51 protein-coding genes, 1 riboswitch and 1 other annotated feature (2 of these 53 only partly in view) are annotated in these 54966 nt (G+C 73.8%); of the genes, 27 read left to right on the forward strand and 24 right to left on the reverse strand.

The annotated features are described in order from the left end of the window. The 6 genes from Q8W71_RS05705 to Q8W71_RS05730 form a co-directional block, all read right to left on the reverse strand. Positions 1-669, reverse strand: the 5' portion of a protein-coding gene (locus Q8W71_RS05705) for a zinc-binding dehydrogenase (RefSeq protein ID WP_305524361.1). It extends 354 nt beyond the left edge of the window; the window shows 669 of its 1023 coding nt (coding positions 1-669); it begins with the start codon at positions 667-669; its stop codon lies beyond the left edge, outside the window. 11 nt (positions 670-680) lie between these two features. After that, the gene (locus Q8W71_RS05710; protein ID WP_305524362.1) at positions 681-959 is read right to left on the reverse strand and encodes an SH3 domain-containing protein; all 279 of its coding nucleotides are present in this window, start codon (positions 957-959) and stop codon (positions 681-683) included. A gap of 19 nt (positions 960-978) precedes the next feature. Further along, entirely contained in the window at positions 979-1743 is a 765-nt protein-coding gene (locus Q8W71_RS05715) for an SDR family oxidoreductase (protein ID WP_305524363.1), read from the reverse strand. A 53-nt stretch (positions 1744-1796) separates the two neighbouring features. Beyond that, positions 1797-3080, reverse strand: coding sequence for a beta-ketoacyl-ACP synthase (locus Q8W71_RS05720; protein ID WP_305524364.1), 1284 nt, complete (start codon positions 3078-3080; stop codon positions 1797-1799). A gap of 118 nt (positions 3081-3198) precedes the next feature. After that, positions 3199-4476 (reverse strand): Zn-dependent hydrolase, encoded by a 1278-nt coding sequence (locus Q8W71_RS05725; protein WP_305524365.1) that lies wholly within the window; start codon positions 4474-4476, stop codon positions 3199-3201. A 137-nt stretch (positions 4477-4613) separates the two neighbouring features. After that, positions 4614-5075 carry a tellurite resistance TerB family protein gene (locus tag Q8W71_RS05730; RefSeq protein WP_305524366.1) on the reverse strand — a complete coding sequence of 154 codons (462 nt, stop codon included), beginning with the start codon at positions 5073-5075 and terminating at the stop codon, positions 4614-4616. An 823-nt stretch (positions 5076-5898) separates the two neighbouring features. Here Q8W71_RS05730 and selB point away from each other — a divergent pair. Beyond that, entirely contained in the window at positions 5899-7845 is a 1947-nt protein-coding gene (selB, locus tag Q8W71_RS05735) for a selenocysteine-specific translation elongation factor (protein ID WP_305524367.1), read from the forward strand. On the opposite strand, the gene Q8W71_RS05740 is transcribed toward selB, so the two are convergent. Both Q8W71_RS05740 and Q8W71_RS05745 read right to left on the reverse strand, forming a co-directional pair. Continuing rightward, positions 7839-8147, reverse strand: coding sequence for a hypothetical protein (locus Q8W71_RS05740; RefSeq protein WP_305524368.1), 309 nt, complete (start codon positions 8145-8147; stop codon positions 7839-7841). The genes selB and Q8W71_RS05740 overlap by 7 nt on opposite strands. A 125-nt stretch (positions 8148-8272) precedes the next feature. Further along, positions 8273-9508, reverse strand: a complete 1236-nt coding sequence (locus Q8W71_RS05745; protein ID WP_305524369.1) for an MSMEG_0565 family glycosyltransferase — start codon at positions 9506-9508, stop codon at positions 8273-8275. Between the two features lie 385 nt (positions 9509-9893). On the opposite strand from Q8W71_RS05745, the gene Q8W71_RS05750 reads away from it, so the two are divergent. The 5 genes from Q8W71_RS05750 to Q8W71_RS05770 all read left to right on the forward strand — a co-directional run bounded on the left by Q8W71_RS05750 (position 9894) and on the right by Q8W71_RS05770 (position 15488). Next, on the forward strand, positions 9894-10700 hold the full coding sequence (locus tag Q8W71_RS05750) for an SGNH/GDSL hydrolase family protein (protein WP_370875345.1): 807 nt from the start codon (positions 9894-9896) through the stop codon (positions 10698-10700). A 213-nt stretch (positions 10701-10913) separates the two neighbouring features. Beyond that, positions 10914-11450 (forward strand): ATP-dependent protease subunit HslV, encoded by a 537-nt coding sequence (gene hslV, locus Q8W71_RS05755; protein ID WP_305524437.1) that lies wholly within the window; start codon positions 10914-10916, stop codon positions 11448-11450. Between the two features lie 58 nt (positions 11451-11508). Beyond that, positions 11509-11564: a sequence feature (sul1 is cis-regulatory element that is thought to sense ions involved in sulfur or methionine metabolism; They are found in Alphaproteobacteria), on the forward strand. 58 nt (positions 11565-11622) lie between these two features. Beyond that, on the forward strand, positions 11623-13116 hold the full coding sequence (locus Q8W71_RS05760; RefSeq protein ID WP_305524370.1) for a SulP family inorganic anion transporter: 1494 nt from the start codon (positions 11623-11625) through the stop codon (positions 13114-13116). Positions 13117-13246: 130 nt separating this feature from the next. Beyond that, positions 13247-14557 carry an ATP-dependent protease ATPase subunit HslU gene (gene hslU / locus Q8W71_RS05765; RefSeq protein WP_305524371.1) on the forward strand — a complete coding sequence of 437 codons (1311 nt, stop codon included), beginning with the start codon at positions 13247-13249 and terminating at the stop codon, positions 14555-14557. Between the two features lie 61 nt (positions 14558-14618). Then, positions 14619-15488 (forward strand): EamA family transporter, encoded by an 870-nt coding sequence (locus tag Q8W71_RS05770; RefSeq protein ID WP_305524372.1) that lies wholly within the window; start codon positions 14619-14621, stop codon positions 15486-15488. Between the two features lie 24 nt (positions 15489-15512). Here the strand turns inward: Q8W71_RS05770 and Q8W71_RS05775 are convergent, their stop codons facing one another. The 4 genes from Q8W71_RS05775 to Q8W71_RS05790 form a co-directional block, all read right to left on the reverse strand. Beyond that, positions 15513-15914 carry a PTS sugar transporter subunit IIA gene (locus tag Q8W71_RS05775; protein WP_305524438.1) on the reverse strand — a complete coding sequence of 134 codons (402 nt, stop codon included), beginning with the start codon at positions 15912-15914 and terminating at the stop codon, positions 15513-15515. Positions 15915-16101: 187 nt separating this feature from the next. After that, positions 16102-16542: an HPr kinase/phosphorylase gene (locus Q8W71_RS05780; protein WP_305524373.1), complete on the reverse strand. Its 441-nt coding sequence runs from the start codon at positions 16540-16542 to the stop codon at positions 16102-16104. Then, positions 16542-18281 (reverse strand): sensor histidine kinase, encoded by a 1740-nt coding sequence (locus tag Q8W71_RS05785; RefSeq protein ID WP_305524439.1) that lies wholly within the window; start codon positions 18279-18281, stop codon positions 16542-16544. The genes Q8W71_RS05780 and Q8W71_RS05785 overlap by 1 nt, the downstream gene beginning before the upstream one ends. Positions 18282-18369: 88 nt before the next feature. Continuing rightward, positions 18370-19080 carry a response regulator transcription factor gene (locus Q8W71_RS05790; RefSeq protein WP_305524374.1) on the reverse strand — a complete coding sequence of 237 codons (711 nt, stop codon included), beginning with the start codon at positions 19078-19080 and terminating at the stop codon, positions 18370-18372. A 395-nt stretch (positions 19081-19475) separates the two neighbouring features. Between Q8W71_RS05790 and Q8W71_RS05795 the strand changes: the two genes are divergently transcribed. From Q8W71_RS05795 to lepA, 3 genes are all read left to right on the forward strand, one after another. Further along, positions 19476-20249 carry a HugZ family pyridoxamine 5'-phosphate oxidase gene (locus Q8W71_RS05795; protein WP_305524375.1) on the forward strand — a complete coding sequence of 258 codons (774 nt, stop codon included), beginning with the start codon at positions 19476-19478 and terminating at the stop codon, positions 20247-20249. A 48-nt stretch (positions 20250-20297) separates the two neighbouring features. Then, complete coding sequence (locus tag Q8W71_RS05800) at positions 20298-20534, forward strand: hypothetical protein (protein ID WP_370875346.1); 237 nt, start codon at positions 20298-20300, stop codon at positions 20532-20534. A gap of 177 nt (positions 20535-20711) precedes the next feature. Then, positions 20712-22514: a translation elongation factor 4 gene (lepA, locus tag Q8W71_RS05805; protein WP_305524376.1), complete on the forward strand. Its 1803-nt coding sequence runs from the start codon at positions 20712-20714 to the stop codon at positions 22512-22514. 115 nt (positions 22515-22629) lie between these two features. Here the strand turns inward: lepA and Q8W71_RS05810 are convergent, their stop codons facing one another. From Q8W71_RS05810 to Q8W71_RS05820, 3 genes are all read right to left on the reverse strand, one after another. Further along, complete coding sequence (locus Q8W71_RS05810) at positions 22630-22947, reverse strand: c-type cytochrome (protein ID WP_305524377.1); 318 nt, start codon at positions 22945-22947, stop codon at positions 22630-22632. 62 nt (positions 22948-23009) lie between these two features. Next, a complete protein-coding gene (locus Q8W71_RS05815) occupies positions 23010-24278 on the reverse strand; it encodes a PQQ-dependent sugar dehydrogenase (RefSeq protein ID WP_305524378.1) in 1269 nt (422 codons plus the stop codon). A 113-nt stretch (positions 24279-24391) separates the two neighbouring features. Further along, positions 24392-25894 carry an NAD(P)/FAD-dependent oxidoreductase gene (locus Q8W71_RS05820; RefSeq protein WP_305524379.1) on the reverse strand — a complete coding sequence of 501 codons (1503 nt, stop codon included), beginning with the start codon at positions 25892-25894 and terminating at the stop codon, positions 24392-24394. Between the two features lie 166 nt (positions 25895-26060). Between Q8W71_RS05820 and Q8W71_RS05825 the strand changes: the two genes are divergently transcribed. Continuing rightward, positions 26061-27842 carry a hypothetical protein gene (locus Q8W71_RS05825; RefSeq protein ID WP_305524380.1) on the forward strand — a complete coding sequence of 594 codons (1782 nt, stop codon included), beginning with the start codon at positions 26061-26063 and terminating at the stop codon, positions 27840-27842. 6 nt (positions 27843-27848) lie between these two features. Here Q8W71_RS05825 and Q8W71_RS05830 read toward each other — a convergent pair whose 3' ends face one another. From Q8W71_RS05830 to Q8W71_RS05850, 5 genes are read right to left on the reverse strand one after another with little or no spacing between them, the layout of a single operon-like run. Next, entirely contained in the window at positions 27849-29078 is a 1230-nt protein-coding gene (locus Q8W71_RS05830; RefSeq protein WP_305524381.1) for a molybdopterin molybdotransferase MoeA, read from the reverse strand. Then, complete coding sequence (gene moaC, locus Q8W71_RS05835) at positions 29078-29569, reverse strand: cyclic pyranopterin monophosphate synthase MoaC (protein ID WP_305524382.1); 492 nt, start codon at positions 29567-29569, stop codon at positions 29078-29080. Before moaC ends, Q8W71_RS05830 begins: the two co-directional genes overlap by 1 nt. A gap of 5 nt (positions 29570-29574) precedes the next feature. Then, on the reverse strand, positions 29575-30471 hold the full coding sequence (gene trpC / locus Q8W71_RS05840) for an indole-3-glycerol phosphate synthase TrpC (protein WP_305524441.1): 897 nt from the start codon (positions 30469-30471) through the stop codon (positions 29575-29577). Positions 30472-30529: 58 nt separating this feature from the next. Continuing rightward, the gene (trpD, locus tag Q8W71_RS05845; protein WP_305524383.1) at positions 30530-31543 is read right to left on the reverse strand and encodes an anthranilate phosphoribosyltransferase; all 1014 of its coding nucleotides are present in this window, start codon (positions 31541-31543) and stop codon (positions 30530-30532) included. A gap of 44 nt (positions 31544-31587) precedes the next feature. Continuing rightward, positions 31588-32247 (reverse strand): anthranilate synthase component II, encoded by a 660-nt coding sequence (locus Q8W71_RS05850; protein ID WP_305524384.1) that lies wholly within the window; start codon positions 32245-32247, stop codon positions 31588-31590. Between the two features lie 191 nt (positions 32248-32438). Here Q8W71_RS05850 and Q8W71_RS05855 point away from each other — a divergent pair, with 191 nt between their 5' ends. Then, positions 32439-32822 carry a hypothetical protein gene (locus Q8W71_RS05855; protein ID WP_305524385.1) on the forward strand — a complete coding sequence of 128 codons (384 nt, stop codon included), beginning with the start codon at positions 32439-32441 and terminating at the stop codon, positions 32820-32822. Between the two features lie 27 nt (positions 32823-32849). Here Q8W71_RS05855 and trpE read toward each other — a convergent pair whose 3' ends face one another. Both trpE and Q8W71_RS05865 read right to left on the reverse strand, forming a co-directional pair. Then, positions 32850-34370 (reverse strand): anthranilate synthase component I, encoded by a 1521-nt coding sequence (gene trpE / locus Q8W71_RS05860; RefSeq protein WP_305524386.1) that lies wholly within the window; start codon positions 34368-34370, stop codon positions 32850-32852. Positions 34371-34378: 8 nt separating this feature from the next. Further along, entirely contained in the window at positions 34379-36280 is a 1902-nt protein-coding gene (locus tag Q8W71_RS05865; protein WP_305524387.1) for a peptidylprolyl isomerase, read from the reverse strand. A 244-nt stretch (positions 36281-36524) separates the two neighbouring features. Here Q8W71_RS05865 and tpiA point away from each other — a divergent pair, with 244 nt between their 5' ends. Next, on the forward strand, positions 36525-37286 hold the full coding sequence (gene tpiA / locus Q8W71_RS05870; RefSeq protein WP_305524388.1) for a triose-phosphate isomerase: 762 nt from the start codon (positions 36525-36527) through the stop codon (positions 37284-37286). Between the two features lie 70 nt (positions 37287-37356). Here the strand turns inward: tpiA and Q8W71_RS05875 are convergent, their stop codons facing one another. Then, entirely contained in the window at positions 37357-37824 is a 468-nt protein-coding gene (locus Q8W71_RS05875; protein ID WP_305524389.1) for a nuclear transport factor 2 family protein, read from the reverse strand. A 228-nt stretch (positions 37825-38052) separates the two neighbouring features. Between Q8W71_RS05875 and secG the strand changes: the two genes are divergently transcribed. The 14 genes from secG to cobJ all read left to right on the forward strand — a co-directional run bounded on the left by secG (position 38053) and on the right by cobJ (position 53056). Continuing rightward, entirely contained in the window at positions 38053-38454 is a 402-nt protein-coding gene (secG, locus tag Q8W71_RS05880; RefSeq protein WP_305524390.1) for a preprotein translocase subunit SecG, read from the forward strand. Between the two features lie 139 nt (positions 38455-38593). After that, the gene (locus Q8W71_RS05885) at positions 38594-40222 is read left to right on the forward strand and encodes a CTP synthase (RefSeq protein WP_305524391.1); all 1629 of its coding nucleotides are present in this window, start codon (positions 38594-38596) and stop codon (positions 40220-40222) included. A gap of 418 nt (positions 40223-40640) precedes the next feature. After that, positions 40641-41093 (forward strand): DNA polymerase III subunit chi, encoded by a 453-nt coding sequence (locus Q8W71_RS05890; RefSeq protein ID WP_305524392.1) that lies wholly within the window; start codon positions 40641-40643, stop codon positions 41091-41093. A 2-nt stretch (positions 41094-41095) separates the two neighbouring features. After that, the gene (locus Q8W71_RS05895) at positions 41096-42673 is read left to right on the forward strand and encodes a S10 family peptidase (protein ID WP_305524393.1); all 1578 of its coding nucleotides are present in this window, start codon (positions 41096-41098) and stop codon (positions 42671-42673) included. A 53-nt stretch (positions 42674-42726) separates the two neighbouring features. Then, positions 42727-42922, forward strand: a riboswitch (cobalamin riboswitch). A 32-nt stretch (positions 42923-42954) separates the two neighbouring features. Continuing rightward, the gene (locus Q8W71_RS05900; RefSeq protein WP_305524394.1) at positions 42955-43146 is read left to right on the forward strand and encodes a CbtB domain-containing protein; all 192 of its coding nucleotides are present in this window, start codon (positions 42955-42957) and stop codon (positions 43144-43146) included. A gap of 16 nt (positions 43147-43162) precedes the next feature. After that, positions 43163-43951 (forward strand): CbtA family protein, encoded by a 789-nt coding sequence (locus Q8W71_RS05905; RefSeq protein WP_305524395.1) that lies wholly within the window; start codon positions 43163-43165, stop codon positions 43949-43951. Then, positions 43944-44324, forward strand: coding sequence for a DUF1636 domain-containing protein (locus Q8W71_RS05910; RefSeq protein WP_305524396.1), 381 nt, complete (start codon positions 43944-43946; stop codon positions 44322-44324). The genes Q8W71_RS05905 and Q8W71_RS05910 overlap by 8 nt, the downstream gene beginning before the upstream one ends. Next, the gene (cobW, locus tag Q8W71_RS05915; RefSeq protein WP_305524397.1) at positions 44321-45355 is read left to right on the forward strand and encodes a cobalamin biosynthesis protein CobW; all 1035 of its coding nucleotides are present in this window, start codon (positions 44321-44323) and stop codon (positions 45353-45355) included. Before Q8W71_RS05910 ends, cobW begins: the two co-directional genes overlap by 4 nt. Before the next feature lie 46 nt (positions 45356-45401). Next, positions 45402-46019 carry a Uma2 family endonuclease gene (locus Q8W71_RS05920; RefSeq protein WP_305524398.1) on the forward strand — a complete coding sequence of 206 codons (618 nt, stop codon included), beginning with the start codon at positions 45402-45404 and terminating at the stop codon, positions 46017-46019. 10 nt (positions 46020-46029) lie between these two features. After that, positions 46030-49356: a cobaltochelatase subunit CobN gene (gene cobN / locus Q8W71_RS05925; RefSeq protein WP_305524399.1), complete on the forward strand. Its 3327-nt coding sequence runs from the start codon at positions 46030-46032 to the stop codon at positions 49354-49356. After that, positions 49353-50825, forward strand: coding sequence for a precorrin-3B synthase (gene cobG / locus Q8W71_RS05930; RefSeq protein WP_305524400.1), 1473 nt, complete (start codon positions 49353-49355; stop codon positions 50823-50825). The genes cobN and cobG overlap by 4 nt, the downstream gene beginning before the upstream one ends. Further along, positions 50822-51508 carry a precorrin-8X methylmutase gene (locus Q8W71_RS05935; protein ID WP_305524401.1) on the forward strand — a complete coding sequence of 229 codons (687 nt, stop codon included), beginning with the start codon at positions 50822-50824 and terminating at the stop codon, positions 51506-51508. Before cobG ends, Q8W71_RS05935 begins: the two co-directional genes overlap by 4 nt. After that, positions 51508-52287 carry a precorrin-2 C(20)-methyltransferase gene (locus Q8W71_RS05940; protein WP_305524402.1) on the forward strand — a complete coding sequence of 260 codons (780 nt, stop codon included), beginning with the start codon at positions 51508-51510 and terminating at the stop codon, positions 52285-52287. Before Q8W71_RS05935 ends, Q8W71_RS05940 begins: the two co-directional genes overlap by 1 nt. 10 nt (positions 52288-52297) lie before the next feature. Continuing rightward, complete coding sequence (gene cobJ / locus Q8W71_RS05945) at positions 52298-53056, forward strand: precorrin-3B C(17)-methyltransferase (protein WP_305524403.1); 759 nt, start codon at positions 52298-52300, stop codon at positions 53054-53056. Positions 53057-53268: 212 nt separating this feature from the next. On the opposite strand, the gene Q8W71_RS05950 is transcribed toward cobJ, so the two are convergent. Then, a complete protein-coding gene (locus Q8W71_RS05950) occupies positions 53269-54024 on the reverse strand; it encodes a cobalt-precorrin-6A reductase (protein ID WP_305524404.1) in 756 nt (251 codons plus the stop codon). Here Q8W71_RS05950 and cbiE point away from each other — a divergent pair. Then, positions 54023-54966: the 5' portion of a precorrin-6y C5,15-methyltransferase (decarboxylating) subunit CbiE gene (gene cbiE / locus Q8W71_RS05955; RefSeq protein ID WP_305524405.1), read on the forward strand. It continues 289 nt past the right edge of the window; only the first 944 of its 1233 coding nucleotides appear in the window; its start codon is at positions 54023-54025; its stop codon lies off the right edge, out of view. The genes Q8W71_RS05950 and cbiE overlap by 2 nt on opposite strands.

Here is a 54966-nt window from a genome sequence, read left to right on the forward strand (position 1 = left end):
CTCGAAGCGCTCGTCCCGGTAGTTGATCACGTGGTCGGCGCCGAGTTCGGCGGCCTTGGCGCCCTTCTCGTCGTCGCCCACCGTGGTGAAGACGGTGCAGCCGATCGCCTTGGCCATCCGGATCGCCGCCGTGCCGATGCCGGAGCCGCCCGCGTGGACGAGAACGCTCTCGCCGGGCTCCAGCCGGGCGTTGTCGAACAGCATGTGCTGCACCGTGCCGAAGGCGATGCCGGCGCACGCCGCGTCGGCGTCCGCTACACCCTCCGGCACCGGCACGGCGAGGCGGGCGGGCAGCGTCACCAGCTCGCGGGCGAAGCCGTCGAGGTGGAAGCCCATCACCCCCGACACGTCCTCGCACAGGTTGTCGCGCCCGTCGCGGCAAGCGCGGCAATGCCCGCAGGTCATCGCGCCGTAGGGCACCACGCGCTGGCCGATCGCGAGCCCGGATACGCCCGCGCCGAGCGCGTCCACCTCGCCCACGGCCTCGGCCCCGACCACCAGCGGCAGGCGTCGCTTGGCGAAGGCCATGCCGCGGAAGCCCCAGACGTCGATGAAGTTGAGGCCGACCGCGCGGATCCGCAGCCGCACCTCGCCGGCCGCCGGCGGTGGGGCGGGCTCGATCTCGGTCAGGCGCAGATCGCGGTCGCCGAAGAGTTGCAGGGCTCGCATCGCTTTTTTGCTCACTCCGGCGCGAGGTAGCGGCGCCGCGCCCAGCCCACAATCGGCCCGACCTTGACCCGGCACCACGTGGTGCGGCTCGGGGTATCGTTGGTGCAGCCGAAGACCAGGGCGCGACCGCGGATCTCGCCGACCACCTCGGCGCCCGCGTCCGGCTCGACGCGGATGCTCAGCGTCTCGCCCGGCGGGAGGCCGGAGAGCCGGTAAGTCTCCGGCTCAGCACAAGCAGGCCCCACGCCGAAGCAGACGATCAGGAACGGGATGGAGCGGGCGAGTCGCATCGGCAGAGTCAGAAGAAAGTCAGGTGCGGTGGACGCCCAGCATCGCGGTCAGGCCGCCGTCGACGGGCAGGACCGCGCCCGTGATGTAGCCCGCCCCCTCCCCCATCAGGAAGGCGGCCAGCGCCGCGACCTCGTCGGGCCGCGCGAAGCGGCCGGCGGGGATCTGGGCCTCCATGCCGGCGCGGTGGGCGGCGTAGGGGGCCATCATCGCGGTGTCGACGAAGCCCGGGGCGATCACGTTGACGGTGACGCCGCGCTTGGCGGTCTCGATCGCCAGCGTCCGGCAATAGGCGATCAGGGCGCCCTTGCTCGCGGCGTAGGCGCCGTTGCCGGCATTGCCGCGCAAGGCCGCGACCGAGCCGACCGCGACGATCCGCCCGGAGCGCGCGCGGACCATGCCGCGCATCAGCGCCTTGGCGAGCCGGGTCAGCGAGAAGAAGTTGACCTGCATCGCCGCCTCGGCCCGGTCCTGATCGAGCATCGCGGCGAGCGCGTCGCAGGGCTGGCCGGCATTGTGGACGAGGCCGTGATAGCCCACCGCCTCCGCCGCGTCGCAGAACGCGTCGAGGGCGGCGCGATCCGCGAGGTCGAGGGCGTGGGCGGCGAAGGCCCGGCCGGGATGGGCCGCGCGCAGCTCCGCGAGCAGCGCTTCCGCGGCCTCGCCGGACGTGCGGTAGGTGAGGTCGACGGAGAACCCGGCGCCCGCCAGCGCGCGGCTGATCGCGGCGCCGAGCCCCGAGGCGCCGCCGGTGACGAGGACGCGCCGCGCCTCCGCCCCGCTCATGCGCGTGCCCTCATCGCCGGCGCTCTCATGCCCGCGCCCTCATGCCCGCGCCCTCATGCCGGCTCGATCCCGAACACGAGGCAGGTGTTCTGGCCGCCGAAGCCGAAGGAGTTCGACAGCACCGTGCGCACCGGCAGGTCGCGGGCCTGCGCCACCACGTCGAGGCCGAGCGCCGGATCGGGCACCCGGTGGTTGATCGTCGGCGGGATGCGGCCGTGTCGGAGGGTGAGCAGCGAGGCCGCCGCCTCGATCGCCCCGGCGGCGGTCAGGGTGTGGCCGATCATCGACTTGTTGGAGGTCACCGGCAGGTGCGCCGCCCGCTCGCCGAACACGGCGGCGAGCCCCAGCGCCTCCATCCGGTCGTTCTCGGGCGTCGAGGTGCCGTGGGCGTTGACCGTGTCGATCTGCTCGGGCGCCAGCCCGGCATCGTCGAGGCTCGCGCGGATCGCCGCGATGATCGGCGCCCCGTCCGGGCTCGACCGGGTGCGGTGGAAGCCGTCGCCCTTCTCGCCGCAGCCGAGCACGTAGCCGAGGATCGCGGCGCCCCGCGCCGCGGCGGCCCCCGCATCCTCCAGCACCAGGGCGGCGGCGCCCTCCCCCATGACGAAGCCGTCGCGGTCCTTCGAGAACGGTCTTGAGGCCTGCTCCGGCGGGTCGTTGCGCGTGGAGAGCGCTGAGAGCAGCGAGAAGCGGATCAGCGATTCCGGGTTCACCGAGCCGTCGGTGCCGATGCAGAGCGCCGCCGCCGTCTCGCCCCGGCGGATCGCCTCGACGCCGAGTTGGATCGCGGTCGCCCCCGACGAGCAGGCGGTGGAGAGCGAGATCGGCGAGCCGCGGGTGCCGAAGCGGTCGGCGATCCGGTCGGCCACGGTGCCGAAGATGAACAGGTCGTGCCAGTCGTCGAACCGCCGGGAGCCGGCCGCGCGGATGAGCCCGGCATAATCGACCGGCCCCGTCCCGCCCGCCGCCTCGGCGAGCGCCCGCCGCTGCGGCCACTCCATCTCGACGGGCGGCACGGCGATGAACAGCGCGCCGGGGAAATCCCCGGGCCTGCCGATCCCGGACTGCTCCACCGCCTCCTCGGCCGCCGCCGCGGCGAAACGCTCGGACAGGAGCGGCGCCACCAGCGGCTCGGTGTCGAGGTCGTCGACCGTGCCGGCGATGCGGGTGCGCAGGCCGTCGGTTGGGAACCGTGTGATCGCGCGGATTCCCGAGCGGCCCTCGACCAGGGCCGCCCAGGTCTCGGCCTGTCCCCGCCCGAGAGAGGAGACGATGCCGAGGCCGGTCACCGCGATCAGCGGCCGGCCCCGGGGGTCGCGGTGCGCGCGTGGGGTCATGGGCCCGTCCTGTACGGGATTTTTCCGGCCCGCACACCCGCACCGGGCCGAGGCGCCGCGCGTGCGGATGGCGCGGCCCGGAGCGACCGCCGTCGCCCGGCGGGTGCACGGACGGAGATCAGGCCGGGGGTGCCTCCGCAGGGGCGTTGGCGAGCCGCAGGACGGTCTGGAGCAGAACGTCGGCGCCGGCCGCGCAATCGCCCTGCGTCGCGGACTCGGACTCGTTGTGGCTCACCCCGTCCTTGCAGGGCACGAAGATCATCGCCGTCGGGACCCGGGCCGCGAGGTTGCAGGCGTCGTGGCCCGCCCCCGAGACGATGCGGCGGCGCGGGTGGCCGAGGTTCTCGGCGGCGGCCTCGACCGCGGCCACGACCCGGGCATCGAACGGCACCGGCTCCTTGCGCCAGATCCGGGCGAGTTCCACGGTCAGGTTGCGCCGCGCCCCGATCTCGGCGGCCGCCGCGTGCAGGGCCGCCTCCATCGCGTCGAGCGTCGCGGAGCGCGGGTCGCGGATGTCGAGGGTGAAGGCGACCCGGCCCGGCACCACGTTGCGCGACGGCGCCAGGATCGCCGCCTCGCCGACCGTGGCCACCGCGCTCGGGGCGTGATCCAGGGCGATCCGCTCGGCGGCCAGCGCGAATTCCGACAGCGCCAGCAGAGCGTCGCGCCGCCGCGGCATCGGCGTCGTGCCGGCGTGGCTCTCGAAGCCGGTGATCGCGCCGTCGAACCACGCGATGCCCTGGCCGCCCTCGACGACGCCGATGGTCTTGGCCTCGGCCTCCAGGATCGGGCCCTGCTCGATGTGCAGTTCCACGAACGCGCCGATCGTCTGGCCGCCCACGGCGACGTCGCCGCGGTAGCCGATGGCGTCGAGCGCCTCGGCCACCGTGACGCCCGCCGCGTCGCGCTTGGCCAGGATCTCGTCCGCCGTGAAGTCGCCGGCATAGGCCGCCGAGGCCATCATCGCCGGAGCGAAGCGCGAGCCCTCTTCGTTGGTCCAGTTGACGACCATCAGCGGCGCCTCGGTCTCGATCCCGGCGTCGTTCAGGGTCCGCATCACCTCCAGCCCCGCCAGCACGCCGAGCACGCCGTCGAACTTGCCCCCCGTGGGCTGCGTGTCGAGGTGCGAGCCGAAGGCGACCGGCGGCCGGCTCATGTCGCGGCCGCGGCGCAGGGCGTACTGGGTGCCGAGGGCGTCGACGGAGACGGCGAGCCCCGCCGCCTCGCAGGCGTCCCGGAACCAGTCGCGCACCTGCCCGTCCTCGGCCGAGAGGGTCAGCCGGTTGATGCCGCCGTTCGGGGTCCCCCCGAAGGCCGCCGTCTCGTGGATCGTCGCCCACAGGCGCGCCCCGTCGGCGCGCAGGTTGTGGGTGCTGCTCGGACTCGTCTGACTCATGCCACTTCCTTGCACGGCCCCGCGCCGTACCGCGAGATGCCTGTGATGGCCCCGCCGGCCGCGCCGGGCAACCGGGATCGCGTCCGCTCCGTCCCCGGAGACGCCGCCGCCGCACCGCGCCAGGGACCGGATCCGGCTCAGCCCGCCGTGCGGCGCACCGGAGAGGCGGCGAGCAGGGCGGACCCGTCCACGGCGAGCGCCGCGGCGATCTCCCCGAGCGCGCTCGCCTCGATGCCGCTGATGCCGTCGTGGTCGGCCACGTCGGCGGCGATCAGGAAGACGTTCTCGCGCTGGCGCTCCGGCCGGCCGGCGAGCGCGGCGACGTGGCGGAGGTTCTCCGCACGTCCCAGCCGGGTCCGGGCCCGGGCGATGCCGTCGTACAACTCGGTCTCCAGCATCCGCGCGTCGTAGCCCTTGACCAGCACCGGGTCGGCGCGCAGCCCCTCCAGAGCGGTCTCGAACTCGTCGCCCGCCACCTCCCCGTCCGCGACGATGACGTTGGCGGCGGCCGAGACGGCGGCGAGCATCAGCGTCCGGTCGCCGGCATAGGCGGTGACGGTGCGGCCGAGGTGCCCGAAGAGGTCGCGCAGGAGGGACATGCCGGTGCTTCGCGAGCGGTTGCGGAGCCTGTCGATAGCAGAGCGCGTCCGAACCGGGGACGCGTCCGCCGCGAAAATCTGCGCCCGGACCCGTTCGGACACGTGCGAGCAACACGGCCGTGCGACCTGAGTCCCGCCGCGACGCGCGCGGCCGGCGGGACCTGGCCCAGCAGCCCCCTCAACCGGGCCGGGCCCACCGTCTCGCCGCCGGGACGAGGAGCGGGCCGCCCCAGCATCGCCCTCCGGCCCGGCGGCGGTTTTCCGCGCGCGATGACCGACCACCGCCGCGAGCGGCTCCTGCTCCCACGCACCGGCCCGCCGCGCGACGGCGAAGGCCCCGCGATGCCGTCGCGCTCGGCCCGCCACAGGTTCTCGGCCGCGAAGCCGCGTGCGGCGGCGGAACAGCGTGGCGGCGTGCGCCATTCCCGGATCTCAGCCCGCGGATCCGATCACCGCAAGCGCGACCGGCGCCAGGATTGTCGACCGTCGAGGCGATTCGCCCGGAGTTCGACGCCGTCGGTGCCGCGCCGCCGGGCACGAGGCGGCCCCCGGACCGACGATTCGTCCGCCCGGAGCCGCGACCATGGCGGGAAGACGACGCCGCCATGCACCGGGCGCGCGACAGTGTCCGACCGAATTCGGGCCCTCGGTGCTGCAATGCAGCATGAACGCCCTTTCCCAACGCTTCGGATCGTGGCATATTGAATTGTCCACAACCTAACCGCCTCGTTCGCCCCTGCCCCGACCGGCCGGCGGCGGCCGGCTCGACGCCGAGTCGACGGGATCGGATAGTTCCCTGAACGAAGGAACAGCGCGCCCTCGCGTGGACGGCGGCGTCACGGAGGTCGTCGGGTCGGTGACAGCGTTGAAGACACTCCTCGTCGGCGTCATCGGTCACGTCGATCACGGCAAGACCGCACTGGTGCGCGCCCTGACCGGTGCGGAGACCGACCGGCTGAAGGAGGAGCAGGCGCGCGGCGTCTCGATCGTCCCGGGCTTCGCGCTGCTGGCGGGCGACCCGGGCGAGATCGACCTCGTCGACCTTCCGGGTCACGAGCGGTTCGTGCGCGCCATGGTGTCGGGCGCCACCGGCATGCGGGCGGTCCTGCTCGCGGTCGACGCCAACGAGGGCATCAAGCCCCAGACGGTCGAGCACCTGGAGATCGCCCGGCTGATCGGCGTGCGCAGGGGCGTCCTGGCGCTGACCAAGGCCGACCTCGCCGGGCCCGAGACGCTCGCCGCCCGCGCCGCCGAGATCGCCACCGCGGCCGCCCGCGCCGGGATCGAGGCCGGTCCGGTGATCGCCACGTCCACGGTCACGGGCATCGGCATCCCGGCCCTGTCCGCGGCGCTGACCGGGCTGCTGGACGAGACGCCGCCGGGTGCCGATGACGGCTTCCCCTACCTGCCGGTCGACCGGGTGTTCTCCCGCGCCGGCTTCGGCACGGTGGTCACCGGCACCCTGCGCCGGGGCCGGCTGGCGGTGGGCGACACCGTGGAGATCGCCCCCGGCGGGCGGACCGCGACGGTGCGCGGCCTCCAGATCCATGGCCGCTCGGTCGAGGCCGCCGAGCCCGGACGGCGCACGGCGGTGGCCCTGCGCGGCGTCGGGCTCGACGAGGTCGCCCGTGGACAGGCGCTGTGCCTGCCGGGGCTGCTCGCCCCCGCGCGGTGGTTCGACGTGGCGATCTCGGCGGCCGCGAGCGCGGAGGCGGCGCTGCCAGGGGGCACCGCCTGCCGGCTGCTGTTCGGCACCTCCGAGGTGCCGGCGCGGCTGCGGCTCCTCGACCGCGAGGCGCTGGAGCCGGGCGCGAGCGCGCAGGCGCAACTGCATCTCTCCGCGGACGCGGCCGTGCCGGCGCGCGAACCGTTCGTGCTGCGGCTCGACTCGCCGCCCGCCACCGTCGCGGGCGGCCGCATCCTCGATCCCGCGAGCCGCCGCCGCCGCCGGGGCGATGCCCGGATCACCGCGGATCTCGCCGCCATCGCCGCCGGGCGCCCCGCCGAGGCGCTGGCGGTGCGGCTCGGCCAGGCGGGCGCGGCCGGCGCCGGTCTCACCGAGCTGGCCCGGCTCGCGGGCACGGCGCCCGAGCGGGTGCGGCGCCTGCTCGCCGCCTCGGGGGCGCGGGAGATCGCCGAGCGCTTCGTCGGCGCCCCAGCCTTCGCGGCCCTGCGCACCGGCGTGCTCGCGGCCCTGTCGCAGCACCACCACGAGCACCCGATGGAGCACGGCATCGCGGTCGAGCGCCTCGCGCGGTCGCTGGTGCTGACGGAGCCGGTGACGGGCGCGGTGCTGCGCGACCTCGGGGCGACCGGCGAGGCGGCCCAGGCCGGACTGCTCTGGCGGCGGGCCGATTTCGACCCCGCCCGCAACGAGACCGAGACGACGCGGCGTCTGGAGCAGGTCTTCCGCCGCGCCGGCCTGAACCCGCCCGACGAGGCCGAGGCGATCGGCCGGGACATCCGCCGCCGCGAGGCGCTGACCTACCTCGTCGGGGCCGGCACGGTGATCCGCGCCGTCGACCGGGTGCAGCGGCGGGCGGTCCTGTTCCACAAGGAGGCGGTGGCGAGCGCGCGGACGCGCCTCGCGCAGGCCTTCCCGAACGCCGGCACCGCGGAGACCGGCTTCCTGGCGCGGGAAGCCGGGGCGACGCTCGGGATCTCGCGGAAGTTCTCGATCCCGCTGCTGGAACACCTCGACGCCACCGGCTTCACCCGCCGGGCCGGCGACCGCCGCGTCATCGTCGCGCTGGAGGCCGGCGCTCAGTAGTCGGAGCCGAGCCAGTCGTCGCGGCTCGGCTCGTAGCAGGTGTAGCCGACGAGGCAGGCCGGATCGTCGCGGGTCGGGCGGAAGGCGCGCCGGGCGATCTCGGTGGGCTCGCAGAACGACCGGTCGCGCACGAAGCGGTCGTAGGTCTGGCCGCCGGTGCCGAGCACGACGGCGCCGCGGGCCTCGACGAGGCGGGCGGCCTGCCCGCAGTTCATGGCCGTCGTGGAGGGCCGTCCCTGCGCAGCCGCCGGGCCGAGCGAGGCGGCGAGCAGGAGGATGGCCGGGAAGGCTGATTGCGACACGGCTTGGCTCCGCACCGTTCCGCCCCGCAACCGCGCGCCGGGCCTGCCCGGAGAACGCGGTCACGGCTCACCGTATCGGGTGGCTCTTCGTCGCAGAACGGGCCGACGCCCCGCCTCCATCCCGCTCAGATCTGATCCGGTCGATCGCCGCGCACCGCGGTCGCCGGGCGCCGGGTCGTGTTCCAGGCCGCCGAGTTGGTGGCCGCCGAGACGGCCGGGGGAACGCGCAGGATGGCGCCGTAGGCCGGGAGATGGCGGCGGGCGCAGGCCTCCCAGGTGTGGCGCCCCGCGACGAGGCGGGCCGCCGCGGCCAGCGGCCGGCGCCGCTCCGGCTCCAGACTCGCCCGCATCGCCGCAGCGACCGCGCCCGCGTCCTCGGGATCGACGAACAGGGCCTCGCTGGTCCGCAGGTACTCGGTGAAGGGGGGCCGGGCCGAGACGATGGCGGGGGTCCCGCAGGCGATCGACTCCAGCACGGAGAGCCCGTAGCCCGTCGCCAGGGCCGGACAGACGAGGGCGTCGGCGAGGCGGTAGAGGGCGGGCATGTCGGCCTGCGCCACGGCGCCGATGCGAATCACCGGCTTGCCGGGACCGACCTCCAGCCCCTCATGTTCCAGGGCGGCGCAGCAACGCGCCGCGTAGCCCGCGTGGTCCCCGGAGGCCGCGCCGGCCAGCACCAACTGCGCGCTGGGCAGCGTCGCCCGGAGTGCGGCGAAGGCCGTGATCGCCGTGAGCGCGTTCTTACCGGCCGCGAAGCCGCCGAGGACGAGGAAGACCGGGCCCGCGCCGAGACCCAGGCGGCGGCGCAGCTCGGCGTCGCCGGGGCCGGGCTCGGGTGCGTAGGCGGAGCCGTCGACCCCGCCGCCGACCGGGTCCGCCGACGCCCCGTACTCGGCCGCCAGCGCGGCGACCCCGATCCGGCTCGCGCAGAGCAGCCGGCCGGCATCGAGGATCGCCCGGTCCCGCAGCGGGGCGAGGTGCGGGTCGAACCCCGCCTCGACCCGGTGGACGGTGCGGACGAAGCCCGGGATCAGCCGCCGCCGGGTCAGGGTCGCCAGGGCGTTGCCGCCGATCTCGCAATGGGCGTGGAACACGTCGAAATCGCAGGCCGCGGGCATCGAGAAATGCGCGAGGCAGGCGGCGATGCCGGCGCGGATCCGTTCTCCGGGCTCGGCGGACGGGGTCTTGGCCGCCACGGAGAGGACGGGGCAGCGCGCCTCGCGGAAGAACCCGCGCCCGGTCGGATCGGGGGCATGCACGACCGCCTCGTGCCCGAGCCCGCACAGGGCCTCGGCGAGGCCGAGGGCGTGGGCGACGCCGCCGCCCGGATCGGTGGATGGGGTCAGGATGGCGATGCGCACGCACGGGCCCCCGGGACGCCTTCGAGGCCCGCGGCCGCGGGCCTCGTCCGGGGTTCCCGGCGCGGTGCGGCGTGTCGGACGGCCGACCCCTTTGCCCCTCCCGGGATCTGCGCCGGAGCACAAGCATCGTTCGTGCCGTCCGACCCGGCCGAGCCATCGGTCCGAGAACGCTGCCCCGCCTTTTCGCAGGCGGACGAACTCGGAGGCGCCCGCAAACGACCATGATTCGGCTCGACGGTTCGCGATGCCGTCGCGATCGACCTGCGAGTGGTGAATTTTGCGTTACGGATTCACACAGCCTTCAAGCATCCGCGGGAACCCGGGCTTCCGGGATCGCGGCGCAGTCTGTATCGAGCCTCCACGCGAGCCGAGCCCGACGGTCCCCGTGCCCCACACCACCTCTGCCCATCCCCTGCGCGCGCTGCTGCGCCGCGCCGCTCTGGCCGCCGGCCTGTTGCTGCTGCCGACCGCTGTGCTGGCCTATGCCGACCTCTTGCCGGATTCGCTGGATCTCCTCGGCATCGACCTGCACGAGACGCCGGACCTGCCGCACGTCGCCCGGCAGATCGCCATCGGCGCGCCGCTGCGGATCGTCGCCTTCGGCTCGTCCTCCACCGAGGGCATCGGCGCTTCGAGCCCGGCCAACGCCTACCCGGCCCGCCTCCAGGCCGACCTGCGCGGCCGGCTGCGCGGCCTCGACGTCACGGTGGTGAACCGCGGCATCGGCGGCGAGCACGTGGACGACATGCTCGCCCGCCTCGACCGCGACGTGATCCGGGCCGAGCCGCAACTGGTGATCTGGCAGACCGGCAGCAACGACCCCCTGCGCGGCGTCTCGCTCGCGCACTTCCGCGAGGCGACGCTCGCCGCCGTGCGCCGCATCCAGGAGGCCGGCATCGACGTGGTTCTGATGGAGCCGCAATGGTGCCCGACGCTGGAGGCGACGCCGGGCTCGCACCGGTTCCGCGACGCGGTGCGCGAGATCGGCGCCGAGCTCGACGTGCCGGTCATCCGCCGGGCCGACCTGATGCAGGACTGGGTGCGCGACGGCAAGGTGACGCGCAAGCAGCTCTTCGCCGCGGACGGGCTGCACATGGCCGACGGCGGCTACGCGCTGCTCGCCAAGGCGGCGGCCGAGTCGATCCTGCGCGACGCCGGCCCGGTCCAGGTCGCCGAGGCGGTCGCCGAGTAGCGACCCGTCCGCCCGCCGTCGCCGCGCCCGCTGGACGGCGCGGGCCCGCCTCCCCATCTCGGCCCGGATCGACCGGAGCCGAGCCCATCCCCAGCGGACGCGGCTCCGACGTCGTCGCGCGACGCGCCTTCCCCGCCGGATCGGTCTCCGGCGGCGGAGCGCGCAACCGGAGCGTTGGTCTTGAGTCACGACGAGCGGGGCGGGCCGCCCCAGATGCACGCCACCACCATCCTGATGGTCCGCAAAGGCGGCCGCGTCGTCATCGGCGGCGACGGGCAGGTCAGCCTCGGCCAGACCATCGTGAAGGGCAACGCCCGCAAGGTGCGCCGGCTCGCCAAGGGCGCGGTGATCGGCGGCTTCGCCGGGGCGACCGCCGACGCCTTCACCCTGTTCGAGCGGCTGGAGGGCAAGCTGGAGCAGTATCCCGGCCAGCTCACCCGCGCCTGCGTCGAGCTGACCAAGGACTGGCGCACCGACCGCTACCTGCGCCGCCTGGAGGCGATGATGCTGGTGGCCGACCGCGACGTGAGCCTGCTGCTCTCCGGCGCCGGCGACGTCCTGGAGCCCGAGAGCGGGGTGATGGCGATCGGCTCCGGCGGCAATTACGCGTTGTCCGCCGCCCGCGCCCTGGAGGACGGCGACCTCGACGCCGAGGCGATCGTGCGCCGCGCGATGGCCATCGCCGCCGAGATCTGCGTCTACACCAACGGGAACCTCGTCATCGAGGCGCTCGAGGTCGGCGGATCGTAGGTCTGCCCGTCGCGCATGTTGCATTGCAGCGTGAGCGTCACTAGGGTCGGGCCATTCGCAAGGACCCGGTGAGAGCCCGGGTGGCTCTTCCGGCCGCCGATCCGCCGGACCACGCACACGAGACGCCGCCGTCCCGCCCGAAGCGCGGGCGCGTCTCCTGCGGATTTTTTCCATGACCTCCCAGAAGACCGGACCCGCCGGCCTCCTCGGCGCGTGGGTCTCGAACCTGCGCGGCGACATCCTCTCGGGCCTCGTCGTCGCCCTCGCCCTGATCCCAGAGGCGATCGGCTTCTCGGTGATCGCAGGCGTCGACCCGAAGGTCGGCCTCTACGCCTCGGTGGTCATCGCCTGCACGATCGCCTTCACCGGCGGACGCCCGGCGATGATCTCTGCCGCCACCGCCGCCACCGCCGTGGTGATGACCGACCTCGTGCGCGATCACGGCGTCCAGTACCTGTTCGCCGCCACGATCCTGATGGGCGTGATCCAGATCGCGGCGGGCTTCCTGAAACTCGGGCGGCTGATGCGCTTCGTCTCGCAGTCGGTGATGACCGGCTTCGTCAACGCGCTGGCGATCCTGATCTTCCTGGCGCAGCTCCCCGAGCTCACCGGCGTCACCCCCGCCACCTACGGGCTCATCGCGCTGGGTCTCGCCATCATCTACGGCTTCCCCCGCCTGACCCGGGCGGTGCCCTCGCCCCTCGTCGCCATCGCCGTGCTGACCGGGCTCACCGCGTGGCTCGGGCTCGACGTGCGCACCGTCGCCCATCTCGGCGCCCTGCCCTCGGCCCTGCCGAGCTTCGCCCTGCCGCAGGTGCCGCTCACCTTCGAGACGCTGCGCATCCTGGCGCCCTACGCCGCCACCCTCGCCGCGGTGGGACTGCTGGAGAGCCTGCTCACCGCGCAGATCGTCGACGACATGACCGACACGCCGAGCAGCAAGAACCGGGAATGCATCGGCCAGGGGCTCGCCAACACCGCCTCGGCCCTGTTCGGCGGCATGGGCGGCTGCGCGATGATCGGGCAGTCGGTGATCAACGTTTCCTCGGGGGCGCGGGGCCGGCTCTCCACCCTGGTGGCGGGCGGCTTTCTCCTCCTGCTGCTGGTGGCGCTTCAGGACCTGCTGGCGGTCGTGCCGGTGGCGGCGCTGACGGCGGTGATGATCATGGTGTCGGTCAACACCTTCTCCTGGCGCTCGCTCGCGCGGCTGCGGACCAACCCGCTGCCCTCCTCGGCGGTGATGCTGGCCACCGTGGCGGTGGTCGTCGCCACCCGCGACCTCGCGATCGGGGTGCTGGTCGGCGTGCTCCTGTCGGGGGTGTTCTTCGCCGGCAAGGTCGCGCGCCTCAGCCGCGTCGCCTCCGAGCTGTCGCCGGACGGGCGCACCCGGACGTACCGAGTGACGGGGCAGGTGTTCTTCGCCTCGGCCGGCGGGTTCGGCGAGGCGGTCGACCTGCTGGAGCCGGTCGAGCGGATCGTCCTCGACGTGAGCGGGGCGCATTTCTGGGACATATCGGCGGTCGGCGCCCTCGACCGGGTGGTGCTGAAGGCCCGCGCCCGGGGGCGGGTCGTCGAGGTGGTCGGGCTCAATGCCGCGAGCGCGACCCTGGTCGAGCGCTTCGGCACCCACGACAAGCCCGGGGCGGCCTCGCTCCCGGCGCACTGAGCGGGGCCGCGGCCGGCGCTCCTCTCGCGGGGCGCCCCTCTCGCGCGGTGCCCCTCTTGCGCGGCGCCGGCCGCGACCCCATTCCGGGCTCACCGGCGCTTGGGGCCGGAAGACAGGGAAGGCATCTGCGGTGACGACGTTCTCTCCGCGCGAGATCGTGTCCGAACTCGATCGCTTCATCGTCGGGCAGCACGACGCCAAGCGCGCGGTGGCGATCGCCCTGCGCAACCGCTGGCGGCGCCAGCAGCTCACCGGGCCGCTGCGCGAGGAGGTCGCGCCCAAGAACATCCTGATGATCGGACCGACCGGTTGCGGCAAGACAGAGATCGCCCGGCGGCTGGCGCGGCTCGCCAACGCGCCGTTCCTGAAGGTCGAGGCGACGAAGTTCACCGAGGTCGGCTATGTCGGCCGCGACGTCGAGCAGATCGTGCGCGACCTCGTCGAGGTGTCGATCGGGCTCACCCGGGGGGTGAAGCGCGAGGCGGTGAAGGCCAAGGCCGAGGCCGCGGCCGAGAACCGGATCCTCGACGCGCTCGTCGGCCCGACCGCGAGCCAAGCCACCCGCGACAGCTTCCGGCGCAGGCTGCGCAAAAGCGAACTCGACGACAAGGAGGTCGAGCTGGAACTGGCCGCGAGCGCGCCGTCGGGCCTGCCGATGTTCGAGATCCCCGGCATGCCCGGCGCCTCGATGGGCGCGATCAACATCGGCGACATGCTGGGTAAGGCGCTCGGCGGCCAGCGGGGCAAGCCGCGCCGGATCACCGTGCGCGAGGCCTACGCGCCCCTGCTCGCCGAGGAATCCGACAAGCTCGTGGACGACGACGCCCTGATCCGCGAGGCGATCCGCGAGGTCGAGGACAACGGCATCGTCTTCCTCGACGAGATCGACAAGATCTGCGCCCGCGAGGGCCGCGCCGGCGACGTGTCGCGCGAGGGCGTCCAGCGCGACCTGCTGCCGCTCATCGAGGGCACCACGGTGGCGACCAAGCACGGGCCGGTGAAGACCGACCACGTGCTGTTCATCGCAAGCGGTGCCTTCCACGTCTCGAAGCCCGCCGACCTCCTGCCGGAATTGCAGGGCCGCCTGCCGATCCGGGTGGAGTTGCAGCCGCTGACGGTCGAGGATTTCAAGCAGATCCTCACCAGCACCGAGGCGAGCCTGCTCAAGCAGACCGTGGCGCTGATGGAGACCGAGGGGGTGACGCTGGCTTTCACCGACGACGCGGTGGACGCGCTGGCCCGCGTCGCCGTCGAAGTGAATGCGTCGGTCGAGAACATCGGCGCCCGCCGCCTCCAGACGGTGCTGGAACGGGTGATCGACGAGATCTCGTTCACCGCCACCGACCGCGCCGGCGAGACCGTGCCGATCGACGCCGCCTACGTGCGGGCGCGGGTGGAGGATCTGGCGGCCAACGCAGATCTCAGCCGGTTCATCCTGTAGGCCCATGATGGCCGGATGCGGAGATTAGGCGAGCCAATCTCCGCACGATATGCGGTGATTGATGCTCCTCCCGGTCGCCGCCCTCGTCGCGGGCATGGTCTCGCTCCAGGCGGGCTCGACGTTTGCCAAGACGCTGTTCCCGGCGCTCGGCCCGGCCGGGACCTCGGCCCTGCGGGTGGGTTTCTCGGCGCTGATCCTCGTCGCGGTCTGGCGGCCGTGGCGGCGTACGCTCCACCCCCGCGACGCCGGCTGGATCGCGCTGTACGGCGCGGCGCTCGGGTCGATGAACCTGCTGTTCTACTGCGCGCTCGCCCGGCTGCCGCTCGGGCCGGCGGTGGCGATCGAGTTCACCGGGCCGCTCGCGGTGGCGCTCGCAGCCTCCCGCCGCCCGACCGACTTCCTCTGGATCGGCGTCGCGGTCGCGGGCCTCGCCCTGCTGCTCCCGCTCGCCGGCAGCGGCGGCCTCGACCCGGTGGGCGTGGGCTACGCGCTCGCCGCCGGCCTCGCCTGGGCCCTCTACATCCTGTTCGGTCAGCGGGCCGGCCGGGTCGACGGCGGGCAGGCGGTGGCGCTCGGGATGAGCGTGGCGGCACTGGTCGCCGCCCCGTTCGGCTTGGCGGGAGCAGGGACCGCCCTGTTCGCCCCGGAGATCCTGGCTGCGGGAATCGTCGTGGCGCTGCTGTCGAGCGCCCTGCCCTACTCGCTGGAGATGGTCGCGCTGCGCAGGCTCGACCGGAAGACCTTCGGGGTGCTGATGAGCCTGGAACCGGCGGTGGCGGCGCTCGCGGCCTTCGCGGTGCTCGACGAGCAATTGAGCGCGGTGCAGTGGCTCGCCATCGCCCTGGTGATCGCGGCCTCGGCCGGCATCACCGTGAGCGCCCGGACACGGGCGGCCGGGCCGCCGGAGATCGAGGCGGAGCGAGGCGTGTGACGGGCGCTACGTGTCTGAATGGCGCTACTTGCCGGCCAGCACGCGCGAGGCGACGTTGATGTACTTGCGCCCCGCTTCCTGGGCGTGGAGCACGGCGTCCACGAGGAGCTCCTCGTCGCGGACGCTGGCGAGCTTGATCAGCATCGGCAGGTTGATGCCGGCCACCACCTCGACCGAGCCGCCGTTCATGCACGACAGCGCGAGGTTCGACGGCGTGCCGCCGAACATGTCGGTCAGCACGACCACGCCCTCGCCCGTGTTCACGCGGCAGACCGCGGACATGATGTCCCGGCGCCGCAGCTCCATATCGTCCTCCGGCCCGATCGTGATCGTCTCGATCTGATCCTGCGGGCCGACCACGTGCTCCAGAGCGGCCTTGAACTCGGTCGCGAGCAAACCGTGGGTGACGAGCACCATGCCAATCATCGACACGTGTTCCGACGTCCTGTGTCTGCCACCATGTTGTGCATCGCACAGATCATCACAAGGCGGACGCGACTTTTTGCTCGGACAGTGCCGCGATCATGCCACGCGCCCGGCCCGGAGGCTATGGGGGCGCCGGAGGGTGCCTCAATCGGCGGGGCTGTGCGACTGCGAAGTCACGCCGGGCCGCTCACGGCTCCGCTTTGCGCAGCGCGGCACGCACCAGCATCGGCGCCAGCCCGGCCGCGCGCGCGCCCCGGTCGAGCACGAGGCGGGGCAGGTGCAGGCCGAGGATCGCGGCGTCCTCGGGCGGATCCGGCAGCCGGGGCGCGGCCTCGACGAGATCGACGGCAAGCGACAGGATCGCTTCGGGCAGGGTCGCCACCCCGAGAGCCTCCGCTGTGAGGATGCCCTGGCCGCGCACCTCCACGAGCCCGATCGCGGCCGGGTGCGGACGGGCGACGAGGCGCCCCGCCCGCACCGCGAGCCCCACCCGGTCGTCGGCGACGAGGGCTGCACCGGCCGCCTCGGCGAGCAGCAGCGCGAGGCTCGACTTGCCCGCGCCCGAGGGCCCGCGGATCAGCACGCCCGCGCCGCCCAGGGCGACGCAGGCGGCGTGAACGGTAACCATCAGGTGTGGAGCTGGCGCGGGGCCGCCGGCAGGCGCACCACGAAGCGGGCGCCGCGCACCGTCGGCTCGCCCTCCTCGTTCGGCGCGCCGGGCCGGTTCTCGGCGCGGATCGAGCCGCGGTGGGCCTGGACGATCTGGCGGGAGATCGACAGGCCGAGGCCCGAGTTCTGGCCGAAGCCCTGCTCCGGGCGATCGGTGTAGAAGCGCTCGAAGATCCGCTCCACCGCGTGCTCGGGGATGCCGGGGCCCTCGTCCTCGCAGATCAGCTCGACCTCCCCGCGGACCCGCCGCAGCGCCACCCGCACCTTGGCGTCGGAGGGGGAGAACGAGCGGGCATTGTCGAGGAGGTTGTTAACCACCTGCCCCAGGCGGCTGTCGTGGCCGATGATGGTGAACGGCGCCTCCTGCTCGGCCGGCGCCTCCACGTCGAGCTGGATCAGGCAGTCCTTCGGCCGCCTGCGCTCGTTGGCCACCGACACGACGGTGGTCAGGAGCTTGCGCATGTCGACCCGCCGCGCCTCGGCCCGGGCGAGTTCCGCGTCGAGGCGCGAGGCGTCGGCGATGTCGCTGATCAGCCGGTCGAGGCGCTTCACGTCGTGCTGGATGATCGCCATCAGCCGCCCGCGGGACTCGTCGGTCTTGGCGAGCGGCAGGGTCTCCACCGCGCTGCGCAGGGAGGTGAGCGGGTTCTTCAATTCGTGGCTCACGTCCGCGGCGAAGCTCTCGATCGCGTCGATGCGGCGGTAGAGCGCCTGGGTCATGTCCCGCAGCGCACCCGACAGATGGCCGATCTCGTCGGTGCGCTCGGTGAAGTCCGGGATCTCCTCGCGGGTCTTGATGCCCATGCGGACCTTCTCGGCCGCCTCGGCGAGGCGGCGCACCGGCCCGGCGATGGCGCCGGCCAGGAGGAAGGACAGCACCACCATCACCATGGCGGCGATCAGGAACACCTGGAGCAGGCCGAAGCGCTCGGAGGCGATCACCCGGTCGATGGCGTCGCCCTGCGTCGAGATCAGCAGCGCGCCGCGCACCTTGCCGCCCTTGTGGATCGGCACCGCCACCGAGACGTTCGTCTCGCCGAGGGTGTTGCGCCGCACGAGGCTGCCGCGGGCGCCGCCGAGCGCGGCCTGGACCTCGCGCAGGGAATGGCCGTTGGCCGGTCCCGTCTCCTCCGGCGGCGCGGTGCGGCCGCCGAACAGGGTGCTGAGCCGGGCGTGGACCGCGTCGAACGCCGATTCGAGCAGGCCGGCCCGGTGCGGCTTCTCGGCGATCGGGTCGGCGCGGCCGGCATCCCCGCGCTTGAACAGGGTGCGGGTGTCGAACAGGAGGCCGCCCTCCTGGTCGTAGACCCGGGCGCGGTTGCCGGTGGGGGTGACGAGGCGCGACAGCAGCGGCGCGACCCGTTCCGGGTTCAGGGAGAACGCGAGCGGCTGCGCCTCCTCGTCGGCCCCCTCGCCCGCCTGCTGCTGGAGAAGCTTGTCGGGGTCGATGCGGATCGCATCGGTATCGACCGAGGCCGAGGCGGCGATCGCCCCGGCGATGATGTCGCCCTGGATCGCGAGGCTCTGGATCCGGGCCTGGATCAGCCCCTGGCGGAACTGGTTGAGGTAGAGGAAGCCGACGAGCAGCGCGATCAGCCCGACGAGGTTGAGCACCACGATCCGGCGCGTCAGGCTCGACGAGGCGCGCTGGCCGATCCCGTCCCAGAGGGCGCGCGGCCACGTCAGCAGGTGCGACAGGGCGCGGGCCGATGCGGCGCGCGGGCCCCCCTCGGCCGGGGCGGCGTCCCGGGCGGTGTTCTGTGCGGGCACGGGGCGGATCCTCGGATCACGCCTCCTTGAAGCGGTAGCCGACGCCGTAGAGCGTCTCGATCATGTCGAAGTTCGGGTCGGTCACCTTGAACTTCTTGCGCAGCCGCTTGATGTGGCTGTCGATCGTGCGGTCGTCGACGTAGACCTGATCGTCGTAGGCGGCGTCCATCAGCGCGTTGCGGCTCTTCACGACGCCGGGGCGGTGGGCGAGCGCCTGGAGGATCAGGAACTCGGTCACGGTGAGCGTCACCGCCTCGCCCTTCCACGTGCAGGTGTGGCGCTCCGGGTCCATCATCAGCGAGCCGCGCTCCAGGGAGCGCGCCGCCGCCTCGGCCTCGCCGCGCGGGGCCGCCCCCGGGGCCTCCTTGGCGAAGCGGCGCAGCACCGCCTTCACCCGCTCGACCAGCAGCCGCTGCGAGAACGGCTTATGGATGAAGTCGTCGGCGCCCATCTTGAGGCCGAACAGCTCGTCGATCTCCTCGTCCTTGGAGGTGAGGAAGATCACCGGCAGGTCCGACTTCTGGCGCAGGCGGCGCAGCAGCTCCATCCCGTCCATGCGCGGCATCTTGATGTCGAAGATCGCGAGATCCGGGGGCGAGTGCCGCAAGCCATCGAGCGCCGACGCGCCGTCGGTGTAGGTCTGGATGCGGTAGCCTTCGGTCTCCAGCGCGATCGAGACGGAGGTGAGGATGTTCCGGTCGTCGTCGACGAGGGCGATGGTCGGCATGCGCGGTCCCTGGCTGAACGGGATCGGGCGCGGTCCGGCACTCGCACGGACCGCGCCGCATCCCGGCCCCGGTCGGGGCGGGCGGAGGGCGTGAGGACGGGCCGACGGCTCGGAACCCGGTTCGCGCCAAAGGGACGACCGCTTTAGTATGATCCCCCGGAAAAAGCGAGCGGCGGTCATAGCTTGGCCGTATTGTTCGCTACGCTGCCCCCGCGCAGGGCTTCGTTCACGGCCCGTTCCCGTTCGAGGCGGGAGCGTCGTCTTGCCGCCCGTGACGCGCGGCGCCGTCCAGAGTTCTGGTTTCGACGCGCTCTCTTTCGCCGAACCGGCATCCACTTCGGCGGCGAGCGCTCTAGTGTTCCGGACGAGGCTGGCGATCCGGGGGTTTGGGCGGGATGAGCGAGACGCGCGCGGACGGACCCGAGCCCCGCGGACCCGCCCGGCCGCTGCCCGCGGCCGAGGCGCCCTTCGACGCGGTCGGGCTGGCGCGGGACCTCCTGCGCGCGACCCGCGCCGGGGCGCTCGCCACCCTCGACGCGCAGGGGACGCCCTTCGCCTCGCTGGTCACGGTCGCCACCGACGCGGACGGCACGCCGCTGATGCTGCTGTCGCGGCTCTCGGCCCACACCCGCAACCTCCTGGCGGATCCGCGCTGCTCGCTGCTGCTCGCCCGGACCGGCAAGGGCGACCCGCTCGCCCATCCCCGCCTCACCGTGGCGGGACGGGCCGCGCAGACGGCCGAGCCGCGGGCGCGGGAGCGGTTCCTCGCCCGGCACCCGAAGGCCGCGCTCTACGCCGACTTCCCCGATTTCGGCTTCTTCGCCCTCGCTCCCGAGGCCGGCCACCTCAACGGCGGCTTCGCCAAGGCGGCGACGCTGACGCGGGACGAGCTGCTCCTCGACCTCGCGGGCGCCGAGGCGGTGGTCGCGGGCGAGCGCGGCGCCGTCGAGCACATGAACGCCGACCATGCCGACGCGCTCGCGCTCTACGCACGCGACGCCGGCGAGCGCTCATGGCGGCTCACCGGGCTCGACCCCGAGGGGATGGACCTGATCGCCGGCGAGCGCACCGCGCGGGTGACCTATCCGGAGCCGGTCTCCGACATGGGCGGCCTGCGCCGGGCGCTCGTGGCGATGGCCGCGCGGGCGCGCGAGGCCCCCGGGGCCTGACCCGTTCCACGGGGCGCGGCAAATTCGTCACGGGATCGCGCCGACGGCATGGCAGCGGGCCGCGGGCTGCCCCATATGGGCGGGATGAGCGACACACATTCCGACACCTTCCCCTTCAGCCTCGAGGTCCATCCGGTCGGCGAGAGCGGCGCCCTCTACCAGTGGAGCATCCGCAAGCACGGCAAGCTCCACCAGCGCTCGGACCGCAAGCACCCGACCGAGGCCAAGGCGCGCTCGCACGGCGAGGCCGAGATCGAGCGCCTGATCCGCGACCGCGGCCGCTGATTTTTTGGGATTTCCCGATCGAGCCTGAAAGCGCCCGGGCGATGGCCTGGGCGTTTTCATTTCCGGAGTTCCGCGCCCGGCGCGCGCTTGGCGCATACCCGCCACACTGCTATCCCGCACGCCGCACACCCAAAATTCCGACAGAGCACGGTGCGTCGCGCGCCGGTGGGAAGACCGATGACCACCCCGATCGACACCATCCGCAACTTCTCGATCGTCGCCCACATCGACCACGGCAAGTCGACGCTGGCCGACCGGCTGATCGAGGTGACCGGGACCGTCTCGCAGCGCGAGATGGGCGAGCAGATGCTCGACTCGATGGACATCGAGAAGGAGCGCGGCATCACCATCAAGGCGCAGACCGTGCGCCTGGAATACCCGGCCAAGGACGGCCGGACCTACATCCTCAACCTGATGGACACGCCCGGGCACGTGGACTTCGCCTACGAGGTGTCGCGCTCGCTCGCCGCCTGCGAGGGCTCGCTGCTCGTGGTCGACGCCTCCCAGGGGGTCGAGGCGCAGACGCTCGCCAACGTCTACCAGGCGCTCGACGCCAACCACGAGATCGTCCCCGTCCTCAACAAGGTCGACCTGCCCGCCGCCGAGCCCGACCGGGTGAAGGAGCAGATCGAGGAGGTGATCGGCCTCGACGCCTCGCAAGCCGTGCCGATCTCGGCCAAGACCGGCCTCAACATCGACCAGGTGCTGGAGGCGATCGTCACCCGGCTGCCCGCGCCCAAGGGCGACCGCGAGGCGCCGCTGAAGGCGCTGCTCGTCGATTCCTGGTACGACGTCTATCTCGGCGTCGTGGTGCTGGTGCGCATCGTCGACGGCGTGCTCAAGAAGGGCATGACCATCCGCATGATGGGCGCCGACGCGGTCTACGGCGTCGACCGGATCGGCGTGTTCCGCCCGAAGATGTCCGACATCGGCGAGCTCGGCCCGGGCGAGGTCGGCTTCCTCACCGCCTCGATCAAGGAGGTGGCCGACACCCGCGTCGGCGATACCATCACCGAGGACAAGCGCCAGACCAAGCAGGTGCTGGCGGGCTTCAAGGACGTGCAGGCGGTCGTCTTCTGCGGCCTGTTCCCGGTGGACGCGGCCGACTTCGAGGACCTGCGCTCGGCCATGGGCAAGCTGCGGCTCAACGACGCCTCGTTCTCCTACGAGATGGAGACGAGCGCCGCGCTCGGCTTCGGCTTCCGCTGCGGTTTTCTGGGACTTCTCCACCTCGAGATCATTCAGGAACGGCTGGAGCGCGAGTTCAACCTCGACCTGATCTCGACGGCGCCGTCCGTCGTCTACCGCCTTCAGATGCGCGACGGCGAGATCAAGGAGCTGCACAACCCGGCCGACATGCCGGACCCGATGAAGATCGAGACGATCGAGGAGCCCTGGATCCGCGCCACGATCCTCACCCCCGACGACTATCTCGGCGGCGTCTTGAAGCTCTGCCAGGACCGGCGCGGCGTGCAGATCGACCTCAACTACGTCGGCAAGCGCGCCATGGTGGTCTACGACCTACCGCTCAACGAGGTGGTGTTCGACTTCTACGACCGGCTGAAGTCGATCTCGAAGGGCTACGCCTCGTTCGACTACCACGTCTCCGACTACCGCGAGGGCGACCTCGTGAAGATGTCGATCCTCGTGAACGCGGAAGCCGTGGACGCGCTGTCGATGCTCGTCCACCGCACCCGCGCCGAGTCCCGCGGCCGGGCGATGTGCGAGAAGCTGAAGGACCTCATCCCCCGCCACCTGTTCCAGATCCCGGTCCAGGCGGCGATCGGCGGCAAGATCATCGCCCGCGAGACCATCCGGGCGCTGTCCAAGGACGTGACCGCGAAATGTTACGGGGGCGACATCTCCCGCAAGCGCAAGCTCCTCGACAAGCAGAAGGAGGGCAAGAAGCGCATGCGCCAGTTCGGCCGAGTCGAGATCCCGCAGGAGGCGTTCATCGCCGCGCTGAAGATGGACGATTGAGCGGACCGTCTTTGCGAGCGCAGCGAAGCAACCCAGGGCTGCGCGAGGTCTGAGAGCGTGGCGCCGCTGGATTGCTTCGCCTTCGGCTCGCAATGACGGGTAGCGGGCCCGCGGCTCACCCCGGCGGCACCACCTCGATCTGGATCCCCCCGTAATACGCCGACAGATTCGCGATATCGGCGTCCGACAATTCCTTCGCGACCACGTTCATGACGGCGTTCTCGCGCTTGCCGTCGCGGTACTCGGTGAGCGCCTTCACGAGGTAGGGCTCGACCTGACCCGCGAGGTTCGGCGCCTCCGGCAGCTTCGAGAGCCCGTCCATGCCGTGGCAGGTCTGGCAGGCCGTGGCGCGCTTCTTCCCCAAGGCGGCGTCGCCGGCCTGGGCGGAGAACGGCGCGAGCACGGCCGCGAGGACGAGGAGGGGTCGGAGCATCGGCATCCCGGTGGTGGCGGCCTCCCTCCCGGCTCGCGCCGGGAGGGAGCGGTCCCAAAAAACTACTTCTCGTAGGAGATGCGGTAGACCGCCCCGGCGGCGTCGTCGGAGACCAGCAGGGAGCCGTCGAGCAGCACGGCGACGTCCACCGGGCGGCCGAGATACTCGCCGTCGCCGGTGAGCCAGCCCTCCGCGAACGGCTTGACCGACTCGACCTTGCCGTCGGCGCCGAGCTTGGCGAACATCACCCGGGCGCCGATCGGCTGGGTGCGGTTCCACGAGCCGTGCTCGGCGATGAAGATGCCGCCCTTGTAGGCGTCGGGGAACTGCTTGCCGTTGTAGAAGGTCATGCCGAGGTCGGCCGCGTGCGGCGGCAGGTCGGCCATCGGCGGCACCGCGTCGGCCGGCGGCGTCTGGTCCTTGTACTCGGCGGTGCGCACGAGGCCGCCGCCGTACCAGGGGAAGCCGAAGGTCTGACCGGCCTTGGTGGCGCGGTTCAGCTCGCCCGGCGGCGTGTCGTCGCCCATGCCGTCGACTTGGTTGTCGGTGAACCACAGCGACTTGTCGGGGGCGAAGTCCATGCCGACCGAGTTCCGGATGCCGGTGGCGTAGACCTCGCGGTTCTTGCCGTCGGCGTCGAGGCGGACGATGCCGCCGATGCCCCACTTCTTGTAGAGGTCCATCTTGGACGGCGCCGGCACGTTGTAGGGCTGGCCGAGCGCGATGTAGGTCTTGCCGTCCGGCCCCACCCGGCAGACGCGGGCGGTGTGGTTGAAGCTCTCCTCCGAAGCGGGGATCAGCTCGCCCTGCTTGACCAGCACGCCGGCCGCCACGTCGGGGTTCTCGTAGAAGAACTCGGCCGCGGGGAACGCCAGCACCCGGTTCTGCTCGACGATCGTCAGCACCCCGTCCCGGGAGAAGCAGACGCCGTTGGGGATCTTGAAGTCGATGCCCGGCGCGAAGGCGCGGACCTCGTCGGCGACCCGGTCCTTGTCGCGGTCGGTGAGCGTGTAGACCTTGGACTTGCGGGTGCCGACGAACACCACGCCGGCATTCGGCCCCACCGCCAGCGCCCGGGCGTCCGGCACCACGGCGTAGAGGTCGATCTTGAAGCCGTCGGGCAGCTTGATCTTGGAGAGCGTCTTGCGGATCGCGTCGGCGCGGCGCCCGGTCTGGGGAATCTCGGGGGCGGGCTGGGTGTTCGTGCTCTGGAAACCCTGGAGCTTCTCCAGATCGTCGGTCTTGGCCTTGGTGTCGGCCGGCGCCGCGCCTTGGGCCAGGGCGGGCAGCGCGGCGCCGGTGAGCAGCGCGGCGAGTATCAGCGAGCGCATGAAGACGTTCCTCCCGATCCGCCCCGTGCGTCGGGCGTTCGGGTGGGACGATATCCGCGCCGGCCCCGCGGGCAAGGCGCCGCCGTGACGCGGCGCCCGCGTTGTCCCCGGATTCAGGCGACGCGCCGCGGCACCAGCCGCTCGCTGGAGAGCGCCTCCTGGGCCCCCGAGAGGCCGGCTTCCGTGTACTCGGCGTCCTCGTTGACCCGCCAGACGTCGTGGCGGCGCGCGCCGGCGAGGATGTTCTCCACCGTCAGCATCGCGGTCATCATCGCGTGGTCCTGGTTGTTGTACTTGTGCATGCCGTTGCGGCCGACGAGGTGGAGCGTCGGGAAATCCCGCTCCAGCTCGCGCCGGACGGTGGCGACGTGGGCGGCGTAGTCCGCGTCGTAGACCGGGTAGGCCTTCGGCTGGCGCACCACGCAGGCATCGACCACGTCGGCCGGGTCGATCAGGCCGATCTGCCCGATCTCGCGCTTGGCCAATGCCACGAGGTCGGCGTCGGAGGCGTTCCAGAGGCCGTCGCCCTCGAAGCAGAAATACTCCAGCCCGAGGCAGGTGTGGCCCGCGTCCGGCACCATCTCCGGGGACCACGAGCGGAAGTTCTGCACCCGGCCGACCTGCACCGCGGGGTCGTGGATGTAGATCCAGTTGTCCGGAAAGTCGGTGTTCGATTTCGCGATCAGCGCGACGGTGAGGAAGTCGCGGTACTGGAGCGCCCGGGCGTGGAAGGTGCTGAGCGGGCGCGGGCGGATCGCGTCGACCAGCTCCCGCACCGGGGCGGAGGAGATCACGTTCCGGGCCGTGTAGGTCTCGCGGCTGCCGTCGCCGCGCTTGGCCGAGACTGTCCAGATGCCGGTGCCCGCGTCGTAGCTGAGGCCGTCGACGCCGCGGTCGAGGAGCACGCGGCCCCCTTGGGCCCGCGTCTTCGCGGCGGCCGCCTCCCACATCATGCCGGGGCCGCGGCGGGGATAGCGGAACGACTCGATCAGGGTCTTGATGACCGGGCCGCCGGACGTCCGGCGCTTGCGCAGGCGCAGCGAGCGCTTCAGCCCGTCGCGGATCGCCGCGCCGAGGTCGAGGCCCTTGATCCGCTGCGCTGCCCAATCCGCCGAGATCGCGTCGCAGGACATGCCCCACACCTTCTCGGTGTAGGTCTTGAAGAAGATCGCGAACAGCCGCTCGCCGAACTGGTTGCGCACCCAGGCGTGGAAGGTCTGCGGCTCCCGCACCGGCCGGGCACGGGCGTAGAGGTAGGAGGCCACGCAGGCGGCGCTGGTGAACACGCCGAGGTTGCGCAGCGCCTCGAACGCCTTCAGCGGGTAGGCGTAGTACCGGCCGCGGTAGTAGATCCGCGACAGGCGCGGGCGCTCGATGAAGTCGTCCGGCAGGATCTCGTCCCACAGGTCGACCACCGCCTTCGCCTTTGAGAAGAAGCGGTGGCCGCCGATGTCGAACAGGTAGCCGTTGTGGGAGACGGTGCGCGAGATGCCGCCGACCTGATCGGAATCGCGCTCCAGCACCGCGACCGAGCGGCCCCGCTTCGACAGCAGGTAGGCGGCGGTGAGGCCCGCGGGCCCCGCGCCGATCACCAGCGTCTCGGTGTGGTGGCTCATCCCCGGCTCCGGCAGGCGTCGCGGCCGGGTCGCTCCCGGCGCGTGCGGAGCCTGCCTCGCAGATGGTTAAGGAAGCGCACTGCCGGCCCGGCTTGACCGGCCATTAAGGACGCCCGGCGATGGTGGGGCCGCGCCCGGACGCGGCGCGAACGGAGCCCCGCCGCCGATGCCCCACGCGGCCGCCGCCTCGCCGGCACGGATCGACCCGCGGACCTTCCTGTGGCTGCTCGTCGCCCTCGCCGTCGCGACGATGAACGCGCCGGCCGAGATCTGGGAGACGATCCGCCACCTGCGCGTGCCCGACACCGACGACGCCATGCGGCTCGCCGAGGTGCGCGACCTCCTCGGCGGCCAGGGCTGGTACGACAACGTCCAGCTCCGCTTCCAGCCGCCCGACGGCGTGCCGAGCCACTGGTCGCGGCTCGTGGACGCGCCGATCGCCGGCCTGATCCTGGCGCTGACGCCGCTCGCCGGCCGGGCGCTCGCCACCGGGCTGACGGCGGCGCTGTGGCCCGCGCTGCTGTTCGGCCTCTACGGGTTCGTGCTGTACCGCGGCGCGCGCGGCCTGTTCGGCCCGCGGGCCGGCGTGCTGGCGCTGCTCGCGGCCACGCAGACCTTCGGCGTCACCGTCCAGTTCACGCCCGGCCGGGTCGACCACCACGCCGTGCAGATCCTGGCGATCCTCGGGCTCGGCCTCTGCATGATCCGCGGCGGCCTGCGGGCGGGGCTCGTCGGCGGCGGCCTCGCCGCCCTGTCGCTCGCGGTGGGGCTCGAAGGCTTGCCCTACGTCGCTCTCGGCGCCCTGTACCTCGCGGGCGACTGGATCCTGCGCGGCCGGCCCGCCCTGCCGGCCTTCCTGGGCTTCGGGCTCGGGCTGGGGCTCGCCGCGCCGGCCCTGTTCGCCGCCCAGACGGCGCCGGGACTGTGGGGGACGACCTATTGCGACGCCCTGTCGCCGCCCTGGCTCTGGCTCGCGGCGGGGGGGCTCGGCACCGCGCTCGCCGCGGCGGGTCCCGGCGGCCGGCTCGGGAGCGCGTGGGGGCGCCTCGCCCTGGCGGCCCTGTGCGGCGCGGGCCTGCTCGGCGGCTTCGCCCTCGCCTTCCCGCTCTGCCTCGGCGGCCCGTTCCCGGGGATGACGCCGCTGGTGCGCGACCACTGGCTGCTCACCGTCAACGAGATGTCCTCGGTGCCGACGTTCATCGCCCGGGGCCAGTGGGAGGCGCTGGTCTTCTACCCCGTGCTGGCGATCGCGAGCCTGTGCGCGGCGTGGTCGGCGTGGCGCGGGCCGGAGCGCCGGGCGTGGTCGGTGTTCGCGCTGTTCCTGTGGCCCGGCCTCGTCCTCGGCTACGTCCAGTTCCGCGGGATCTACGTCGCCTCCGGCCTCGTGCCGCTGGTGGCCGGCGCGGTGATCGACCGGGCGCTGCGGCTCGCGGCCGATCGCGCCGTGCCGGCCCGGCGGCGCTGGGCCGCCGCCGGGCTCTCGGCCAGCCTCGTCAGCACCGTCTGGATGGCGCCGGTGGTCCTCGGCGTGACCCTCGCTCCCGACGTGCGCACCGCGCCGGATCCCAGCGGCGCCCTCGCCTGCTCCGGGCCGGCGGGGGTCGCGGCGCTCGCGGCGCTGCCGCCCGGCACGGTGCTCGCGCCGATCTTCATGGGCCCGTCGATCCTGCTGCGCACGCCGCACGCGGTGGTGGCTGCGCCCTATCACCGGGCGATCCCCGGGCTGACCGCCGCGATCGAGGGCCTGGGCGGCACCGAGGCGGACCTCCGGCGCAGCGTCGCGGCCTTCGGCGTCGACTACCTCGTCGCCTGCCCCAGCCGCCCCGGCGACGACATCCGCGGCGCGCCGGCCTTCGCGACCCGGCTGGCCCGGGGCGAGACGTCCTCGGACTGGCTGGCGCCCGTGGCGGTGCCGGGGGTGCTGAAGGTGTGGCGGGTGACGCGGTGAGCCGGCTCAGAGCAGCCGGCGGTCGAGGCGGATGATCCGGCAGGGATCGCCGGCCCGGGCGGCGGGGGCGCGCGGCGCGCGGATCAGCAGGGCCTCCGCGCGCCCGAGGACGGCGAGCATCGAGGAATCCTGCCGGTTCTCGGGCGTGGCGACCGGCAGCTCGCCGGGCCGCAGCTCGAGGCGGGCGCGCATGTAGTCGGCCCGGCCGTCGTTCTCGGGCAGGTCGCGGCCGAGCACGGCCGGCTCGCTGCGGTCGGCGCCGGCCATCGGATCGCCCAGCAGCGCCCGGATCGTCGGCACCACGAACAGCAGCCCGCAGACGATGGAGGAGACCGGGTTGCCGGGCAGCCCGATCACCAGCATCCGCCCGAGCCGGCCGTGCATCAGCGGCTTGCCGGGGCGCAGGGCCACCCGCCAGAAGCCGAAATCCATCCCCTCGCGCCGCAGGGCCGCCTGGACGAGGTCGTGATCGCCCACCGAGGCGCCGCCGAGCGTCACCAGCAGGTCGGCCTCCGCCTCGCGCGCACGGCGCACGGCGTCTTCGAGGGCGGCGTGGTCGTCGGCGGCGATGCCGAGATCGATCGTCTCCGCCCCGGCCTCCGCGGCGAGCGCGGCGAGCGCGAGGCTGTTCGAGGCGACGATCTGGTCCCAGGCGGCCGGCGCCCCGGGCTCGACCAGCTCGTCGCCGGTGGCGAGGATCGCCACGCGGGGCCTGCGCCGCACCGGCAGGCTCGGGTGTCCGGCCGCCGCCGCCAGGGCGAGGCGGCGGGCGTCGAGGGTGAGGCCCGCGCCGAGCAGGGTGTCGCCCGCGGCGAAGTCGAGGCCGGCGCGGCGGATGAAGCGGTCGCGCTCGACCGGCTCCACCACCCGGACCGCGTCGCCCGCGGCCTCGGCATCCTCCTGGATCAGGATCGCGTCGGCCCCCTCGGGCACGGGGGCGCCGGTGAAGATCCGCACCGCCTCGCCCGGGCCGAGCGGGCCCGCGAAGCCGTGGCCGGCGGCGCTGATGCCGATCAGGCGCAGCGCGGCGCCGGCCGATCCGGCATCCGCGGCGCGCACCGCGTAGCCGTCCATCGCCGAGGCCGGAAAGGGCGGCTGCGTGCGGGTGGCGGCCACGTCGGCCGCGAGCGTCCGCCCGGCGGCGCGGGCGAGCGGGGTCGTCTCGGCCTCGGTCGGGCCCGGCACGCTGGCGAGCACCCGCGCCAGCGCCTCGGCGACGGGGATCAGCCCGCTCATCACGCCTCCGCCCGGTAGGCGCCGGAGCGGCCGCCGTCCTTGGCGGTGAGCCGCACGCCTTCGATGCGCATGCCGCGGTCGACTGCCTTCACCATGTCGTAGACCGTCAGGCAGGCGAGCGAGACGGCGGTCAGTGCCTCCATCTCGACGCCGGTCGGCCCCTGCACCCGCACTTCCGCCGAGATCCGCAGGCCCGGCAGGGCGTCGTCGGGCTCGCAATCGACGCGCACCTTCGACAGGAGCAGGGGGTGGCACAGCGGGATCAGCTCGTGCGTGCGCTTGGCCGCCATGATGCCGGCGAGGCGGGCGGTGCCGATCACGTCGCCCTTCTTGGCGTCGCCCTCGCGGATCAGCGCCAGGGTCTCGGGCCGCATCACCACGCAGCCCTCCGCGCGGGCGGTGCGGGTGGTGGCGGGCTTGTCGGTGACGTCGACCATGTTGGCCGCGCCCGCGGCGTCGAGATGGGTCAGGCCCGGCCGCTCCGGCTCCATGCGGCTCAGCCCTTCTTGCGGGCCGGCTTGGCCGATCCGGTCTTGCCCGTCCCGCCTTGGCCCGCCTCGCCCGAGAGCAGCGCCCGCGTCGCAGCGGTCACGTCCGCCTGCCGCATCAGGCTCTCGCCGACCAGCACCACGTCGAGGCCGTGGGCGGAGAGACGCTGCACGTCGGCGTGGTCGTTGATGCCGCTCTCGGCCACGGCGATCCGGTCCTCGGGGATGCCGGGTCGCAGGTCGAGGGCCGTGTCGAACGAGACCTCGAACGTCTTGAGGTTGCGGTTGTTGATCCCGACCATGGCGGTGCCGAGCGTCAGCGCGCGTGCGAGTTCGAGCGCGTCGTGAACTTCGGCGAGAACGTCCATGCCGAGCTCATGCGCGGTCTCGACCAGCGCCACCGCCTCGTCGTCGTCGAGGCAGGCCATGATCACGAGGATGCAGTCGGCCCCCCAGGCCCGGGCCTCGTAGACCTGGTAGGGCTCGAACATGAAGTCCTTGCGCAGCACCGGCAGGGCGCAGGCGGCCCGGGCCTCGGTCAGGTACTCGGGCCGGCCCTGGAACGAGGGCTCGTCGGTCAGCACCGACAGGCAGGCCGCGCCGCCCGCGGCGTAGGCGGCCGCCAGCGCCGCCGGCTCGAAGTCGGCGCGGATCAGGCCCTTCGACGGCGAGGCCTTCTTGATCTCGGCGATCAGGGCCGGGCGGCCCGCCGCCCGCTGGGCGCGGATCGCGTCGGCGAAACCGCGGGGCGCGTCGGCCCCGGCGACGCGCCGCTCCAGCTTGGCCAGCGGCACCCGCAGCTTGGCCTCGGCGATCTCCCGGCGCTTGTAGGCCTCGATCCGGGCCAGCACGTTGGGCCGCTCCGGGGCCGTCTCGGCGACGGCCTCCCCCGTGACGGAGGTCATCGGCTCAGCGGTCACAGGCACAACGGTCATAGGCACTCCTGCCCGTTCGATGGGCCGTTCACCGGTTCGAGACCTGCACGAGGCGCGCCAGCGTCGCCCGGGCCGCGCCGGAATCGAGCGCATCCTGCGCCCGCGCGACGCCGTCCGCCAGGGCGTCCGCGGCGCCTGCGACCACGAGCGCGGCCCCCGCATTGAGAACCGCGATGTCCCGGTAGGCGTTGCGTGCCCCGTCGAGCACGGCGCCCAGCGCCCGGGCGTTGTCGGGCGGCTCGCCGCCGCGCAGCGCCTCGGGCGGGTGCAGCGGCAGGCCGACTTCGCGCGGGTCGATCGCGAAGCGGCTGATCCGCCCCTCGTCGAGGGCGACGACCTGGGTCGGGCCGGTGACGGTGATCTCGTCGAGCCCGTCCGAGCCGTGCACGGTCCAGACCCGGCGGCTGCCGAGTTCGGCGAGCACCCGGGTCAGCGGCTCGGCGCGGGCCCCGTCGGCGACGCCGAAGAGCTGGCTGGCGACGTCCGCCGGATTGCACAGCGGTCCCAGCAGGTTGAAGATCGTGCGCACCGGCAGTTCGGAGCGGACCGCCGCCACGTGGCGCATCGCCCCGTGATGGGCCTGGGCGAACAGGAAGCACAGGCCCGCCTCGGCGAGGCACGAAGCCTGCGCCTCCGGGTCGAGCCCGAGCCGGACACCGAGCGCCGCGAGCACGTCGGCGGCCCCCGAGCGAGAGGTCGCGGCGCGGTTGCCGTGCTTGGCCACCGGCACGCCGCAGGCGGCGACGAGGATGGCGGCCAGCGTCGAGACGTTGACGCTGCCCGAATGGTCGCCGCCGGTGCCGACCACGTCGACCGCGCCGGCCGGCGCCGTCACCCGGACCATGCGCGCGCGCATCGCCTCGGCCGCGCCGACGATCTCCTCGACCGTCTCGCCGCGCACCTTCAGCGCGGTCAGGAACGCCGCCGCCTGGACCGGGGTGACCTCCCCCGACAGGAGGTCGTCGAAGGCGGCGCGCGCGGCGGCGCGGTCGAGGGCGAGGCCCCCGGCGACCCGCGCGAGATGCGGCTTGAAGGAATCCATGGTCTGTCGCGGTGGGCCGAAGCGCTGGCAGGGGGCTCGGCGCGTCAATGCACGGGCGGCCGGCCCTTGTCACGCATAGGCTCGTCACGGATGGGCTCGTCGCGGATGGGCGCGTCACGCGCGGCCTTCCAGGCGGCCGCCATGGCGAGGAAGTTGCGCACGATCTCGGCGCCGTGCTGCGAGCGGATGCTCTCCGGGTGGAACTGCACCCCGTGGACCGGCCGCTCGGCGTGCTCCAGGCCCATGATCAGCCCGTCCGCCTCGGCCGTGACCCGCAGCGCCTCCGGGCAGGTGGCGCGGTCGACCACCAGCGAGTGGTAGCGCGTCGCCTCGAAGCTGTCGTTGAGGCCGCGGAACAGGCCGCTGGCCCCGTGGCGGATGGTGGAGACCTTGCCGTGCAGCGGCAGCGGCGCCCGCACCACGTCCCCACCGAACGCCTGCCCGATCGCCTGGAGGCCGAGGCAGACGCCGAAGATCGGGATCTCGCCCGAGAGTTCCCGCACCACGTCGAGGCAGATCCCCGCCTCGTTGGGCGTGCACGGCCCCGGCGAGAGCACGATCGCGTCCGGCGCCCGCTCCCGGATGTCGGCCACCGTCAGCGCGTCGTTGCGCGCCACCGCGATCGACCCGCATTGCGGCCCGATCAGGTGGACGAGGTTGAAGGTGAAGCTGTCGTAGTTGTCGATGACGAGGACGTTGGACATCGCGGGCACCCGGGCGGACCCCCGCGATGTGACGGCTCGGGCCCGGCCGGTCAACCGCCGCGGGAACCGGGCCAGGGCTCCGATCTGGCCGGCCCGGGCCGAGGCCCGACCGGCGCTCGCCGCTGCGCACGCGTTCGCGTATCGTGCCGTCCCGGGGGGCGAGACCGGATATCGCCCCGGGGGAGAGCCGCATGGCCGTGCACCGACGCGTCGCGTCCGCCGGATCGTCGGGGCGGCCGTGGCTCCTGTCCGCGGCGCTGGTCCTGCCGCTCGTGCTCCCGGCGCACGCCGCGCCGGCCGACGAGCCGACCGAGCGGCGCCTGACCGTGACGCTGCTCACCCTCGACATGGCCCAGACCGCCTGCGGCTTCCGCGTCGCCCGGGACCGGCTCGCGGCCCTGCTCGCCGCCGCGAACGTGACGCGGGACCAGCTCTACGGGCGTCCCATCACGCCGACGCTCCAGGCGTCGATCGACGGGCTGCGGGACGGGTTCACGCGCAACGCCCCTGCCGCCTGTGCCGAGGCGTGGCGCCAGTTCGGACCGGCGAGCGCGCCGAACCTGCTGACGCGGTGACGCGGGCCGGGCGCCCAGCCGCCTCGCCTACTGCCCGCGCTTGGCCTGCGCCGCGAAGCGCACCGCCTCCTCCGCCGCCCGGAACAGGGCGCGCGCCTTGTTGACGCATTCCTGCTGCTCGGAGGCCGGATCGGAATCGTAGACGATGCCCGCGCCGGCCTGGACGTGCATGCGCCCGTCCTTCACCACCGCGGTGCGGAGCACGATGCAGGTGTCCATCTCGCCCCGCGCCCCGAAATAGCCGATGCAGCCGGCATAGGGCCCGCGCTTCTCGCGCTCCAATTCGTCGATGATCTCCATCGCCCGCACCTTCGGCGCCCCCGAGACGGTGCCGGCGGGAAAGCCCGCACTCAGCGCGTCGAGGGGATCGTGCGCCGGGTCGAGGTCGCCCTCGACGTTCGACACGATGTGCATCACGTGGCTGTAGCGCTCGATGAAGAACTGGTCGGTCACCCGCACGCTGCCGATCCGCGAGACGCGGCCGGCGTCGTTGCGGCCGAGATCGAGCAGCATCAGGTGCTCGGCCCGCTCCTTCGGATCGGCCAGCAGCTCCTCGGCCAGCGCCCGGTCCTCGGCGGGCGTGGCGCCGCGCCGCCGCGTGCCGGCGATCGGGCGCACCGTCACCACGCCCTCGCGCACCCGCACCAGGATCTCCGGCGAGGAGCAGACGATCTGGAAGGCCTCGAAGTCGAGGTAGCACAGGAACGGCGCCGGGTTGGTGCGCCGGAGCGAGCGGTAGAGGGCGAAGGCCGGCAGGGTGAACGGCGCCTCGAAGCGCTGCGACAGCACCACCTGGAAGACGTCGCCCGCGACGATGTACTCCTTGGCCCGCGCGACCATCGCCGCGAACCGGTCCGGCGGCGTGTTCGAGACGGGCTCGGGCGGGGCGACGGCCGCGAGGTCGACCCGCGCCTCGATCGGCAGCGGCCCTTCGAGGGCCGCGGCGACCCGGTCGAGCCGGCCGAGCGCCTCCTCGTAGGCGGCGCGGGGCGCGACGCCCGGGGCCGGGCGCACCGGCGAGACCACGGTGATCAGGTCGCGCACCGCGTCGAACACCACCATCACCCGCGGGCGGACCAGGATCGCGTCCGGCACGCCGAGCGGGTCGGGGTTCGGCTCGGCCAAGCGCTCCATCGCGCGGACCATGTCGTAGCCGAGATAGCCGAACAGGCCGGCGGCCATCGGCGGCAGGTCGCGCCCCGCATCCTCGGCGATGGCGCTCTCGGCGATCAGCGCCCGCAGGCTCGCGAGCGGCGCCCGGTCGTCCGGCTCGAACCGGGTGAGGTCGGCGCCGCGGGCGAGCGCCGGCCGGCCGTCCCGGCAGCGCCAGATCAGGTCGGGGTCGAGGCCGATCATCGAGTAGCGGCCGCGCACCGCACCGCCCTCGACCGATTCGAGCAGGAAGGCGGGCCCGGCGTGCCGGGCGCGCAGCTTCAGGAAGGCGGCGACCGGCGTCTCCAGGTCGGCCACCAGGGTGATTTCGAGGAGCGCCGGACGGCCCGCCTCGTAGGCGGCGCGGAAGGCGTCGAAGTCGGGCGCGTCGGACATCGCCGCGCTCAGAACTCGCCGCCGAGCGCCCGGCGCAGGGCCGCCTGATCGACGGTCACGCCGGCGTTCTTCTGCACCTCGCCGATGAACTCGCCGAGCACGTCGTCCGACAGGGCGGTCTGGAAGCTCTGGGTGATCGTCCGGTCGCTCGGGCTGCCGGCCGCGGTGGCGGGCATCGTCGCCCCGGTCACCTTGAACACCGCGCGCCCGTCGCCGGAGGCCGCGGTGCCGGCCTTGCCCACCGCGGTGGCGAAGATCAGGTTCACCACGTCGGCCGTGAGCTGGTCCTTCGGCTGGTTGCGCGTCAGGTCGGACGCCGATTCGGCGTTGACGCCCGCGTCCTTGGCCACCGCCTCGACGGTCTCGCCCTTGTCGAGCCGCTCCACCAGCTCGCGGCCCTTGGCCTGGAGACGCTTGGCGGTCTCGGCGGCGGTCCAGCCGGCCTTCACCGCGTCCCTCACCTCGTCGAACGGCTTGTCGTGGGCCGCGTCGATGCCGGTCACGTCGTACCAGACGTAGCCGCCGGACTTGGTGCGCAGGGGCTCGTTGTCGCCGCCGATCTCGGCGCGGAACACGGCCGGGAGGGTGGTGTCGGGGTCCGGGATGCCGGCGACGCGCTGCCCGTCCGGGGCGCGGCCCTGGGCGTCCACGGCCTTCACCGCGACGAGGCTCAGGCCGCGCTCGGCGGCGATGTCGGCGAGCGGCTTGGCGCCCGCGCGCTGGTCCTCGATCGCGTCGCGGGCCGTCTCCAGGCCGTCGCGGGCGCGCTGGAGCGCCAGCCCCTTGCGGATCTCGCCCTCCACCGCCTCGAACGGCTTCACCGTGCCGGGCTCGATCTTCGTGACCCGCAGCAGCACCGTGCCGAAGCGGCCCTGGACCGGCTGGCTGACGCCGCCTTCCGGCAGGGCGAAGGCCGCGTCGGCCACCGCGCGGTCGAACAGCTCGGTCTTGGTCAGCGTGCCCAAGGTCAGGTCCTTGCCGTCGGTGCCGCGCGCCTCGGCCACGGCCTCGAAGGTCTTGGACCCGTCCTCGATCTCCTTGCGCGCCGCCTCGGCGGATGCGGCATCGGGGAAGACGATCTGCTGGATCGTGCGCTTCTCGGGGCTGCCGTAGCGGCTCTTGTTCAGCTCGTAGGCCTTGTGCAGGTCGTCCGCGCTGACGGCGTCCGGCTTGGCCATCTGCTCGGGATCGACGACGAGCAGGTTGACGGCGCGGTATTCCGGCGCGCGGAAATTGCCCTTGTTGGCCGCGTACCAGGTCTTCAGCTCCTCCTCGCTCGGCTCGGGGATCTGCCCCGCGGCCGAGGGCGGCAGGATCAGGTAATCGGCCGCGCGCCGCTCGGTGGTGTAGCGGTGCACCGCGTCGCGCAGGGCCGTCGGCACAGGCAGATCGGCCGAGACGGCCTCGGCGAGCTGGAGGCGGGCGATGACCGAGCGCTGCTCGCGCACGAACATCGGCTCGTTCAGCCCGGCCCGCTGCAGGGTCTGGTAGAACAGCGCCGGGTCGAACTGGCCCTGCGCGTTCTGGAAGCTCTTCTCCTCGTGGATCGCGCGGATCACCGAGGCGTCCGGCACGGCGAGGCCGAGGTCGCGGGTCTTCTGGTCCAGCGCCGCCTCGGTGATGAGCTGCGACATCACCTGCCGGTCGAGGCCGAGCATCCGCGCCTGATCGGGGGTGATCGCCCGCTTGAGCTGCGCCTGATAGCGCTGGAGCTGGTTCTGGTAGGCCTGCCGGACCGCCTCGGCGGTGATCGGCGTGCTGCCGACCTTGGCCACCGTGTTGCTCGCGCCGCCGCGGAAGAACTCCTCCACGCCGAAGATGCCCACGCCCGCGATGAGCAGCGTGAAGATGATCGTCAGCACGATCTTTCCGAGCCAGTGCTGGCTGGCGTTGCGGATGCCCTGGAGCATGGTGTCTCGGTCGCGCCTCGGCCGCCGCCCGGACGGGGCGGGCGGTGTTGTCCTGAAGAGCGCCCGCGATAGACCATCGGCGCTCCGCGGGCAAAGGCCGCGCTCGCGGGCGCGGTCCGGAGAACGCCGCGCGCCCAAGGCGGCGGATCCCGTGGACGGCGCGGCCCGCGGCGTTTGCGCGCCCAAGCTTGCTCTGGTAGGCCCGCGGCCACCCCTGAGCGACGGCGGCGGAGCGAGGCGAGCGATGACGCGCACCGGACGGCGGCCCCTGGTCGCCGGCAACTGGAAGATGAACGGCACGCGGGCCTCGATCCCCGTCGTCGAGGCGATCCGCGACGGGCTGTCGCCGGACCTCGCCTCCGGCATCGACGCGCTGATCTGCCCGCCCTCCACGCTCATCGGATCCTGCGTGGCGGCGACCTACGGCTCGTCGGTCGCGATCGGCGGCCAGAACCTGCACGCCCGGCCGAGCGGCGCCTTCACCGGCTCGATCTCGGCAGAGATGCTGGCCGACCTCGGCGCCAAGTACGTCATCGTCGGCCATTCCGAGCGGCGCGCCTACCACCACGAGACCGACGACGGCGTCCACGCCAAGGCGCTCGGCGCCCGCCGCGCCGGCCTGTGCGGCATCATCTGCGTGGGCGAGACCATCGAGGAGCGCGAGCAGGGCCGGGCGCTGGACATCGTCCGCGCGCAGCTCGCCATCGGCCTGCCGAAGGGCGCCACCAGCGCCGACACGGTGATCGCCTACGAGCCGGTCTGGGCGATCGGCTCGGGCCGCACGCCGACGCCGAAGGACATCGCCGAGGTCCACGCGTCCCTGCGCGAGATGCTCGACAAGCTCGCGGGCGACGAGGCGGGGCGGATCCGCATCCTCTACGGCGGCTCGGTCAAGCCCGGCAACGCCCGCGAGATCCTGTCCGTCGACAACGTCGACGGCGCGCTGGTCGGCGGCGCGAGCCTCGTCGCCGAAGATTTTCTGGGGATCTGCGCCGCCTACGCGTGAGGTCTCAACGCGTGAGGTCGCGTCCCTGCCGCCGGTCCCGCCCGTCGGCGGGGACCGGCGGCGGTCGCCCTCACAGCTTGTAGGCCTGCCGGGCGAGCAGCCGCCAGCGACCGCCGTCCCGGTGCCAGACCTGCATCACGCCGATATGCACCGGGGTGGTCTTGCCGTCCGCGGTCGACTCGCCGTCGAACACGTGGCGGGCGATGGCGTCGTCGCCCACCACCGAGACCGTCTGTTTCGACAGGGTGATGCTCGGGAAGGCGGAGCGGCGGCTGGCGATCGCGTCGACGAAGGCCGCCTTGTCCTCGATCTTGCCGCCGGAATGACCGTAGCTCAGGCCGTCGAGGGTCAGCGCGTTGAGCGCCGGGCCGTCGGCGGCGAGCATCGCCTTGGTCAGCGAATCGACGGCGGCCTCGACCTCGGCCTTCGCATCCCCCTTGGCATCCCCCGCGGCGTGGGCGGCCCCCGAGACCAGGGCTGCGGCGAGCCCGGCGGCGAGCAGGGCGCGGCGCGGTTGCGACATGGCGAGACTCGACATGGCGGTCCTCCTGTATCCGCGGCGTCTCTGCGGCGCGCCGTCGGTGGCGCCACGCTAGAGCAGGCCGGGGCGCGCCGCGAGGGGGAAACGGCCCGTCCTCCGCCGGTTGGCGGGGGACCGCATCTGGTGTAAGGCCCCAGCCAAACGGACCGGGCGCGCGAGCGCCGTCCGAGCCCGCGCCCGCGATCCCCCGAGGGTCCGCGCCCGGGGCAAGATGCCGGAACCCCGATGCAGACCGTCCTGATCGTCGTCCACCTCATCATCGTCCTCGCGCTGATCGGCGTCGTGCTGCTCCAGCGCTCGGAGGGCGGCCTCGGGCTCGGCGGCGGCGGCAGCGGCGGCGTCGCCGGCTTCATGACCGGCCGCGGCCAGGCCAACGCGCTGACCCGGGCGACCGCGATCCTCGCCACCCTGTTCTTCGCCACCAGCATGACGCTCGCCGTGCTGTCGCACCGCTCGGCCGCGCCGAAGTCGATCATCGACACCGGCGCCGCCGGCCAGCCGGCCAAGCCCGGCGACAAGCCCGCGGGCGCCGACAACCTGCTCGACACGCTGCGCAACGCGCAGGATCGGGCCCCCGCGACCGCCCCGGCCCAGCCGGCGGTCCCCGAGGCGCCGCAGTCGCGCTGATCCCGCGGCCCCGTCCGGGGGCGCGCACAAACGCAATCGACGGTTGATTGTCGCGGACCGGCACGATCCCCAGGGATCGCACCGGGCCGCGCGGCGGCCGTTTGGCAAACGTCGACAGCTCCCTTATGGACCGAGGCCCATGACGCGGTACGTCTTCATCACCGGCGGCGTGGTTTCCTCCCTCGGCAAGGGGCTCGCCTCGGCGGCCCTCGCGGCCGTGCTCCAGGCCCGGGGCTACCGGGTTCGGATGCGCAAGCTCGACCCCTACCTGAACGTCGATCCGGGCACGATGAGCCCGACGCAGCACGGCGAGGTGTTCGTCACCGACGACGGCGCCGAGACCGACCTCGATCTGGGCCACTACGAGCGCTTCACCGGCGTGCCGGCGAGCCGTGCCGACAACATCACCACGGGGCGGATCTACCAGGAGATCATCGCCAAGGAGCGCCGGGGCGACTACCTCGGCGCCACGATCCAGGTGATCCCGCACGTCACCAACGCGATCAAGGACTTCGTGCTCGACGGCAACGACGCCTTCGACTTCGTGCTGGTGGAGATCGGCGGCACGGTCGGCGACATCGAGGGGCTGCCGTTCTTCGAGGCGATCCGCCAGCTCGGCCAGGAGCTGCCGCGGGGCACCACCGCCTACGTCCACCTGACGCTGCTGCCCTACATCCCGTCCGCGGGCGAATTGAAGACCAAGCCGACGCAGCACTCGGTGAAGGAGCTGCGCTCGATCGGCATCCAGCCCGACATCCTGCTCTGCCGCTGCGACCGGCCGATCCCGGACGACGAGCGCCGCAAGCTCGCCCTGTTCTGCAACGTGCGCGAGACCGCGGTGATCGAGGCGCGCGACGTCGCCTCGATCTACGACGTGCCGCTGTCCTACCGCACCGCCGGCCTCGACCGGGAGGTGCTCGGCCATTTCGGGCTGGAGCACGGGGGGGAGCCGGATCTCGCACGCTGGCGCACGATCTCCGAGCGGGTGCGCAACCCCGAGGGCGAGGTCTCGATCGCCATCGTCGGCAAGTACACGGGGCTCAAGGACGCCTACAAGTCGCTGATCGAGGCGCTGACCCACGGCGGCATCAGCCACCGGGTGAAGGTCAACCTCGAATGGATCGAGGCGGAGGTGTTCGAGCGCGAGGACCCGGCTCCGTTCCTGGAGGGGCTGAACGGCATCCTCGTGCCCGGCGGCTTCGGCCAGCGCGGCGCCGAGGGCAAGATCCGCGCGGCCCGCTACGCCCGGGAGAAGAAGATCCCCTATCTCGGCATCTGCTTCGGCATGCAGATGGCGGTGATCGAGGCGGCGCGCTCGCTCGCCGGGATCGCCGAGGCCAACTCCACCGAGTTCGGCGAGACCTCCGAGCCGGTGGTCGGCCTGCTGACCGAGTGGCTGAAGGGCAACGAGCTGGAGCGCCGCGCGGCCGAGGGCGATCTCGGCGGCACCATGCGGCTCGGCGCCTACGACGCCTACCTGCGGCCCGACACCAAGATCGCGCAGATCTACGGAACGGAGCAGATCTCGGAGCGGCACCGCCACCGCTTCGAAGTCAACATGGCCTACCGGGATCGGCTGGAGGCCAAGGGCCTGCGCTTCTCGGGCCTCTCGCCGGACGGCCTGCTGCCGGAGACGGTCGAGCATGTCGGCCACCCGTGGTTCATCGGCGTGCAGTTCCACCCGGAGCTGAAATCCCGGCCGTTCGAGCCGCACCCGCTGTTCAGGGGCTTCGTCGGCGCGGCGATCGAGCAGAGCCGGCTGGTGTGAGACGGCGCAGCGCTCTCCCTCCCCCCTCTGCGGGGGAGGGTGGGCCTCGCGTCAGCGAGGGTCGGGAGAGGGGAGCCCGGCTTCCGGTAATACCAACGGCCGGAACCGCTGACTCTTCCTGCCCCCCGGCCGTTGGCAAGCGTGAAGACGCGCCGCCGCCGATGCGGCGGGCGGCGCCCGACGTGTCAACGGCGGGCGCCACGGGTATAAGATCGCTGCGGCTCGTGCCGGGCGTCAGTCCTGCACCGTCGCTCCCCTCTCCCGACCCGCTTCGCGGGCCACCCTCCCCCGCAGAGGGGGGAGGGAGACGGCGCGTTCGCCTAACCCTTCCCGTGCGTCAGAAGTCCAGAGGGTTGCACGCCCCCGCGGCGCCGCGCCGCTTCTCGCGCGCCCGGCGCGGCCCTATCTCGGCTGAGCCGTGACCGAGATCCTGTTCTACCACATGCAGCGCCAGCCCCTGGAGAAGGTGCTGCCGAGCCTCGTCGAGCGCTCGCTCGGCCGGGGCTGGCAGGCCGCGATCCAGGCGGCGAGCGAGGAGCGGCTGGCCGCCCTCGACGACCACCTCTGGACCTATTCCGACGAGAGCTTCCTGCCGCACGGCACCGACCGCGACCCGGACGCGGCTGGCCAGCCCGTCGTGCTCACCTTGCGCGACGTGAACCCCAACGGCGCCTCGATCCGCTTCCTCGTGGAGGGCGCCGACCTGCCGCCCGATGCCGGGGCTTACGAGCGGATCTGCATCCTGTTCGACGGCACGGACCAGGACGCGCTGCTGCGCGCCCGCGAGCAGTGGCGGCAGGCGAAGGAGGCGGGCCACGCCGTGGCCTACTGGCAGCAGGACGAATCCGGCCGCTGGAACAAGAAGGCGTGAGGATGTCGCCGATGCCCCGTCTCGCCGCCGCCGCCCTGGCGCTCGCGCTCGCCCTGCCCCAGCCGCTGGCCGCGCAGGAGAACCCGCACGGCGCACAGCCGGCGGAGCGCCAGCGCCCCGCGGAGGGCCGGCGGCTGCCGCCCGATTCGACGACGCAGCAGAGCGTGACGCTGCCCGATGGCCGGAAACTCGACTTCACCGCCACCGCGGGCAGCCTGCCGCTGGTCGACGAATCGGGAAAACTCCAGGCCGAGATCGGCTTCGTCGCCTACACGATGGCCCCGCAGGCGGGCGCCGCGCGCCCGGTCACCTTCGCGATCAACGGCGGACCCGGCGCGGCCTCGGCCTACCTGAACATCGGCGCGATCGGCCCGTGGCGGCTGCCGGTGGACGGCGACAGCATCAGCCCGTCGCAGACGGTCGCGCTGGTGCCGAACGACGGCACGTGGCTCGACCTCACCGACCTCGTGTTCATCGACCCCGTCGGCTCCGGCTACAGCCGCGCCGCGGACGGCGACGCCAAGAAGTACTGGGGCGTCGACGCCGACGCCTCGGTGCTGGCGGCGGCGATCGCCCGCTACCTGCGGGTCAACGGCCGCGAGGCCAGCCCGAAATTCTACGTCGGCGAGAGCTACGGCGGCTTCCGCGGCCCGCTCATCGCGGGCAAGCTCCAGGAGGAGATCGGCGTCGGGCTCTCGGGGATGGTGCTGCTCTCCCCCGTGCTCGATTTCGGCTGGCTCCAGGGGCCGCGCACCAACCCCTGGGGCTACGTGCTGCGCCTGCCCTCGCTGGCGGCCGGCGCCCTGGAGCGGACCGGGACCGTCCCGACCTCCGCCCTGCTCACGGATGCGGAGGGCTACGCCACCGGCCCCTACCTCGCCGACCTGCTCAAGGGACCGGGCGACACCGGGGCGGTGGCGCGGATGACCGAGCGCGTCGCGCCGCTGACCGGCCTCGATCCGGCCTACGTTCGGAGCCTCGGGGCGCGGCTGACCACCCACGGGGTCCAGCGCGAGATCGACCGGGCGGCGGGGCGCGTCGCCTCCGCCTACGACACCGGCATCACCGGCTGGGACCCGAACCCGGACGCGCCGTCCTCGAACTTCGACGACCCGCAGCTCACCGCGCTCCAGGCGCCGCTGACGAGCGCGATGCTCGACCTCTACGCCCGGGTCCTGAAATGGCCGGTGCCGAACCTGCGCTACGAGTTGCTGAATTCCGCGGTCAACCGCGCATGGTCCTGGGGCTCGGGCCGGCAGGCGCCGGAAGCGCTCTCCGCCCTCAAGGGCGCGCTGGCCCTCGACGGCAACCTGCGCGCCCTCGTCGTCCACGGCTTCACCGACCTCGTGACGCCCTACTTCGCCTCGAAGCTGCTGCTCGCCCAGGTGCCGCCCTACGGCGGCGGCCGGCTGAACCTCGCGGTCTATCCCGGGGGCCACATGTTCTACAGCCGGGCCAATTCCCGCGCCGCCTTCAAGCGGGACGTGTCGGCGCTGTACGAGGCGGCGCTGAAGGCTCGCGACGCGGGCGCGGCCAAGCCCGCCGGCGCGCCGGCCGAGGGCCTGCGGGAGCCGCGCTGACGGAATCGGGGGGCGCCGCGCGCCGCCTCCGTTGTGCCCGGGCGCGGCTGCGGCTACAACGAGTCCGTGACGGTGCCCCGGAGACGGGGTGAAAAGGGAATGCGGTGAGGGCTCCTCGGAGTTCGAACCCGCGGCTGCCCCCGCAACTGTGAGCGGCGAGCGCCCGCCAGCGCCACCGGAGCGATCCGGGAAGGCGGTGGGCGCGCCCGAGCCGCGAGCCAGGAAACCTGCCGTCACGACAGGCACCACGAACGCCGCCGGTGGGGCGGCCGGAGAGCACCATGACCAGCCAGTCCATCACGACCCCCGCCCTCGCGCCCGTCGCCGTCCGCTCCAGCGAGCGCCTGATCGCCGCCGCGCTCGCCGCCTTCCTCGGCCTCGGCCTCGTGTTCATGGCGGGCTTCTCGCCGGCCAGCGCCCTGCACAACGCGGCGCACGACTTCCGGCACACCCAGAACTTCCCCTGCCACTGACGCCCGCCCGAACGGGATGATCCTCCGGCTTCTGTCGGCGGCGCTGGCCGCCGGCTTCCTCGCGGCCGTCGTCACGACCGGCCTCGAACTCACCCTGACCTCGCCGCTGATCATCGCGGCCGAAGCCTACGAGACGCAGGGCACCCAGCGGGCGGCGCAGGCTTCGCCGGCCGGGCTGCCGATCGTGCCGGCCCATGACGTGCACGCCCGTGTGGTGCAAGCCCGTATCGTGCAGGTCCATGCCGGCCACGACCACGGTGCTCCCTCGGCCGCGCCTGCGTGGCAGCCCGGCGAGGGCCTGCCGCGCATGGCGTTCACCGGGCTCGCGACCCTCGTCGGCGCGGTGGGCTACGCCCTGCTGCTCGGCGCGGTGATGCTCGCCTGCGGCCGCACGCCGACGCCCGAGACGGGGCTGGCCTTCGCGGTGGCGGGCTTCGCCAGCGTCGCCCTCGCCCCGGGCCTCGGCCTGCCGCCGGAGCTTCCCGGCAGCGCCGCCGCGCCGCTGGCCGCCCGGCAGGCGTGGTGGGTGATGACCGCCGCGCCCACCGGCATGGGCTTGTACCTGATCGGCGTGCGCCGCTCGCTCATCGCCATCCTCGGCGGCCTCGTGCTGATCGTCGTGCCGCACGTGGCCGGCGCCCCCCAGCCGCCCGCGGAGACCTCGGAGCTGCCGGCGGCGCTGGCCGCGCAGTTCGCCGCCCGCTCGCTCGCGGTGAGCTTCGTGTTCTGGGCGCTGATCGGCCTCGGCCTCGGCTGGGCGTGGCAGGGCTTCTCCGCACGCGGCCGCGAGGCGGCCCGTGCCTGAGACCGTCCTCTACGTCTGCGCCACCTGCCGTCGCGAGGGCGACGATCCGGAGGGCCCGCGCGCCGGCGCCCGCCTGCTCGACGCCCTGCGCGCGCGGGCCGAGGGGGTGCGGGTCGAGCCGGTCGAGTGCCTGTCGGTGTGCAAGCGCCCCTGCACGGTGGCGGTGGCCTCCCCCGGCCGCTGGACCTACGTCTACGGCGACCTCGACCCGGCCGAGCAGGCCGGCGTCATCCTGGAGGGGCTCGCGGCCTACGCGGCGACCCCGGACGGCATCGTGCCGTGGAAGCAGCGCCCGGCCGCCTTCCGCAGCGGCGTGATCGCCCGCATCCCCCCGTTCCCGCCGCCGGTCGGCACCCGTGAGGCCGCGGAATGAGCATCGTCGAGAAGATCCCCTGCACCATCGTCACCGGCTTCCTCGGGGCCGGCAAGACGACGCTGGTGCGCCACGTGGTCGAGAACGCCCGCGGGCGCCGGCTCGCCATCCTCGTCAACGAGTTCGGCGATGTCGGCTTCGACAAGTCGTTCCTGGCCGCCTGCGGCGTCGAGGGCTGCACCGAGGACGCGATCGTCGAGCTGCCGAACGGCTGCATCTGCTGCACCGTGGCCGACGACTTCGTGCCGGCCCTGGAGACGCTGCTCGGCCGCGCCGACCCGCCCGAGCACATCCTGATCGAGACCTCCGGCCTCGCCCTCCCGAAGCCCCTGGTCCAGGCGTTCCAGTGGCCGGCGATCCGCTCGCGGGTGACGGTGGATGGCGTCGTCGCGGTGGTCGATGGCCCGGCGGTGGCGTCCGGCGCCTTCGCCGAGGACCCGGAGGCGCTCGCCGCCCAGCGCGCGGCGGACGCGGCGGTCGATCACGACAACCCGCTGGAGGAGGTGTTCGAGGACCAGCTCCTCTGCGCCGACCTCGTGGTGCTCAACAAGGCCGACCTCCTCGACGCCGACGCCCGCGCCCGGGTGCGCGCCGAGGTCGAGGGCCACCTGCCCCGCGCCGTGAAGTTGATCGAGACCGAGAACGGCCGCATCGACCCGCGCGCCCTGCTCGGGCTCGGCGCGGCCGCCGAGGACGACCTCGCCAACCGCCCCTCCCACCACGGCGAGGGCGAGGACCACGACCACAACGACTTCGAGACCGTGGCGCTCCCCGTGCGCGAGGCGGCGACCGCGGGCGACCTCGCCGCCCGGGTCGAGCGCGCCGCCGAGACGGCCGGCGTGCTGCGGATCAAGGGATTCGTGCCGGTGGAGGGCAAGCCGATGCGCCTCGTGGTGCAGGGCGTCGGCCGCCGCGTGACCCACCATTTCGACCGGCCCTGGCGCGCGGGCGAGGACCGCGACGGCCGCCTCGTGGTGATCGGCCTGAAGGGTTTCGACCGGGACGCCGTCGCCGCGGCGCTGGCGGGCTGAGTTCGGCGGAATAGGGTATGATCGCGCGGTTGGAGCGTCGCGGCGGATGCTGGACCGCAAGCCGGAACCGATGAGCGTGGCGGCGTTCTTCGCCTGGGCGGAGACGCAAGCGGAGCGCTACGAGCTGGTCGGCGGCGTGCCGGTCCGGATGATGGCCGGCGCGCGCAACGTCCACGACGACATCGTGGTCAACCTGCTCGCCCTGCTGCGCGGCGCGCTCCGCGGCAGCGGCTGCCGTCCGTTCACGGGCGACGGCAGCGTGGAGACCCTGCCCGGGCAGATCCGCCGGCCGGACGTGGGCGTCGATTGCGGCGCCCGCGACCCGGCGGCGATGCAGGCGGCCGAGCCGCGCCTCGTCGTCGAGGTGCTCTCGCCCACCACCCGGGACTTCGACGCCTTCGCCAAGCTCGCCGAGTACAAGACCGTGGCGAGCCTCACCCACATCCTGCTGGTGGAGCCGAACGCCGCCGAGATTCGCCTGTGGTCCCGCGGCGCGGACGGCGCGTGGGCGGAGGCGCGGGTCGCCGGCCTCGACGCCGCGGTGGCGCTGCCGGGGCTCGGCCTCAGCCTGCCGCTCGCCGAGATCTACGACGGCGTGAGCTTCCCGGCCCGGCCGCGACTGGTCGCCCACGACCCGGCGGACGATCCCGCCGCGAACGGCTGAGGAGGCGCCGATGCACCTCCTGCGCGTCGACACGGTCTCCCTCGACGAGGGCGAGGCGGCGGTCGACCTCGGCCAGGAGCCGGGGGAGATCGTGGTCCTGTCGTTCACCGACAGCGACCTCGCGGGCGTCGCGCGGGCGTACGCGGCCGAGCCCGGCCTGCCGACCCTGCGGCTCGCCAAGCTCGCCAAGCTCCGCCACCCGATGTCGGTCGATCTCTACGTCGAGCGGGTGGTGGCGCGCGCGAAGGCCGTGGTGATCCGCTGCCTCGGCGGGCTCGACTACTGGCGCTACGGGGTGGAGCGCTGCGCCGCCGCCGCCCGCGCCCACGGGGTCGCGCTGGCGGTGCTGCCGGGCGACGACCGGCCGGACCCACGGCTCGCCGCGCTCTCGACCGACCCCGAACTCGCCGCGCGCCTCGACGGCTACTTCCGCGCCGGCGGGCCGGACAACCTGCGCCGGATGCTGCGCTGCCTTGCCGCCCGGATCGGCTGGGGCGGCGCCGTGGAGGCGGCGCAACCCCTGCCCCGCGGCTTCGCGTGGTGCCCCGGATGCGGGACCCTGCCGCTCGACACCGCACTCGCCGCAGCCCGCACGCCGGTGCCGCTGGGTGGAGGCGAAACCCAGAAAAAACCCGTGGCGCTGATGATCGTCTACCGCTCGGCGGTGCTCGGCGGCGACACCGAGGTGTTCACTGCCCTGGAGGCCGCGCTGCGCGCCCGCGGCATCGGTGTGCTGACGCTCGCCGTGTCGAGCCTGAAGGAGCCCGAGGCCGCGGCCGTCGTCGCGGAGGCCATCGCGGCGCGGCGGCCGAATCTGGTCATCGCGGCAACCGCCTTCTCGGCGCGTGAGGACACGGCCTTCGCCCTCGACCGGGCGGATTGCCCGGTGCTCCAGGCCTTCACGGTGGGCGCGCCGCGCGCCGCGTGGGAGGCGTCCGCCCGCGGCCTCGGTGCGGCCGACCTCGCGATGCAGGTGGCACTCCCTGAGTTCGACGGGCGGCTCTCGGGCTTCCCGATCTCGTTCAAGGAGGAGGCGCCGGAGGCGGCGGGCTTCTCCGAGCGCCGGGCGGTGCCCTTCGCCCCCGGCATCGCCGCCCTGGCCGAGCGCGCCGCCGGCTGGCTGCGGCTCGCCGCGCGCGCGCCCGCCGAGCGCCGGGTCGCCGTCGTGCTGTCCGACTATCCCGCCCGCGGCGGCCGGGCCGGCTTCGCGGTGGGCCTCGACACCCCTGAGAGCGCCCGCGCGGTTTTTTGCGATCTCGCCGAAGCGGGCTACGCGGCCGACGCGCTGCCCGAGCCCGGCGCGCTGATGGCGGCGCTCACCGAGGGGCCGGCGGAGTTCACCGTCGCGCTGGCGGACTATACGGCATGGCTCGCCACTCTGCCGGAGGCCCCTCGCGCGGCGCTCGCGGACGCCTGGGGTGCGCCGGAGACCGACCCGATCTGCCGCGACGGAAAAGAATTCCGGTTCCGGCGGGTGGGCGGCGCCTGCGCGGTCTTCCTCCAGCCCGACCGCGGCCGCGACCCCGACCGCAAGGCCGGCTACCACGATCCCGACTGCGTCCCGACCCACGCCTACCTCGCCTTCCACCTCGGCCTCCGAGAGGCCTTCGATGCCTTGGTGCAGCTCGGCACCCACGGCACGGCGGAGTGGCTGCCGGGCAAGGCGGTCGCCCTGTCGCCGACCTGCTGGCCGGCGCTCTGCGTCGGCGCGCTGCCGGTCATCTACCCGTTCATCGTCGACGATCCGGGCGAGGCGGCGCCCCTCAAGCGGCGGCTCGGCGGGATCGCGCTCGGACACCTGACGCCGACGGTCGCGCGCGACGGGCTGCCGCCGGAGACGGCGCGGCTGCGCCAGCTCGTGGAGGAGTACGCCGAATCGACCGTCCTCGACCCGCGCCGGGCACGGCTCGTCGCCCGCGCCATCCTCGACGAGGCGGAGGCCGCCGGGCTGCTCGCCGGCGCCGGGATCGCCCCGGACACGCCCGTCGAGGACGCGCTGACGGCGCTGGACGCCCATCTGTGCGACCTCGGCGAGACCGCGTTCCGCGACGGGTTGCACGTCTTCGGGCGCGCGCCCGACGACGACCCCGAGGCGGTCCGGACGAGCGCGGCCGGCGAGCGCGCCGGGCTGCTCGCCGCCCTCGACGGCCGCTTCGTGGCCCCCGGTCCCGCCGGCTCGCCCTCGCGCGGGCGGACCGACGTGCTGCCCACCGGGCGCAACCTCGCGACCCTCGATCCCCGGGCGATCCCGAGCCGGGCGGCGGCGCTGCTCGGCGAGACCGCCGCCGCTTCGGTGGTGACGCGCTACCTCCAGGACGAGGGCGAGTACCCGGCCCGGATCGTCATGGACCTCTGGGCCTCCCCGACGCTCCGCACCGGCGGGGAGGACGTGGCCCACGCGCTCGCCCTGATGGGGGTGCGCCCGACCTGGGACAACGCCAGCACCCGCGTCACCGGCTTCGAGATCACCCCGCTCGCGACCCTCGGCCGGCCGCGGATCGACGTGACCTGCCGCGTCTCGGGCGCCTTCCGCGACACCTTCCCCGACACGCTGGCGCTCCTCGACCGGGCCGCCCGGGCCGTGGCCGAGCGCGACGAGGAGGATGCCGACAACCCGCTCGCCGCCGCCCGCCGCCGCGGCGAGGCGGGCACCCGCGTCTACGGCGCCGCCCCTGGCCGCTACGGCGCGGGGGCGGCAGCGACCGCCCTCGACGGGCCGTGGGAGGCGCGGGGCGATCTCGGGCGCGCCTACCTCGCGGCGAGCGGCTACGCCTACGGCGACCGCGAAGGGCCGGACGCCGCCTTCGCCATCCGGGTCGCGGCGGCCGACGCCTATCTCCACGCCTTCGACGCGGCCGAGCGCGACCTGTTCGACGGCGATGCCGCCGTCGACGCGATGGGCGGGTTCGCCGCCGCCGCCGCGCTCGAAGGCGGCGTGCCGACCCTCTACAGCCTCGACGTGTCGGTGCCCGAGCGGCCCAAGGCCCGCACCGCCCGCGAGGATGCGGCACGCCTGATCGGCGCCCGGCTCGCAAATCCGCGCTGGATCGCGGCGCAGCTCCGCCACGGCTACCGCGGCGCCCAGGAGCTGGCGCAGGGGCTCGACGCCGTGTTCGTGCTCGCTGCCGCGAGCGACGCCGTGACGGATGCCGGCTTCGAGCGGCTCTACGCCGCCTGGATCGCCGATCCCGAGACCTTCGACCGGCTGCGCGCGGCCAACCCCGCCGCGACCCGCGCGATCCTCGACCGGTTCGACGAGGCCCGCGCCCGCGGCCTGTGGCGCAGCCGCCGCAACGCGCTCCCGGCCGACGCACTGATGGCGGAGGCGGCCGAGTGAGCGCCGCCCGCCGCGCCCTGCCCGAGTCCCCCGCCCGCCGCGGCTGGTGCCCGGGCCTGTCCCGGCCGATGCCGACCGGCGACGGCCTGCTGGCGCGGGTCCACCCGCCGCTCGGGATCCTGACCCTGCCCCAGGCCCGCGCCGTGGCGGAGGGCGCGCGGCGCTTCGGCAACGGCCACATCGACCTCACCGCCCGGGCGAACCTCCAGATCCGCGGCGTCTCGGAGGCGACCCGCGGTCCCCTCGCCCGCCTGCTGGAGGCCGCCGGCCTCGGCGACGCCCGCGCCGACGGCGGCCCGCAGCGCCTGACGCTGACGGGCCCGCTCGCCGGCCGCGACCCGGCGGAGATCGTGGACGTGGCCGCCCTCGCCCGGGCGATCGAGGCTGCCGGGCGCGCCGTGCCGGGCCTGCCGGCCAAGACGCTGGTCGCGGTCGAGGGCCGCCCCGGCGCGCCGCTGCCCGACGCCGATTTTTTCGTGTTCGCGCTGGCTCCCGATCGCGTCGGCCTCGCGGTCTCTGGCACGGACGGCCTGCACGAGCTTGGGACTTGCGCGGCCGGGGATGCGCCCGGGGCTGTCGGCACCCTGCTCGCGGCGTTCGTCGCGAGCGGACGGCGTCGGGCGCGTGATCTCTCGGAAACCGAGCGCGCGACGCTGGTCACGCCAGTCTCCGACCTCAACGCACCATCCCCTCCCCCCTCTGCGGGGGAGGGTGGCCCCCGAAGGGGGTCGGGAGAGGGGAGCGCCGTGTCCGGAGAGGCCGCGACGGGCGCCACAATCTCCGGCGTCGCGCTGCCCCTCTCCCCCCCTGCTCCGCAGGGTACCCTCCCCCGCACAAGGGGGAGGGAGAGCGACGGCATCGGCGAAGCGTACCCGCTCGCCGGCATCTCGGCCGTGTCCCCCGGCCTCACAGCCCTCGCGCTCGACGCGCCCTTCGGCCGCTGCACCGCGGACGCCCTCGATCGCCTCGCCGACGTCGCGGCGACGCTCGGCGCGGCGGAGATCAGGCTCTCCCCCACCCGCGGCTTCGTACTGCTGACGGCAGATGCGGCGCGCGCCGCGTCCGTCCTCGCCGAACGCGCCGACGCCTTCGTCACCGCGCCGGACGATCCCCGCCGCGCGGTCGCCGCCTGCACCGGCGCCCCGGCCTGCGCCTCCGGCACCACGCCGACGCTGATCGACGCCGACCGGATCGCCAGGGAATTCCGACCGCTCGCGGCGCGAGGCCTGTCCGCCCACGTCTCCGGCTGCGCCAAAGGCTGCGCCCGGCCCGCTCCCGCCGACCTGACGCTGGTCGGCCGGGATGGGCGCTACGGGGTGTTGGTCGGCGGAGCGCCCGGCGACGCGCCCGGCTTCCACCTCCCTATCGAGGCGGCGCTGGAGCGGATAGGAAAGGCGGCTATCGTCGGGCTCGCCGCCGCCTTCGCGCCGGAGGCCGGGACCGTGGGGAGGGATCGGAGACCGGGATGAGCGCGAGCCAGAACGCCCTGCGCCAGAAGGGGTTGAGCGAGCCGACGCCGGAGACCTCGCGCTACGACTACGTCCGCGACGGCGGCGCGATCTACGCGCGCTCCTTCGCGATGATCCGCGCCGAGGCCGACCTCGCGCGCTGGTCGGGGGCGGCCGAGCGCGTGGTGGTGCGGATGATCCACGCCTGCGGCATGACCGACCTGCCGGGTGACGTCGAGATGGCGGAGGGCTTCGCCGAGGCCGGCGTCGCGGCGCTGAAGGCCGGCGCACCGGTGCTGTGCGACGTGCACATGGTCGCCGACGGCGTCACCCGCGCCCGGCTGCCCGCGAACAATTCGGTGATCTGCACCCTGCGCGACCCGCGCGTGCCCGATCTCGCCCGTCAACTGGACACGACCCGCTCGGCGGCGGCGATGGAGCTGTGGCGGGAGCACCTGCCGGGCAGCGTCGTCGCGGTCGGCAACGCGCCAACCGCCCTGTTCCGGCTGCTCGAACTCCTGGACGCCGGCGTCGCCCCCCCGGCCGCGGTGGTCGGCATCCCCGTGGGCTTCGTCGGCGCCGCGGAGTCGAAGGAGGCGCTGGCCCGCGACGGCCGGGTGCCGTTCGTCGTCGTGCACGGCCGCCGCGGCGGCAGCGCGATGGCGGCGGCCGCCGTCAACGCCCTGGCGAGCGAGATCGAGTGATGGACGGGCTGATGACCCTCGACCGGCCGGAGGAGGACGCCCCCGCCCACGCGGTCACCGGCACGCTCTACGGCGTCGGCATGGGACCGGGCGACCCGGACCTGCTCACGGTCAAGGCGCTGCGGGTCCTCCAGCGGGCACCGGTGCTGGTGCATTTCTGCAAGCGCGGCCGGCGCGGCAACGCCCGGACCATCGCCGACGCGATCCTGCGCGATCCCGCGCGCGAGATGGCCCTGGCCTACCCCTACACCACCGAGATCCACCCCGAGCACCCGGACTACGTGGCCGCGCTCGCCGCGTTCTACGACGACGCGGCCGGGCAGCTCGCCGACCACCTCGGCGCGGGGCGCGACGTGGCGATCCTGTCCGAGGGCGACCCGTTCTTCTATGGCTCGTTCATGCACCTGTGGCGCCGCCTCAAGGACCGCTTCCCCGTGGAGGTGGTGCCGGGGGTGACCGGCATGTCCGGCTGCTGGACCCGGGCCGGCACGCCGATCACCTGGGGCGACGACGTGCTCACCGTCTTGCCCGCCACCCTGCCGGAAGCCGTCCTGGCCGAGCGTCTGCGCGGCACCGACGCGGCGGTGGTGATGAAGCTCGGCCGCCACCTGCCGAAGGTCCGCGCCGCGCTCGCCGCGGCGGGGCTGCTGGCCCGTGCCGTTTACGTCGAGCGCGGCACCATGGCCGGCGAGCGGGTGATCCCCCTCGACCGCAAGCCCGACGACGAGGCCCCCTACTTCTCGATGGTGCTGGTGCCCGGCGAGGGCCGCAGGCCGTGAAGACCCCGCGATGACCGGCAGCCTCACCGTGGTCGGCCTCGGCCCCGGCGACGCGGGCCTGCTGACCGAGTCCGCCCGCCGCGCCCTCGACGCGGCGGAGGATCTCGTCGGCTACGTTCCCTACGTCGCCCGCGTGCCGGAGCGCCCCGGCCTCGTCCGCCACGCCAGCGACAACCGCGTCGAGATCGACCGTGCCCGGCACGCGCTGGAGCTGGCCGCCTCCGGCCGGCGCGTCGCGGTGGTGTCGGGGGGCGATCCCGGCGTGTTCGCGATGGCGGCCGCCGTGTTCGAGGCGGTGGAGCACGGCGAACCCGGCTGGCGCGACCTCACGATCACCGTCGAGCCCGGCATCACCGCGATGCTCGCCGCCGCCGCCCGGCTCGGAGCGCCGCTCGGGGGCGACTTCTGCGCCCTGTCGCTGTCGGACAACCTCAAGCCGTGGCCGGTGGTGACCGCGCGGCTGGAGGCGGTGCTGCGCGCGGATCTCGTGGTCGCGCTCTACAACCCGATCTCCTCGGCCCGACCCTGGCAGCTCGGTGCGGCGTTCGAGATCGCGGCAGGGATCCGCGCCCCCGAGACGCCGGTGATCTTCGCCCGCGCGGTGAGCCGCCCGGACGAGGCGATCCGCGTGACGACGCTCGCCGAGGCGAGCCACGCCCCGGCCGACATGGCGACCGTCGTCATCCTCGGCGCCTCGGGGACCCGGCTGATCCCGCGCGCGGGCAAGGCGCCCTACGTCTACACGCTGCGCAGCGTGGCGGCGGTATGAGCGCGGCGCGCCCCGCATCACCCCCTCCCCCCGCTGCGGGGGAGGGTGGCCCTCGCATGAGCGAGGGTTGGGAGAGGGGAGCACGGCCTCCGGACGTGGCTGCATCGGCACGGACACAGCCGTGTTCGGAGCCGGCGCTCCCCTCTCCCCCGCTGCTGCGCAGGGTACCCTCCCCCGCAGAGGGGGGAGGGAGAGCGGCGCGTGTCCCAATCTCAGATCCGCTCCGCCAGCAGCCACCGCAGCGCCGCGTCGGCATCCGCCACGCTTGCCACGTTCGGCTTGTCCGGCCGCCGGACCATCACCACCGGGAGCCCGAGCGCCCGCGCCGCCGCGATCTTGCCGTAGGTCGCCGCCCCGCCCGCGTTCTTGCTGACCACGATCTCGACCCCGTGCGCGCGCATCAGCGCGGCTTCGGCCGCCGCGTCGAAGGGCCCGCGCGCCTCGATCGCGGTGAGCCGCGGCACCGGCAGGGCCTCGCCCAGCGGCTCGACGGTGCGGGCGAGGTAGGCGTGCTGCGGCGCCGCCGCGAAGGACCCGGCTTCCTGCCGCCCGATCGTCAGAAAGATTCTTTTGGGACTTGGGCCGAGCGCGCCGACAGCCTCGGCGATGCTGTCGACCTCCGTCCACGCGTCGCCCGGCTCCCTCGTCCAGGCCGGGCGGCGGATCGCCAGCAGCGGCACCCCGACCCGCCCCGCCGCCGCGGCCGCGTTGGCCGAGATACGGGCGGCGAAGGGATGCGTCGCGTCGATCAGCCGGTCGATCGCTTCCGCGGCCAAGTAGCGGGCGAGCCCGTCGACGCCGCCGAAGCCGCCGACGCGTGTCGGCACCGGCTCGGGCTTGGGCGCCGCGGTCCGTCCGGCCAAGGACAGCGTCACGAGAAAATCCGGCCGGCCAGCGAGCGCCCGCACCAGCGCGCTCGCCTCCGTGGTGCCGCCGAGGATCAGGACGCGGGTCGGGCGGGAGGGCATGGCCGCCTTGTCCACGCCCGCTGAGCCCCTGTCGAGCCGCTGGCTGGCGATCGTCGGCATCGGCGAGGACGGACGGGCCGGGCTCTCGCCCGCCGCCGCTGCCGCCCTCGACGCGGCGCGGGTGGTCTACGGCGGCCGGCGCCATCTCGCGCTGGCCGCGCCGCTCGCCGCGGATGCCCGGCCCTGGCCGAGCCCGATCCACGCGGCCTACCCGGGGATCCTGGCCCGGCGGGGCGAGCCCACCTGCATCCTCGCCACCGGCGACCCGTTCCACTACGGCATCGGCGCCGAGATCGCCCGGCTGGTGCCGGCCGACGAGATCCGCGCCTTCCCCCAACCCTCCGCCTTCAGCCTCGCCTGCGCGCGGCTCGGCTGGCCGCTGGCCGAGTGCGGCCTCGTCACCCTGCACGGCCGGGCGCTGACCCGGATCGTCCCGCACCTGTGCGCGGGCGCCCGGCTCCTCGTGCTGTCCTGGGACGGCGAGACCCCGGCCCAACTCGCCGCCCTGCTGGTCGAGCGCGGCTTCGGCGCCTCGACCGTGACGGTGCTGGAGGCGATGGGCGGCCCGCGCGAGCGGCTCCGCACCGCGCGCGCAGAGGCGTTCGGCCTCGCCGGGATCGACCCGCTCAACACGGTGGCGCTGGCGGTCGCGGGCGACGGCGCCGGCCTGCCGCTCAGCCCCGGCCTGGACGACGGCCTGTTCGAGAACGACGGCCAGCTCACCAAGGCCGAGATCCGGGCACTCACCCTCATGGCCCTGCGCCCGCAGCCCGGCCAGCACCTGTGGGATGTCGGCGCGGGCGCCGGCTCGGTCTCGATCGAGTGGATGCTGCGCGACCCGTCGCTCCGCGCCACCGCGATCGAGGCGCGCGAGGCCCGCGCCGATCGCATCCTCCGCAACGCGCAGATCTTCGGCGTGCCCGACCTCGCTCTGGTGCGGGG

The organism is Methylobacterium amylolyticum (assembly GCF_030700245.1).
Lineage (GTDB): Bacteria > Pseudomonadota > Alphaproteobacteria > Rhizobiales > Beijerinckiaceae > Methylobacterium.

Bases quoted from the DNA above. Each gene is read 5' to 3' on its own strand.
- secG (WP_305524390.1), top strand. From the start codon at position 38,053: ATGCAGACCGTCCTGATCGTCGTCCACCTCATCATCGTCCTCGCGCTG.
- Q8W71_RS05810 (WP_305524377.1), bottom strand. From the start codon at position 22,947: ATGCTCCGACCCCTCCTCGTCCTCGCGGCCGTGCTCGCGCCGTTCTCC.
- trpC (WP_305524441.1), bottom strand. From the start codon at position 30,471: ATGACCTCCGTCACGGGGGAGGCCGTCGCCGAGACGGCCCCGGAGCGG.
- Q8W71_RS05795 (WP_305524375.1), top strand. From the start codon at position 19,476: ATGAGCGAGACGCGCGCGGACGGACCCGAGCCCCGCGGACCCGCCCGG.
- Q8W71_RS05935 (WP_305524401.1), top strand. From the start codon at position 50,822: ATGAGCGCGAGCCAGAACGCCCTGCGCCAGAAGGGGTTGAGCGAGCCG.
- cobJ (WP_305524403.1), top strand. From the start codon at position 52,298: ATGACCGGCAGCCTCACCGTGGTCGGCCTCGGCCCCGGCGACGCGGGC.
- tpiA (WP_305524388.1), top strand. From the start codon at position 36,525: ATGACGCGCACCGGACGGCGGCCCCTGGTCGCCGGCAACTGGAAGATG.
- Q8W71_RS05830 (WP_305524381.1), bottom strand. From the start codon at position 29,078: ATGAGCGGGCTGATCCCCGTCGCCGAGGCGCTGGCGCGGGTGCTCGCC.
- Q8W71_RS05950 (WP_305524404.1), bottom strand. From the start codon at position 54,024: ATGCCCTCCCGCCCGACCCGCGTCCTGATCCTCGGCGGCACCACGGAG.
- Q8W71_RS05850 (WP_305524384.1), bottom strand. From the start codon at position 32,247: ATGTCCAACGTCCTCGTCATCGACAACTACGACAGCTTCACCTTCAAC.
- Q8W71_RS05885 (WP_305524391.1), top strand. From the start codon at position 38,594: ATGACGCGGTACGTCTTCATCACCGGCGGCGTGGTTTCCTCCCTCGGC.
- Q8W71_RS05790 (WP_305524374.1), bottom strand. From the start codon at position 19,080: ATGCCGACCATCGCCCTCGTCGACGACGACCGGAACATCCTCACCTCC.
- Q8W71_RS05905 (WP_305524395.1), top strand. From the start codon at position 43,163: ATGATCCTCCGGCTTCTGTCGGCGGCGCTGGCCGCCGGCTTCCTCGCG.
- Q8W71_RS05900 (WP_305524394.1), top strand. From the start codon at position 42,955: ATGACCAGCCAGTCCATCACGACCCCCGCCCTCGCGCCCGTCGCCGTC.
- Q8W71_RS05760 (WP_305524370.1), top strand. From the start codon at position 11,623: ATGACCTCCCAGAAGACCGGACCCGCCGGCCTCCTCGGCGCGTGGGTC.
- Q8W71_RS05815 (WP_305524378.1), bottom strand. From the start codon at position 24,278: ATGCGCTCGCTGATACTCGCCGCGCTGCTCACCGGCGCCGCGCTGCCC.
- Q8W71_RS05770 (WP_305524372.1), top strand. From the start codon at position 14,619: ATGCTCCTCCCGGTCGCCGCCCTCGTCGCGGGCATGGTCTCGCTCCAG.
- Q8W71_RS05920 (WP_305524398.1), top strand. From the start codon at position 45,402: ATGCTGGACCGCAAGCCGGAACCGATGAGCGTGGCGGCGTTCTTCGCC.
- cobN (WP_305524399.1), top strand. From the start codon at position 46,030: ATGCACCTCCTGCGCGTCGACACGGTCTCCCTCGACGAGGGCGAGGCG.
- Q8W71_RS05825 (WP_305524380.1), top strand. From the start codon at position 26,061: ATGCCCCACGCGGCCGCCGCCTCGCCGGCACGGATCGACCCGCGGACC.
- Q8W71_RS05775 (WP_305524438.1), bottom strand. From the start codon at position 15,914: ATGATTGGCATGGTGCTCGTCACCCACGGTTTGCTCGCGACCGAGTTC.
- hslV (WP_305524437.1), top strand. From the start codon at position 10,914: ATGCACGCCACCACCATCCTGATGGTCCGCAAAGGCGGCCGCGTCGTC.
- Q8W71_RS05730 (WP_305524366.1), bottom strand. From the start codon at position 5,075: ATGTCCCTCCTGCGCGACCTCTTCGGGCACCTCGGCCGCACCGTCACC.
- Q8W71_RS05940 (WP_305524402.1), top strand. From the start codon at position 51,508: ATGGACGGGCTGATGACCCTCGACCGGCCGGAGGAGGACGCCCCCGCC.
- Q8W71_RS05725 (WP_305524365.1), bottom strand. From the start codon at position 4,476: ATGAGTCAGACGAGTCCGAGCAGCACCCACAACCTGCGCGCCGACGGG.
- Q8W71_RS05710 (WP_305524362.1), bottom strand. From the start codon at position 959: ATGCGACTCGCCCGCTCCATCCCGTTCCTGATCGTCTGCTTCGGCGTG.
- moaC (WP_305524382.1), bottom strand. From the start codon at position 29,569: ATGGAGCCGGAGCGGCCGGGCCTGACCCATCTCGACGCCGCGGGCGCG.
- Q8W71_RS05875 (WP_305524389.1), bottom strand. From the start codon at position 37,824: ATGTCGAGTCTCGCCATGTCGCAACCGCGCCGCGCCCTGCTCGCCGCC.
- Q8W71_RS05895 (WP_305524393.1), top strand. From the start codon at position 41,096: ATGTCGCCGATGCCCCGTCTCGCCGCCGCCGCCCTGGCGCTCGCGCTC.
- Q8W71_RS05780 (WP_305524373.1), bottom strand. From the start codon at position 16,542: ATGGTTACCGTTCACGCCGCCTGCGTCGCCCTGGGCGGCGCGGGCGTG.
- trpD (WP_305524383.1), bottom strand. From the start codon at position 31,543: ATGGATTCCTTCAAGCCGCATCTCGCGCGGGTCGCCGGGGGCCTCGCC.
- trpE (WP_305524386.1), bottom strand. From the start codon at position 34,370: ATGTCCGACGCGCCCGACTTCGACGCCTTCCGCGCCGCCTACGAGGCG.
- Q8W71_RS05820 (WP_305524379.1), bottom strand. From the start codon at position 25,894: ATGAGCCACCACACCGAGACGCTGGTGATCGGCGCGGGGCCCGCGGGC.
- cobW (WP_305524397.1), top strand. From the start codon at position 44,321: ATGAGCATCGTCGAGAAGATCCCCTGCACCATCGTCACCGGCTTCCTC.
- Q8W71_RS05715 (WP_305524363.1), bottom strand. From the start codon at position 1,743: ATGAGCGGGGCGGAGGCGCGGCGCGTCCTCGTCACCGGCGGCGCCTCG.
- Q8W71_RS05800 (WP_370875346.1), top strand. From the start codon at position 20,298: ATGGCAGCGGGCCGCGGGCTGCCCCATATGGGCGGGATGAGCGACACA.
- Q8W71_RS05865 (WP_305524387.1), bottom strand. From the start codon at position 36,280: ATGCTCCAGGGCATCCGCAACGCCAGCCAGCACTGGCTCGGAAAGATC.
- Q8W71_RS05720 (WP_305524364.1), bottom strand. From the start codon at position 3,080: ATGACCCCACGCGCGCACCGCGACCCCCGGGGCCGGCCGCTGATCGCG.
- lepA (WP_305524376.1), top strand. From the start codon at position 20,712: ATGACCACCCCGATCGACACCATCCGCAACTTCTCGATCGTCGCCCAC.
- Q8W71_RS05855 (WP_305524385.1), top strand. From the start codon at position 32,439: ATGGCCGTGCACCGACGCGTCGCGTCCGCCGGATCGTCGGGGCGGCCG.